Below are 57,671 nucleotides of genomic sequence, written 5' to 3' on the forward strand. Positions count from 1 at the left end.
CAGTGCCTTGCGGTCAAGCTTGCCGTTCGGTGTCAGGGGCAGCACGTCGAGGCGTACGTAGGCCGCCGGGATCATGTAATCCGGCAACTGACCTTGCAGGTGACTGCGCAATGCTTCGATGTCCAGCGCGTTTGGCGAGGTGTAGTAGGCGACCAGACGTTTGTCACCCGGCACGTCTTCCCGGGCCAGCACCACCGTTTCCTTGATGTCGGCGTGTTGCGCCAGGCGCGCCTCGATCTCGCCCAGTTCGATGCGGAAACCACGGATTTTCACTTGGTCGTCGTTGCGCCCCAGGTATTCCACATTGCCGTCCGGCAACCAGCGCGCCAGGTCGCCGGTGCGGTACAACAACGCCTGGGGTTCGGTGCTGAACGGGTCGGCGACAAACTTCTCGGCGGTCAGGTCGGGCCGGTTCAGATACCCTTTGGCCACGCCGTCGCCACCGATGTACAACTCGCCCGCCACGCCGATTGGCGCTGGCCGTTGGTAAGCATCCAGCACATAGACCCGGGTGTTGCCGACCGGGCGGCCAATCGGAATGCTGCCCGCGCCGGCCGTTTTGATCGCATAGGTGGTGGAAAACGTGGTCGCTTCCGTCGGGCCGTAGCCATTGAGCAAATGCTGCGGCGCGCCTTCTTGCAGCACACGACCGATCACCGCCGGGTCGAGTACATCGCCCCCGACAATCAGGTAGCGCAACTGCTGGAACACGTCCATCAGGCCCAAGGCGTATTGATGAAACAGCCCGGCGGTCATCCACAACACACTCACGGATTGTTCGAGCAGCAAGGCACGCAAGGCTGATTGCGACAGCAACACATCCTGGGCAACCACCACCACGCAACCGCCATTGAGCAGCGGCGCCCAGACGTCGAGGGTGCTGGCGTCAAAGGCCGGGTTCGAGGCGAAAGCCACGCGGTCTTGCGCGTTGAAGTCGGCGTAGCCGTTATTGATCACCAGCCGAGTGATCGCCCGGTGCGGCACCAACACGCCTTTTGGCGTACCGGTCGAGCCAGAGGTGTACATGATGTAAGCCGGGGTCTCGCTGGACTGCGGAAGTTGCGGGTTTTGGCTCGGCACGTTGTCGAGGGCCAGGGTGTCGAAGTCCACTCGGTGTACGCCGTGGGCAATGTCTTGGTCACGGCGGGTCAGCACCAGGCTGGCCTGACTGTCTTGCACCATGAAGCGTTGGCGTTCGGTGGGGGCGTTGACGTCCAGCGGCACATAAACCGCCGCGCATTTGAGGATGGCCAGCTGACTGATCAGCAGGTCAAGCGAGCGCTCCAGCAGGATCGCCACGCTGTCGCCCGGCTGCACCCCAAGGCTGATCAGGTGATGCGCCAAGCGGTTGGCCTGGGCATTCAGTTCGTTGTAGGTCAGGCGTTGGCCGTCGTGAACCGCCGCAGTGGCGGTTGGACGGGCCAGGACCTGGGCTTCGAATGCGGCCTGAACGGTGCTGCTGTGCGGATAGCCACGCGCGGTGGCGTTGAACCCGGTCAACACCTGCCGACGCTCGATTTGCGGCAGCACATCCAGACTGTGCAAGGGGGCTGCCGGAGCCGATTCCAGTGCCGTGGCGAGGCTTTGCAGCGCGGTGTTCATGTAGGCGCAAATCCGCTCTGCACCGACGCCGCCGGTGACCAGCACGGTCAGGGCAAAGTCTTCGCCCAGGTCGTCCACCGACAGGGTCAGCGGGTAGTTGGTGCGTTCTTCGCCACCGAGGGCATCAATGCCCTGCCACGCTGCATTCACTGCCTCTGACTGTTCACTGGAGTGACGGTAATTCAACAAGGCGCTGAACAGCGGCGTCGGCGCGGCCACTGCGCTGCAACGCTGGGCCAATGCCAGCGACGCGTGCTCATGCCCCAGCAGCGCGGTCAGTCGCCCATGGACGGCGCGCACGCCGGCCTTGACGTCCTGAGCGGCGACATCGACCCGCAGCGGCAAGGTATTGATGAACATGCCCAAGGCACGATCCGCGCCCTCGCCGCCCTGCATCCGGCCCATCAACACGGTGCCGAACACCACGTCGTCCTGACCCGAGACACGCCCCAGCACCTGCGCCCACGCCAAGTGGTGCAGGCTCGCCGCACCGACACCCGATTGGCGGGCCAGACGTCGCAAGCGACGGCTCAAGTCGCGGTCGATGACGAATCGGGCTTCCTCAATATCGCTGCCATCGCCCTGCACGTCTTGCAAACCGAACGGCAGCGTTGGCTCGTCGACATCACCCAGCATGTCGCTAAAAAACGCTTCGTGCTCTGCGTTGCTGACACCCAGGCGCGCTTGGGCCACGTAGTTGCGATACGGCATCGCCGCGCCCAACTGGTCAGCCTGGCCGAGCAAGTGCGCCTGCATCTCGTGGCGTACCACTTCCAGCGCCGTGTGATCGAGGGCCATGTGATGGAACAGCAGCATCGCGACCCAGCGCTGATTCGGCTGGTCCTCGGCGAAGACCAGGCGCATCAGCGGTGCCTGGGTGATGTCCAGGGCGTAGTGGCGAGCGTCGAAACGCTGGTGCAGTTGCTCGGTGATGTCCCCGGCCTGCGGGTCGAGCGCGAGGTGTTCCACACCCAATCGAGCCTCACGCCAGACCACTTGTTGCGGCTCGTCGAGCCCTTCCCACAGGACGGCGGTGCGCAGGATGTCGTGGCGGTCGATGACGCCTTGCAGGGCCTGGACGAAATCGTCGAGGCGCTGGCGGCTCTGCACGGCAAACCGGGCTTGCAACACGTACGGGTCGCCCTGCTCGGCCGACAAGTGATGGAACAGAATGCCTTCCTGCAACGGTGCCAGCGGATAGATGTCCTGCACGTTGCGGGCGCCACCGGGGACGGTGGCGACGATACGGTCGATGGCCTGTTGATCCAGGTCGGTCAGTGCCAGCATGTCCGGGGTGATGCGGGTGCAGTCGGGCTGGATTCTATTCGCCGGCACCACGATTTCGTGGCTGCCACCGACCGCAGCGGCCAGCGCGACCAGGGTTGGCTGGCCGAACAGGACGCGCACGTCGGCGCTCAAATTGGCCTGGCGCATGCGCTCGATCAGCGTGACCGCCAGCAGCGAGTGGCCGCCAAGTTCGAAGAAATGGTCGTGACGACCAACGCGTTCGACGTTGAGGACGTCGGACCAGATCTGCGCCAGGGTGGTTTCGACTTCGCCAATCGGGGCTTCGTAGCCGCGAGTAATGACGGAATCGGAATCTGGCGCTGGCAAGGCCTTGCGGTCGAGTTTGCCGTTGGGGGTCAGCGGCAAGGTGTCGAGGTGCACGTAGGCGGATGGGAGCATGTAGTCCGGTAGCTGGGTTTGCAGGTGACGGCGTAACTGATCGATGTCGATTGATATTTTCGCGGTGTAGTACGCGACCAGGCGTTTGTCACCCGGCACGTCTTCGCGGGCCAGGACTGCGGTTTCGTGGATGTCTTCGTGTTGGGCGAGTTTGGTTTCGATCTCGCCGAGTTCGATGCGGAAGCCGCGGATTTTGACTTGATCGTCGTTGCGGCCGAGGTATTCGATGTTGCCGTCGGGCAGGTAGCGGCCCTGGTCGCCGGTGCGATACATCCGGCCGTTGGTGCTGAATGGGTCGGTGAGGAAGCGTTCGGCGGTGAGGTCGTCACGGTTCAGGTAGCCGCGCGCCACGCCGGCGCCGCCGATGTAGATTTCGCCCGGAACGCCCAGTGGCACGGGTTGCTGATGTTCATCCAGCAAGTAGAACTGGGTGTTGGCGACCGGTTTGCCGATATGAGCGGCAAAACCATCCTCGCGGTCCATCGATACCCAGCTTGAGTAGGTTGTGGTTTCCGAGGGGCCGTAGAGGTTGCACAGGCGTTGAACCTGAGTCTGTTCGAACAGGTTTTCTACGAGGCTGCGTTTGAGTGCTTCGCCGGCAACGTTGACCGTGTACACATTGGTGCTTAGTCCGCCGGATTCCAGTAAGGCCTTGAGCGCCGACGGCACGGTGTTGATCAACGTGATGTCGTCTCGCAGTTCCAGCACATTAGTGACGACATCGATGCTGCCGCCGGAAGTCAGCGGCGCGAAGCATTCGTAGACCGCCAGGTCGAAGTTCAGCGAAGTGGAGAACAGGGTTTTGGCCAAGGTTTCACGGTCAAACGAACGATGGGCCCAGGTCAGGAAGTTGACCGTGTTGCGGTGTTCGATCATTACGCCTTTCGGTAGACCGGTGGAGCCCGAGGTGTAGATCACGTACGCCAGATGCGCCGAAGTCAGCCCTTCAATCACAGGATTGGAGACGGATTCGTCCTGCCAAATGCCGCTATCGAGATTGATGACCGGCATCAAAGCCTCGGCCAGCAACCCGAGGGTCGCAGACTGCGCCAACACCACTGCCGGCGCGCTGTCCTGCAACATGTAGGCAATCCGATCCAGCGGATAGGTCGGATCCAGCGGCACATAACCCCCGCCCGCCTTCAGAATCGCCAGCAACCCGACGACCATGTCGGCACTGCGTTCAACACAAATCGCCACCCGCGAATCCGGCCGCACACCTTGCCCACGCAGGTAATGCGCCAACCGGTTCGCCCGTTCATTCACCTCGCGATAGCTCAAGCGTTGCTCGCCATGCACCACCGCCACCGCATCCGGCGTGCGCTCAACCTGCGCCTCAAACAACCCATGAACAGTCTGGTCGAGTGGGTACAACGCTTCGGTCGCATTGAAATCAACCAGCAACTTCGCCCGCTCATCCTGCGGCAGAATCGACAAGCGATGCAGCGGCACCGGAGCCGTCTGCTCCAACGCCGCCGCCAGGCTTTCCAGCGCCGTGCGCATATAAGCGCAAACCCGCTGCGGGCTGACTCCAAGGCTGGCCTGCGCCGTCAGGCTGAAGCCATCACCCAGATCATCCACCGACAGCATCAACGGATAGTTGGTGCGCTCCTCACCGCCGAGGACTTCGATCCCTTCCCAGGCACGAATGGCTTCGGCTGAAGCCGACTGGGCCACACCGCTGTGGCGATAGTTGAGCAATGCACTGAACAACGGCAGCGGCGCGACCACGCCACTGCAACGCTGCGCCAGGGCCAGCGAAGCATGTTCATGCCCCAGCAACCCGGTCAGCCGCGCATGGGTCGCCTTGACCCCGGCGCGGGTGTCTTGAACGCCGACATTCACGCGCAACGGCAAGGTATTGATAAACATGCCCAGCGCCCGATCAGCCCCCTCGCCGCCTTGCATCCGGCCCATCAGAACCGTGCCGAACACGACATCGTCCCGGCCCGAAACCCGGCCCAACACCTGCGCCCAGGCCAGATGCACCAGGCTCGCGGCACTGACGCCGAGCAGGCGTGCCTGGCGGCGCAAGCGCTGACTCAGGCGGGTTTCGAGTGCCAGCGTGGCTTCCTCGATGCCCTGCCCGGCACCTTGCACATCTTGCAGACCGAACGGCAGCGTCGGCTCGTCAACATCGCCCAGCATTTCGCGGAAGAACCCTTCGTGCTCCTCCAGGCTTACGCCCAATCGCGCCTGAGCCACATAGTTGCGGTAAGGCATCGCCGCGCCCAATGGTTGCGTTTCGCCGAGCAAGAACGCTTGCATCTCGTGTTGCACCACTTCCATCGCCGTATGGTCGAGGGCCATGTGGTGGAACAGCAAGATCGCCAACCAGCGATCGCCGGCGACGTCGTGGCTGTAGACCAGACGCAGCATCGGCGCGCGGGTGATGTCGAGGCGGTGATGCCTTGGGTCGAAACGCTCAAGCAGTTGCGCCGCGACATCGCCGCCGAGCGCTTCAATCTCTTCCTGAATCAGCTGAGCCTCGCGCCAGACAACCTGCAATGGCTGGTCGAGTCCTTCCCAGAGCATCGAGGTGCGCAGAATGTCGTGACGGTTGATGACCTGCTGCAGCGCTTGGGCGAAATCATCCAGCCATGCGCGGGTGGCGAACGCAAACTGGGTTTGCAGCACATAGGGATCGCCCTGTTCGGACGAGATGTGGTGGTAAAGGATGCCTTCCTGCAACGGTGCCAGCGGGTAGATGTCCTGCACATTGCGCACGCCGCCGGGGACAGTCGCGACGATGCGCTCGATGGTTGCCTGGGTCAGCGTCACCAGCGGCAGCATGGCCGGGGTGATGTGTTCGCAATTCGGCGGAATCAGGTTCGCCGGGACGATGACCTCGTTGCCACTGCCGACGGCTGCGGCCAGTGCGGCCAGGGTTGGTTGGCTGAACAACGCGCGGACGTCGGTGCTGAGCCCGGCCTGGCGCATGCGTTCGATCAGGCTGACGGCCAGGAGTGAGTGGCCGCCGAGTTCGAAGAAGTGGTCGTGGCGGCCGATGCGTTCAACGTTGAGGACGTCTGACCAGATCTGCGCGAGGGTGGTTTCGGTTTCGCCGATGGGGGCTTCGTAGCCGCGCGTGATCACGGCATCCAGGTCGGGTGCTGGCAATGCTTTGCGGTCGAGTTTGCCGTTGGGGGTCAGCGGCAAGGTGTCGAGGTGCACGTAGGCCGCCGGGACCATGTAGTCCGGAAGCTGGGTTTGCAGGTGACGGCGGAGTGCGTCGATGTCCAGTGTGGCTGGCGCGGTGTAGTAAGCGACCAGGCGTTTTTCACCGGGGATGTCTTCGCGGGCCAGGACGGCGGTTTCCTGGATATCGGCGTGTCGGGCGAGTTTGGCTTCGATCTCGCCCAACTCGATGCGGAAGCCACGGATTTTGACTTGGTCGTCGTTGCGGCCCAGGTATTCGATGTTTCCGTCGGGCAGGTAGCGGCCCAAGTCACCGGTGCGGTACATCCGGCCGTTGGTGCTGAATGGGTCGTTGAGGAAGCGTTCGGCCGTCAAGTCGTCGCGGTTCAGGTAGCCGCGCGCCACGCCGGCGCCGCCGATGTAGATTTCACCGGGAACGCCCTGTGGGACGGGTTGGCCGTGATCATCCAGCAAATAGAACTGGGTGTTGGCGACCGGTTTGCCGATGTGGGCGGCGAAGCCATCTTCGCGGTCCATCGAGACCCAGCTTGAGTAAGTCGTGGTTTCCGATGGGCCGTAGAGGTTGCACAGACGCTGCACACTGGTTTGTTCAAACAGGTTTTCTACCAGACTGCGTTTGAGCGCTTCACCGGCAACGTTGACCGTATGCACGTTTTTGCTGACTCCGCCCGATTCCAGCAAGGCTTTGAGCGCTGACGGCACGGTGTTGATCAGAGTGATGTCGGGTTGCGGTTCCAGCACGTTCTTCACGACAGTAATGCTGCCGCCGGAAGTCAGCGGCGCGAAGCATTCGTAGACTGCCAGGTCGAAGTTCAGCGAGGTGGAGAACAACGTTTTGGCCAATGTGGCATCGTCGAAAGAACGATGCGCCCAGGTCAGGAAGTTCACCGTGTTGCGATGCTCGATCATTACGCCTTTCGGCAACCCGGTCGAACCCGAGGTGTAGATCACGTACGCCAAATGCGCCGACGTCAGTCCGTCAATCACAGGATTGGAGACGGATTCGTCCTGCCAAAGACCACTATCGAGATCGATAACCGGCATCGTTGCTTCACTCAGAAGCCCAAGGGTCGCGGCCTGCGCCAACACCACGGCGGGCGCGCTGTCCTGCAACATGTAGGCAATCCGGTCCAACGGATAGGTCGGATCGAGCGGCACATAACCCCCGCCCGCCTTCAGAATCGCCAGCAACCCGACGACCATGTCGGCACTGCGTTCAACACAAATCGCCACCCGCGAATCCGGTCGTACGCCCTGCCCGCGCAGGTAATGCGCCAACTGGTTCGCCCGCTCATTCACCTCGCGGTAGCTCAAGCGCTGCTCGCCATGCACCACGGCCACAGCATCCGGCGTGCGCTCAACCTGCGCCTCAAACAACCCATGAACCGTCTGCTCCAGCGGATACAAAGCCTCTGTCGCATTGAACTCGACCAGCAGCTTCAAACGCTCCGCCACCGGCAAAATCGCCAAATCAAACAACGAAGTCTCAGGCGCAGACTCCAGGGCCTCCACCAGACTGGCCAGCGCTGCTTGCATATAAGCGCCAACCCGCTGCGCACCAACCCCGGTCGCAGCCTGGACCGTCAGGCTGAACCCCTGGCCCAGATCGTCCACCGACAGCGTCAGCGGATAGTTCGTACGTTCTTCGCCACCCAGCGCCTCAATCCCGTTCCAGGCCGAAGACGCACCCAAAGCAGTCGGCTCCGCGCCGGAATGGCGGAAGTTGAGCAGCGCGCTGAACAGCGGCGTCGGTGCGACCACGCCGCTGCAACGCTGGGCCAGTGCCAGCGAGGCATGTTCATGACCCAGCAGGCCCGTCAGCCGCGCATGGGTCGCCTTGACGGCGGCGCGTGCGCCTTGTGCGCCTGTGCTCACCCGCAGCGGCAGGGTGTTGATGAACATGCCCAACGCACGCTCGGCCCCCTCGCCGCCCTGCATCCGGCCCATCAGTACGGTGCCGAACACCACTTCTTCGCGGCCCGAGACCCGGCCGAGGACCTGCGCCCACGCCAGGTGAACCAGGCTCGCGGCACTCACCCCGAGCTGGCGCGCCTGGGCACGCAGGCGCCGGCTCAGTGCCGGGTCTACAGCTTGCTTGGCCTGCTCGATATCGCGGCCATCGCCCTGCACATCTTGCAGACCGAACGGCAGGGTCGGCTCATCAATATCGCCAAGCATGTCGCGGAAAAAGGCTTCGTGATCCTCACGGCTGACGCCAAGGCGAGCCTGGGCCACATAGTTGCGATACGGCACCGCCGCGCCCAACTGGCCCGACTGACCGAGTAAATGCGCCTGCATCTCGTGGCGCACCACTTCCAGCGCCGTGTGGTCGAGCGCGGTGTGATGGAACAGCAACGTCGCGACCCATCGCTTATCGTCCTGGGCAAAACGGATGCACATCAAGGGCGCCTGGCGAATGTCGAGGCGATGGTGGCGGGAGTCGAAACGCTCGCGCAGCTGATCGGCGATATCACCTTCGGCGGCCTCGAAAGTCACTTCTTCCACCGACAGTTGCGCCTGGCGCCAGACCACTTGCACCGGTTCGTCAAGCCCTTCCCAGGCCATCGAGGTGCGCAAGATGTCGTGGCGGTCGATCACGCCCTGCAAGGCTTGGGTGAAATCGTCCAGGCGTGCGCGACTGTCGAAACCGAATTGTGCTTGCAGCACGTAGGGATCGCCCTGCTCGGCGGCGAGGTGGTGATAGAGGATGCCTTCCTGCAACGGAGCCAGCGGGTAGATATCCTGCACGTTGCTGGCGCCGCCGGGGACCGTGGCGACGATGCGCTCGATGGTTGCCTGAGTCAGCGTCACCAGCGGCAGCATGGCTGGGGTGATGTGTTCGCAATTCGGCGGAATCAGGTTTGCCGGGACGTTGATCTCGTTGCCACTGCCAACGGCGGCGGCCAATGCGACCAAGGTCGGTTGACTGAACAGCACGCGCACGTCGGCGCTCAATCCGGCCTGGCGCATGCGCTCCATCAGGCTGACGGCCAACAGGGAATGACCACCGAGTTCGAAGAAATGATCGTGACGGCCGACTTGCTCCACATTGAGCACTTGCGCCCAGATCCGCGCCAGGGTGATTTCGGTTTCGCCGAGGGGAGCTTCGTAGCCTCGGGTGATCACGGCATCCAGGTCCGGCGCTGGCAGGGCCTTGCGGTCGAGTTTGCCGTTGGGCGTCAAGGGCAGTTGGTCGAGATGGACATAGGCTGCCGGGACCATGTAGTCCGGCAACTGGGTTTGCAGGTGACGGCGTAACGCGTCGATGTCCAGTGCGGCTGGCGCGGTGTAGTAAGCGACCAGGCGTTTTTCGCCGGGGACGTCTTCGCGGGCCAGGACTGCGGTTTCCTGGATGTCGGCGTGTTGGGCGAGTTTGGTTTCGATCTCGCCGAGTTCGATGCGGAAACCGCGGATTTTGACCTGGTCGTCGTTACGGCCGAGGTATTCGATGTTGCCATCCGGCAGGTAGCGGCCCAGGTCGCCCGTTCTATACATCCGGCCGTTTGCGCTGAATGGGTCGGTGAGGAAGCGTTCGGCGGTCAGATCTTCGCGGTTCAGGTATCCCCGCGCTACGCCTGCGCCGCCGATGTAGATTTCGCCTGGAACGCCCAGAGGCACCGGTTGCTGATGCTCATCCAGCAAGTAGAAACGGGTGTTGGCGACCGGTTTACCGATGTGTGCCGCGAAACCGTCTTCGCGATCCATCGAGACCCAACTTGAGTAGGTTGTGGTTTCCGAAGGGCCATAGAGGTTGCACAGGCGTTGAACCTGCGTCTGTTCGAACAGGCTTTCCACGAGGCTGCGTTTCAGCGCTTCACCCGCAACGTTGACCGTGCGCACGTTGGTGCTCAGCCCGCCGGATTCCAGCAAGGCTTTGAGCGCTGACGGCACGGTGTTGATCAGGGTGATGTCGTCTCGCAGTTCCAGCACATTAGTGACGACATCGATGCTGCCGCCGGAAGTCAGTGGCGCAAAGCATTCGTAGACCGCCAGGTCGAAGTTCAGCGAGGTGGAGAACAGGGTTTTGGCCAAGGTTTCACGGTCAAACGAACGGTGCGCCCAGGTCAGGAAATTCACCGTATTACGGTGTTCAATCATCACGCCTTTGGGCAACCCGGTCGAACCCGAGGTGTAGATCACATACGCCAGATGCGCCGAAGTCAGCCCTTCAATCACAGGATTGGAGACGGACTCGTCCTGCCAAATGCCGCTATCCAGATCGATCACCGGCATCGAAGCTTCGCTCAGAAGCCCAAGCGTCGCGGCCTGCGCCAACACCACCGCCGGCGCGCTGTCCTGCAGCATGTAAGCAATCCGATGCAACGGATAGGTCGGATCAAGCGGCACATAACCACCCCCAGCCTTCAGAATCGCCAGCAACCCAACGACCATCTCCGCCGAACGATCAACACAAATCGCCACCCGCGAATCCGGCCTTACCCCCTGCCCACGCAGATAATGCGCCAGCCTGTTCGCCCGCTCATTCAACTCGCGATAGCTCAATCGCTCCAAGCCATAAACCACCGCCACAGCATCCGGCGTCCGCTCAACCTGCGCCTCAAACAACCCATGAACCGTCTGTTCCAACGGATAAACCGCGTCAGTCGCATTGAACCCTTGCAACACCTGCCGACGCTCATCCGCAGACAAAATATCCAACTGATTCAGTGCCAATTCAGGCGCAAATTCCAACGCATCCACCAGGCTGGCCAGCGCCGTCTGCATATAAGCGCCGACCCGCCAGGCATCCACCGCGCCCGCGGTCTGCACGCTCAACAGGAAGCCTTCGCCCTGATCGTCCACCGACAACATGCACGGATAGTTGGTGCGTTCCATCACGCCCAACACTTCAGTTCCGCCCCAAAGTTCCACGCCATCGTTGTCCTGGTGCGCACTGTGCCGGTAGTTGAGCAGCGCGCTGAACAGCGGCAACGAAGCCGGCACCCCGCTGCAACGCTGGGCCAATGCCAGCGAGGCATGCTCATGACCGAGCAACGCCGTCAGCCGCGCATGGGTGGCTTTCACGCCGCTGCGCACGTCCTGACCACCGACCTTCACCCGCAACGGCAAGGTGTTGATGAACATCCCCAGGGCGCGGTCCGCACCCACGCCACCCTGCATCCGCCCCAGCAACACCGTACCGAACACCACATCGTCGCGACCGGAGACGCGCCCCAACACCCGGGCCCACGCCAGGTGATGCAGGCTCGCCGCACTCACCCCCAGCAGCCGCGCTTGCGTGCGCAGACGCTGGCTCAGCAGCGGATCGAGGTTCAGCTTTACCTCCTGAATGCCACGGCCATCCCCCTGCACTTCATGCAGACCAAACGGCAGCGTCGGTTCATCGACATCGCCGAGCATGTCGCGGAAGAACCGTTCATGTTGCTCGCGGCTCACACCCAACAGGGCCTGGGCCACGTAATTGCGATAAGGCGTGGCCGCCTGCAGACGCTCGGCTTCACCGCGTTGGTAAGCCAGCATCTCGTCGTGCATCACGTCCAGCGCGGTGTGGTCGAGGGCGATGTGGTGAAACAGCAGAATCGCCACCCAGCGCTGGTGGCCCGCATCCCAGGCGCAGGCGAGGTGCATCAGCGGTGCGTTGCCCAGATCAAGACGCGTGTGTGCCGGGTCGAAGCGCTGGCCCAATTGCTTGGCAACGTCGCCCAACGCAGGATCAACGGCGATTTCTTCGACGTTCAGGTGTGCCTGGCGCAAAACCACTTGCAGCGGTTCGTCCAGTCCTTCCCAGACCATCGCGGTGCGCAGGATGTCGTGGCGCTCGATCATTGCCTGCAAGGCCTGCACAAACCCGTCGAGCTGCGCGCGACTGGTCATGGCGAACGACGCTTGCAGCAGGTACGGATCACCCTGCTCGGCGGAAATGTGGTGGTAAAGAATGCCTTCCTGCAACGGTGCCAGCGGGTAGATGTCCTGCACGTTGCCCACACCGCCCGGGATTTTCTCTACGACTTGATCAATCGTTTCCTGACTGACGGTTACCAGCGTCAGCATCGCCGGCGTGATCTGAGCGCAATCGAGCGGGATGCCATTGGCCGGCACCACCACTTCAGTGTTGCCACCGACCGCCGCCGCCAATGCCGCCAGGGTCGGTTGACCGAACAGCACCCGCACATCGGCACTCAATCCGGCCTGACGCATGCGCTCGATCAGTTTCACCGCCAGCAGTGAATGCCCGCCGAGTTCAAAGAAATGGTCATGCCGCCCGACTTGCGCCACACCCAGTACCTCGGCCCAGAGGCTGGCCAGGGTGGTTTCCAAATGACCGATGGGGGCTTCGTATTCGCGGCTGGCAAAGGCCTGCGCATCTGGCGCCGGCAAGGCGCGGCGGTCGAGTTTGCCGTTGGGCGACAGCGGCAGTTTGTCCAGCAGCACATAGGCTGCCGGGATCATGTAGTCCGGTAACAGGGCCTGGAGATGGGCGCGCAATGCGTCGGCGTCCGGCGCCGTGTCCGTCGATTGTGCGATGAAGTACGCCACCAGACGCTTGTCGCCGGGGCTGTCCTCGCGGGCGAGCACCGCCGCCGACCGGATGCCCGGATGTTGGCCCAGTCGGGATTCGATCTCGCCCAACTCGACGCGGAAACCACGGATCTTGATCTGATCGTCGTTACGGCCCAGGTAATCGATGCAGCCATCGGCTTGGTAGCGGCCAAGGTCACCGGTTTTGTACAGGCGTCCATCCGCGTTGAACGGATCGCGAATAAAGCGTTCGGCGGTCATCTCGGGGCGATTCAGATAGCCCCGCGCCACGCAGGCGCCGCCAATGTGGATCTCGCCGGCCACGCCGACCGGGACCGGTTGCAAGTGCTCGTCGAGCAAATAGATGCGGGTATTGGCCACCGGATAGCCGATGGCTGGCAAGTTTGGCCAGGTCGCGACATCGTCCGGCAGCGTCAGCGCGGTGGTGACGTGGGATTCAGTCGGGCCGTAGTGGTTATGCAGGCGGCAACCCGGCAGACGTTCGAAGAACGCACGGATCTGTGGCGTGATGCGCAGTTGCTCGCCAGCGGTGATGACATCACGCAAGGCACAGGCCAGTGGCCCGGTCGCGCCGTCGCTGATCACGCTTTCAGCCAGCGCCTGGAGTGCCACACACGGCAAGTACAGGCGTTCGATCCGTTGCTGGCCGATATGCTGGAACAGCGCGTGGAAATTCAGGCGCGTGTCGGCATGGATCAACGACAGTTCGGCGCCGGCACACAAGGTGCTGAAGACTTCCTGGAACGCCACGTCGAAGCCCAGCGCCGCAAACTGCAACGTGCGCGCCGGCACCGATTGCGCGATTTGCCACTGCATCAGGTTGACCAGCGGCCCGTGGGCCATGGCCACGCCTTTGGGCTGGCCGGTCGAACCGGAGGTGTAGATCACGTACGCCAAATGCTGCGGGGCCAGTTCTCGTACGTCTGGATTGGAATGCGGCTGATGGCTGAGATTGGCCTCGGCGTCGAGCAACAACACCGGCACGCTCAACTGCGGGAAACGCTCCTGCAAACTGCGCTGGGTCAGCAGCACCTTGGGCGCGCTGTCGTCCAGCATGTAGGTCAAACGCTCGGCGGGATACGCCGGGTCCAGCGGCACATAAGCGGCGCCGGCCTTAAGGATGCCGATCAGCCCCGCGATCATTTCCAGGCTGCGGTCCACGCAAATCGCCACGCGATCATCCGCGCCGATGCCCAGTTCGATCAGGCGATGGGCAATCTGGTTGGCGCGCTGATTGAGCTCGCCGTAACTGAGGCGCTGGTCTTCATAGGTCACCGCGATGGCATCAGGCTGCTCGGCCGCATGGGCTTCGAATAGCTTGTGAATCAGCCCCGACGGATAGTCCGCGTCAAACGCATTGAACGCTTCAAGCACTTGCCTGCGTTCGACATCGGGCAGCCATCCGAGGTGATGCAGCGGTGTGTTTGTATCCAGATCGAGCGCATCAACCAGTGCTTCAAGCACGGTGTGCATGTAACCGCAGACACGCTGGGCGCCAATGCCGGCGACGGCCTGCACCGTCAAGCCGAACGATTGGCCGAGGTCGTCCACCGACAACGACAGCGGAAAGTTGGTCCGTTCTTCGCCGCCAAGCAGCGTCACGCCCGCCCAGATCCGGGCATTGCCGGCATCCTGCGGTGCCTGCGCGCCCACGGCGGCATGTCGGTAGTTCATCAACGCGCTGAACAACGGCGCCGGTGCGGCAACGCCGCTGCAACGTTGCGCCAGGGACAGCGGCGCATGTTCGTGGCCCATCAGTGCGGCCAATCGTGCGTGGGTGGTTTTCAACGCCGCCAACACGCCTTGGTCGCCGGCATCCACGCGCAACGGCAAGGTGTTGATGAACATGCCCAAGGCACGCTCGGCATCCTCGCCACTGTGCAGGCGCCCCATCAGCACCGTGCCAAACACCACATCCTGGCGTCCAGCCAAACGCCCAACCACCTGACCCCAGGCCAAGTGATGCAGGCTCGCGCTGCTGACGCCCAAGCGTCGGGCCTGAGCGCGCAAACGCTGGCCCAGTTCGGCCTCAAGCGCCAGCGACGCCTCTTCCATTCCGCTGCCATCGCCTTGCACATCCTGCAAACCGAACGGCAGGGTCGGTTCGTCCACGTCCCCCAGCATCTCGCTGAAGAACGCTTCCTGTTGCGCCTGACTCGCCCCGAGACGGACCTGCGCCACATAGTTGCGGTACGGCACCGACACCGGCAGTTGGGCCGAACGCCCCTCGCTGAAGGCCTCGATTTCCTGGCCCAGCAGCGCGAGCGAAGTGGCGTCGTCGATCAAATGGTGGAACAGCAAAATCGCGACCCAACCCGCGCCGGCCACGTCTTCAGCGAAGTGGATACGCATCAGCGGCGCCTGGCGCAGGTCGAAACGGGTGTGGCGTGGATCGAAACGGCTCTGCAATTGCTCGGCGATGTCGCCCAGAGCCGGGTCCAGCGTGACTTCGAAAGCGCCCAGCCTGGCCTCGCGCCAGACCACTTGCACCGGTTCGTCCAGCCCTTCCCACGCCACCGACGTGCGCAGAATATCGTGGCGGTCGATCACCGATTGCAGGGACTGCACGAACGTATCCAGTTGTTCACGACTGCCCATGCGCAGCGTTGCTTGCAACAGGTAGGGATCGCCGACTTCAGTGGCCAAGTGGTGATAGAGGATGCCTTCCTGCAACGACACCAGACCGTAGATGTCCTGCACATTCGCCACGCCACCCGGCACGGCGGCGACGATGCGATCGATCTCGTCCTGGCGCAACGTGGCCAGGGGCAGCATGTCCGGGGTGATGCGCGCGCAATCAGGGGCAATGCCATTGGCTGGCACGACGATTGCGCTGTTGGCACCGGCGGCAGCGGCCAGGGTGGCCAGGGTTGGCTGGCCGAACAGCACGCGCACATCGGCGCTCAGGTTGACCTGGCGCATGCGTTCGATCAGCTTGACCGCCAGCAGCGAATGCCCGCCCAGTTCAAAGAAGCGGTCGTGGCGCCCGACTCGCTCGACACCCAGCAAATCAACCCACAGCGCTGCCAGAGTGATTTCCACTGCACCTTCCGGCGCTTCGTAGTCACGACTGGCATACGCCGCCGAATCCGGCGCCGGCAAGGCCTTGCGGTCGAGTTTGCCGTTGGCGGTCAGCGGGAACGCGGCCAGCGTCACGAACGCGCTCGGGACCATGTACTCGGCCAGCGAACCGAGCAGCTGGGTGCGCAGTTCGGTGGCGGACAGCTGTTCGCCGTCCTTCGCGATGACATAGGCCACGAGGCGCTTGTCCCCCGGCTCGTCTTCGCGGGCGATGACCACGGCTTCACGCACCTGGTCGCAGGCCGCGAGTTTGGCTTCGATTTCACCCAGTTCGATGCGGAAACCACGAATTTTCACCTGGTCGTCGTTGCGCCCCAGGTATTCGAGGTTGCCGTCCGCCAACCAGCGACCGAGGTCGCCGGTGCGGTACATCCGTGCGTGAGGTGCGTCGGTAAACGGATCGTCGAGGAATCGCGTGGCGTTCAATTCCGGCCGATTCAGGTAGCCCCGCGCTACGCCGGCGCCGCCTACAAACAACTCGCCCTCGACACCCACCGGCACTGTTTGGCCGTGGGCATCGAGCAGGTACAGACGCAAATCAGGAATGCGCTTGCCGATCGGACTGACGCCGACCGATTGCGCATCCGCCGCGTTCAATGGGCGATAGGTCACGTGCACCGTGGTTTCGGTGATGCCGTACATGTTGACCAGTTGCGTCGCTGCATTGGCTTCGCGGGCGTACCAGGGTTTCAGAATCCCGGTTTCCAGCGCTTCACCGCCGAAAATCACCTGACGCAGATTGTGCGTCAACGGGCTGTCGCCCTGAGCCGCGATCAACTGGCGGAAGGCGCTTGGCGTCTGGTTCAGCACCGTGACGCCGGCCTCGCACAGCAGCGCATAGCAATCGTCTGGCGAACGGCTGACCAGTTGCGGCACCACCAGCAAACGACCGCCATGGGTCAACGCGCCCCAGATTTCCCAGACCGAGAAGTCGAAGGCGAAGGAATGGAACAAGGCCCAGACGTCTTGCAGACCGAAGTGGAACCAAGGGGCAGTCGCCGAAAACAACCGGGCAACGTTACGGTGTTCGACCATCACGCCTTTGGGCAAACCGGTTGAACCGGAGGTGTAGATGACGTAGGCCAAGTGCTGCGCCAGCACGTTTACATCGGGATTGTGCTGCGAATCCGACGCTTCGAGCTGGTCCAGCAACAACACTGGAACATCCAGCGCGGGCAGCAATTCACGCAAGCCCGTTTGCGTCAGCAGCGCAACCGGCGCGCTGTCGTCGAGCATGAACGTCAGGCGTTCCAGCGGATAGGCCGGGTCCAGCGGCACATAGCCTGCGCCGGATTTCAGGATCCCCAGCAAGCCGACGATCATCTCCAGACCACGCTCGACGCAAATCGCCACCCGGTCATCCGGGCGAATGCCCAGCGCCAGCAGCTGATGCGCAACCTGATTCGCCCGTGCATTCAACTGCCTGTACGTCAGTTGCTGATCTTCGTAAACCACCGCCACCGCATCGGGTTGCGCGAGTGCCCGGGCTTCGAACAAACCGTGAATCGTTTGCTCCTGCTCATGGGCCGTCTCGGTGGCGTTCCAGTCTTGCAACGTGAGCGCTTCGGCAGGCGTCGGCAGTCGAAAACCACGGACGGGCAAGGCGTCGTCAGCCAACCCCTGCTCCAGCACATGCATAAAGCGCTCAACCATCGCCTCGACATCAGCTTGCTTGAAATACGCTTCGTTGTAGGTGAAGTGCATCCACGCCGTTTCGTCGTGGGGGCTGGTGCGGATATGAATAGTCAGCGGCGTCTGTTCATGATTGCTCGAACTCTTGACCACGCTGGCCGGCGCTTGACCGTACATGAACTGATGATCGACCTGCTCATAGGAAAACGACAGATCGAACAGTTGCGCGCGGTCATCGCGGCGCAGCCCCAGGGAACGGTTCATATCGCTAAGCGGATAACGCTGATGGCGATAATCCTGCTTGAGGGTGCGCGCGATCTCCCGCGCCAGCTCACCGAACGACAATTCGTCGCTGAACTGCAAGCGCACAGCGCTCACTTGGGTGAACAACCCCAGGGTGTTGCGGAAGTTGGCGTTGGAACGGTTGAGGATCGGCAAACCGATCACCAGTTCATCGCGCTGCGGCGTGCGCACGAAATACACATACAGCGCGGCCAGCAGCACGTGGAAACGCGAGACCTGATGCACCTGCGCGAGTGCGTCGAGGCGGTCGTTCAACGAATGCGCATAACGCTGAGTGACTACGCGGCTCGGCGCCCCGCGATCCGGGTACTGGTCGCGGTAACGGGCGACGAACAACGGCTCCGGCACATCGCGGTATTTTTCCAGCCAGTACGCCTGGTCACGGGCGAAACGCGGCGAGTCGCGATAACGCGCATCGTCGTGGACGAATTCCACATAGGACGGCGCCGACAGGTCAGGCTGCTCGTTTTTGTCCAGAGCGGTGTACAGCTCACCCACCGAATCGAACATCAGGCTGATGCCCCAGCCATCCTGGATCAGGTGGTGAACGTGGGCGACAAAGTAAAACGACGTTTCACTGAGCTTGGCCAGATGGAAACGGAACAGCTGACGGCCATCCAGAGGAAACGCGATCTCGATCTGTTGCTGCATCCAGGCTTGCACCGCCGCCTCGGGATCGGCGCTATCAGAGAAATCCTGCAGTTCAACCCGCGCCACCATCGCGGCGGCCAGCGCCTGCATCGGCGCGCCCTCTTCGCCTACGTGGGGCAGCAGCACGGTACGCAAGGCATCGTGCTTTTGAACCAGCAACTCGATCGCGCACTGGAAGCGCTCAGGCTCGATGCGGCCCTTGATCTGGATGTAGCCACCAATGGTGTACAAGGGCGAATCGCCCTGGGTCATCTGGTCCAGCCAGATATCGCGCTGCGCGGCGGTCAGCGGGTAGGTTTCGGACAGATCGAGACGTTGATTCATGCTCCGCACTCCATTGCACGCACAGCTTCAGCCAAGGAAAAATCTGTCGCGACAATGTCGCCCAACGCACGAGCAGCGATGAATTTCATAAGTTCCTTCTCGAAAATTTGTCCGTGCCGCCCGGAACACAAAGCAACGGGCACGCTTGGAGTGGGTACGGAATCAGTGCGCCGAACCGGCCTGTGGTCAGGCTCGGGGGCGATGTCAGGAGATGTGGTGGGCGCTACGCCAGGGAGCTCAGGTTCTTGTCGCGGACCGTGCAGCTGGTATCGGAGACGATGTGCCCGTCGGCCAACTTGATGATGCGGTCGGCCAGTTGGAAATATTGGTCATCGTGGGTAATGATCAGCACCGTTTTGCCCCGCCGCTTGAGGTCGGGCAGCAGCTCTTCGTAGAAGAATTTCTTGAACGGCGGATCCTGGTCAGCGGCCCACTCATCCAGCACGTAGACCGGCCGGTCTTCCATGTAGGCGCACACCAGTGCCAGGCGTTTTTGCTGACCGTAGGACAGCTCCTTGGTGGTCGAATAACCGAGCCCGTCGATCTTGATTTTGTCGGCCAGGCCCAGGGTTTCCAGGTACTTCTGGGCCAGTGCGGGACTGCCCTCTTCTTCGTCCGGTCCGATCAGCCGATTGAACAGGTGGAAGTCGGAGAACACTGCAGAGAACAGATCGCGGAAATCACTGCGGCTGTCATCGGTGATGGCCGTGCCGTCGAGCAAGACTTCGCCGCTTTGCGGGATATACAGACCGCAGATCACCTTGGCCAGGGTGCTTTTGCCGCAACCATTGCCGCCAACGATGTAGATCAACTCGCCGGACTGGATGCTCAAATCGATAGGCCCCAGACCGAAGCCGGTCCCGGTGAGTTTGTCCTGGTAATGCATTTCCACGTCTTTGAGTTCGATGCTGTCCCAATATTTTTTGTGCTCCAGCAACAGCGGGGTGGCGACTTCCGGTTCAACCGGCTCAGGGTCCGGATGCGGGTCGTTGATCGAAAAGCCGAACTCGGCCAGACGCGTACAGGCGATGCGCCCGCCCGCCAGGACCGGCATGGCCCCGACCAGCAAGGACAGCGGCCCCATGATGTACAGCACTGCAAGCACACTGGCGGTCATGACTTTCGGGTCGAGGGCCATGACCAATGGCGCGGCAAACAACAGGCAACCGATCAACAATGACAAGGTGAACTGGCCGACGTTATCGGCGGCGGTGTACCACAGGCGCTCGATGAAGTTGTAGCGCGCCACGCGAGTGGAAGAGGCCTGAATCGCCGAGCGGGCAAACCAGCGACGACGGATGCCGTTGAGCTTCAGTTCCTTGAGACCGAACACCAGGGCGTGGGTGTATTCGTTGAACGACGTGAATTCATCGCGCACACGGCCGGAGTAGCGAATGCCACCCAGGAAAAAGAACATGTACAGCAACACGCCGACGACCATCAGCGACAGGGTCAAGGCGAACACCACCCACGACAGGTACGCCAGGTAGGCAATGCCGAACACAAACACGGTCGCTTCGATCAACACCGTGGGCATGACCACCAGTGTGGTGTTGAGTTGCGGGATGTCGTTGGTCAGCATGGTCAGCACATTCGGCGGGCCGCGCCGGTCGACTTCTTCCAGGGGCGTGGCGAGAATCTTGCGGCACAGGGCGATGCGCAACCGAGTCATGATGCGCATGCTGGCGTAGGCCGGAAACAGCGCGGCGCCGTTGCGGAAAATCAGCGCGACCACGCTCAGGCCGACAAACCAGATCAGTGCATCGGTGCGCGAACCTTCTTCGTGAATGGCCTTGTTGATCACACTGACGACAGCGATGGACGCTATGCCGCTGATGATGCCGGTGATCAACGTGAAGAAGGTCAGCCAAGGATGACTGCGCCACAACAGACGCATGACCGAGCCCGGTTTCGGCTTTTTGTCTTTCTTTGGCTTCTTCTCTTTCTTCTCGCCTTTCATTGATCGCTATCCTCAAATGGGCTCACCGCAGGGCATCAAGTGTACGGATCGTGAGCGGATCGGCTGTCCCGGATTGCCGGTACAAAACCGTAATTGCCTCGCACCCTGGCGCGGTTATTTTTCCTGCCAGACATCGTTTCTGGCGGTCATCTCGCCCATGGCCACCACGATCAGGCGTGGCTCTTCATAGGGATCGCGGGCGTGGGCGGTGAGCATGTTGTCGAGCATCACCACATCGCCTTTCTGCCAGTCGAACCGCACCGCGCAGGTTTCATACGCCTCGCCGAGCAACGCCATCACGTCGTCTTCGATGGGCGTGCCGTCGCCATAACTGACCATGCGCGGCAGTCGGTCTTCACCGAACATGTCGAGCAGGTCTTCGCGCATTTCCTCGCCCAGGCAGAACGGGTGATGCAGCTGCACCTGATTGAAGAACGCCGATTCGCCGGTCACCGGATGCTGGATCACCGCCGGGCAGCGGGTGCGAATCTGCAAGGTGTCGGCGTCGAGCCAGGCGCAGTCGGTGCCCTGTTCGCGGCAACGGGCTTCGACGATTGCCGGGTCATCGACACCGAAAAAGTTCTGCCAGCTCGGCTCGACACCCTTGGTGAACGTGCGGCTATAGGTGAGTGCCTTGCGCTCGAACGTCTCGACGATGTCGGCGGGCAGCAGGCGGATCATTTGGCGGATATCCACCAGCGGCGTCGCGCCGCCCACACGGGAAGGTTTTTCGCAGAAGAACCATTGCTTGCGCGGCCAGCTTTCGAGATGCGAGCTCTCGTTGTGGTAGAGGATCATTTCGCGCTCGGGGTAAGGCGTCGAACGATAGACATTGCGCCCGCCTTCCTTCTTCGGCAGGTCGCCGTAGCTGCCGTGCAGACCGGGTGACAAGGCCTCGGCGAATGCTTCGAAGGACGACACGGTGTCGAGCCCGAAGCCGCGAAAAAGCACAGCGCCATGGCGACACAACAACGCCTCCACCGCCTCGCGCCGGGCCGAGGCCCACGCCGCGAAATCGAGGCCGGCGCTGACCGGTTCGATCACCACCGGCAGGGTGAGTCCGGGGCTCAACATAGAAAGCCGGACTGATTCATCCAGACCGTTGTCAGCCCAACCAACAGCCGCAGTTTCAAGATTCATGCACAACTCCCAAGCCATATGGATCGATCGCGCAAGGATCAGAACATTGGCGGCAGGTCATGTCTGTAACCGCAAACAGGGACAGGCTCTGGTGTCATCCACCATCCCCTGTGGGAGTGGGGTTGGTGCCTTGCCACAGGTTGCTCATCGTTCGTTCCATCTGCGCTTGTCCCCATTTCCCGCGACAGACATCGGCTTTAACACGGTGCTGAAATACGGCAGCTGCGAATCGCGGTCGGTCCCTCGATACCCATCCGACGGGACCGTCGTATGGCCTCGCTCATCGAGGCCATCGCGATGCACCTTTCCCCATTCACTGGAGCGTTAGTCATGCCGATCACCAACACGGGCGGGGCGCTGAACTCCGCGTCATCGCCTCTCAAACCCGCAGCGTTGCTGCATGAGTTGTTCAGTGCCAAGGCCCGCGAATTTCCCGAGCGCACGGCCCTGTCGGACGAAACCCGGGCCCTGAGTTATGCGGATCTGGAAGCCGTTTCATCGAAACTGGCGGCGCGCCTGCGTCATGAAGGGGTGACTGACGGCATGCTCGTCGGCCTGTGCCTGGAGCGCAGTGTCGACCTGGTGATCGGCCTGCTCGGCATTCTGAAAGCCGGGGCTGCGTATGTGCCGGTTGACCCGCTGTACCCGGCCAAACGCCTCGAACATATCGTGCGCGACAGCGGCATCAGCCTGATGATTTCCTCGAAGGATGTCGCCAGCGTTCCGGCGAGTCCGACCCTGCGTGTGCTGCACCTCGACGCTTTGCTGACTGGCCCTGAGGTCGAATCAACAGCGCCAACACTCAACGCGGCAACGGCCCCGGCCTATGTGATTTACACCTCCGGCTCCACCGGCGAACCCAAAGGCGTGCTGGTCGCCCACGGCAACGTCAGCAGTTTGCTGGAGAGCACGCAGCGCTCGTACGGCTTCTCCCAGACCGACATCTGGTCGATGTTCCATTCCATCGGTTTCGATTTTTCCGTGTGGGAAATCTGGGGCGCGCTGGCCCATGGTGGTCAAGTTGCCGTGGTGCCTTACGACGTGTCGCGCTCGCCGGAATCGTTCCGCAAGTGGCTGGTGCGTAACGGCGTGACCGTGCTCAGCCAGACCCCTTCGGCCTTCCGTGGCCTGGATGAAATTGATCGCTTGGCGAAAGATCGCCTGGCCCTGCGCCATGTGGTATTTGGCGGCGAAGCCTTGCCGGCGACCGTTCTGCGCCCTTGGGTCGAGCGCCATGGCGATGAAGTGCCGGCGCTGATCAACATGTACGGCATCACCGAAGCCACGGTCCATACCACCTACAAACGGGTGCGCGGCCAGGATCTGGAAAACTCGGCGATGGTGTCCATCGGTCAGCCGCTGGATGGCTGGAAGCTCAACTTGCTGGACGTGAACCAAGTGCCAGTGGCCCAAGGCGCGACCGGCGAGCTGTACATCGAAGGCGCCGGCGTCGCCCAAGGCTATCTGAACCGCATAGCGCTCAGCGCCGAACGCTTCGTTACCCTGTCCGGCCACACCAGCCCGGCCTATCGCACGGGCGATCTGTTAATGCAAGGCACCGACGGCGAATATCGCTATGTCGGGCGTTGCGACGAACAACTGAAAATCCGCGGTTTCCGCATCGAGCCCGGTGAAGTCGAAGCCTGCTTGCAAACCAGCACCGCCCTGTCGGCCTGCCACGTCGGCGCCCACGATTATGGCGACGGTGACTGGCGCCTGATTGCTTATGTCGTACCCACCGACGGCCCGAGTGCCTGGACCGAACAATCCCGTGCGCAACTGGCGACGCTGGCCTCGGACAACCTGCCCGACTACATGCGTCCTTCCGCTTACATCGTGCTCCCGGCCTTGCCGATGACCGCCCACGGCAAGATCGACAAGGCGCAGCTGCCGTCACCGTTGGCCGAGACCGCCGCGCCTCTGCAAGCCGGGCTTTCCGAGCATGAGCAATTCGTGTTGCGCGTCTGGTCCGACGACATCGGCTTGAAAGGCATCGGCCTCAACGATGACTTCTTCGACTTCGGCGGCACCTCCCTGGCCTTGATCCGCTCGTTGAGCAAGCTCAAGACCCATTACCAAATCAATCTGGACCCAGGCGTTCTTGCCGATGGTGCGACCGCCAAGGTCCTCGCAGGCTGCATTAATTCGCTTGTTCAAGCCCACAACCAAAAGGAAGAAGCAAATGTCTGAAGTTGCGGTTAGAAAATTCAATCTGACGAAGGAAGAACGAGAGTCGTTCGAAAAGAATGGCTTCATCGGCCCCTTCACGGCCTACACCCCCGAAGAAATGAAAGAAACCTGGAAACGCACCCGCTTGCGCCTGCTCGACCGCAGTGCCGCGGCCTATCAGGATCTGGACGCGATTTCCGGCGCCACCAACATCGCTAACTACGATCGGCACCTGGATGACGATTTCCTCGCCGACCATATCTGCCGCGCCGAAATCACCGACCGTATCCAAAGCATCCTCGGCCCTGAAGTGCTGTGCTGGCGCACCGAGTTTTTCCCGAAGTACCCAGGCGATGAAGGCACCGATTGGCACCAGGCGGACACCTTCGCCAACGCGTCGGGCAAACCACAGATCATCTGGCCGGAGAACGAAGAGTTCGGCGGCACCATCACCGTGTGGACCGCGTTCACCGACGCCAACATTGCCAATGGCTGCCTGCAATTTATTCCGGGCACGCAAAACAGCATGAATTACGACGAAACCAAGCGCATGAGCTATGACCCCGAAAACGCCACCGGGGTGGTGAAGGACGGCGTTCGTCGTGGTTTCTTCGGCTACGACTACCGCCAGTTGCAGATCGATGAGAACTGGAAACCTGACGAAGCTGCCGCCGTGCCCATGCAAATGAAGGCCGGTCAGTTCATCATTTTCTGGTCGACCCTGATGCACGCGTCCTACCCGCACAGCGGCGAATCCCAGGAAATGCGCATGGGTTTTGCCTCGCGCTATGTGCCGTCGTTCGTGAAAATCTACCCGGACTCGGACCATATCGAAGAGTACGGCGGCAAAATCAGCCTGGAGAAATACGGCGCGGTCCAGGTGCTCGGCGATACCTCGCCGGACTACAACCGCCTGGTGACCGAGACCACCCGAGGCAAGAAATTCGGCTCGGAATAAAGTTGGTTTGAGCAACGTTGCCTAACAGGAGCACCCTTTCCATGTCCCTTCCCACCGACGCCGCAACGCGCCTGTGCGAGACAGTCAGGATGCTCCGGCATCTTGCCGCCAACCTGCCGGGTCCGGTTCGCCTGTGTTTCTTCGCCGGGGGAGACGACAGCACGCCTGTCGCCGCCTCCCCGGCGCTGGTTGCCACAGAGCACGCCGTGACTCGCGCACTGGCACACGTCGGCGTCAGCGCCGTGCAGTATGTGCACGACGCACCGACGCAACTGTCCTCGTTCGAGCTGTTTATCAGCAAGAAAATTTCCCAGGCCCTCGACTTCCGCTATGACGCTTTCGAGGCGCCGGAGCCATTTGAGGCGTTGTTGGCGTCTTTCGATTTCAGCGGCGCCGTGCCGGAGATTGAAACGTCGCGCCTGCTCACCCCGGACGGTGTGCCGCTGACGGTCTATGCCAGCAACCGTCGGCAGCGCCCCCCCATCGTCCTCGCCCTGCCCTGCGGCATGCCGTTTGACCTTTGCCGCGACTGGTTCAATGCGCTCAGTGAGCACTACTTCGTCGTCACCTGGGAAACCCGCGGGCTGTTTGGCGATGGCGTTGATTTTGACCAGGTGAGCGTCGATACCAACGCTCAAGTCGCCGATCTGTTTGCGGTGATGGATCATTTCGACCTGCCGAGTGCGCACCTGATGGGCATCTGCGGCGGTGCCGCCATTGTGCTGTGCGCCGCAGACGCCCATGGCGAACGCGCGCAGTCGCTGAGCCTTTGGCACGGCGACTACAACCTGGGCGATGACAGCTTGCGCACGCCGCATCAGCAGAACTTCGAATGGCTGATGGAAACCGCGGCGCAGGATCGGGCCGAGGCACAGGATCTACAGGCCATGTTCGTCGATCAGAAAACCCTCGCGACCACACCCGAACCGATTGCCCATACGGTGCTGTTCCCCTACGTCAACCCGGAGCTGTTCTATCGATACGCACGCCTCAACGACGCGCTGAACAAAACCGAATTGCTCCCTCTCCTGGCGCGGATAACGGTGCCGACCCTGGTGGTGGCTGGAGACAGCGACAGCACCACGCATATCGGCGGCTCCCGGCTGGTTGCGCAATCCATCGAGGGCGCGGCATTGCATGTCGAGCGGGATGGCAGCCACCTGGCGTTCTTCGAACGGGCGGCAGAGTCGAAGAAAACGGCGTTTCAGTTCATAAATTCAACACTTGAATTGGCTGAGGCCTAAACCCCCTGTGGGAGCAAGCCTGCTCGCGAAGGCGATGGCACAGTTAATAACGATGTCGACTGACACACCGCTTTCGCGAGCAGGCTCGCTCCCACATTTGCTTAGTGTGGTTCACAAAACTTGCAGCCAACGCCTGCCCTTGTAGGAGCGAGGCTTGCCCGCGAAGACGGTGTGTCAGTCGACATCATCGTCACTGACACACCGTCTTCGCGGGCAAGCCTTGCTCCTACAGTCGATTCGTGTCGATCGCGGGAGTTGTGGCCGCGCCAAACCCTGTAGGAGCAAAGCTTGCTCGCGATGGCGTCAGGTCTGAGGTACTTTTTCCTCAATGGCCTACAAGGGAGTGCGTCATGAAGAAAATAGTAAGAATGGGCAACCAGACTGATATCAGCGCAATTTTTGACATCCGAACCAGCGTAAAAGAAAACCACCTGTCCCTCGGTCAGCTGACGGAACTGGGCATTACCCCCGAAACCATACGGCAGGCCATGTCGCAGGCTCCATGCGTCTGGATCGCAGAGGTCGATGGTATCCCGGCTGGGTTCTCCATGGCTGACGTCGAGGATGGATGCGTTTTTGCCGCTTTCGTTCGACCGGAATTCGAGGGGCACGGCTTAGGCCGCCGCCTGATGGAAAAAGTTGAGGCTTTCCTGTTCCAGCACCACCCGACGATATGGCTCGAAACCGCTGACGCAAGCCGCGCCAGTGGCTTCTATCGACACCTCGGCTGGAGGCCGGTTGAGCACTTGCCGGAGGGTGATATTCGCTTTGAAAAGAGTCTGAAACCAATAATAAAAGGTACATCAGCTAGATAAGCGCCACATGTGAACCCGCTTTCGCGAGCAGGCTCGCTCCCACATTTGTTTAGTGTGGTTCACAAAACTTGCAGCCAACGCCTGCCCTTGTAGGAGCGAGGCTTGCCCGCGAAGACGGTGTGTCAGTCGACATCATCGTCACTGACACAGCGCTTTCGCGGGCAAGCCTCGCTCCTACGATGCGGCGTCGGCCGGGGTTAATGCGGTGGTTTCTTCATCCCGCACCAACCGATCCAGCCGTCGCATCGGCCTATAGATCAGCGTGCCCAGGCACAGCAGGACACTGACCGCGCCGGCCACCACAAACAGCAGCGCCACGCCCCGGCCCTTGCCTACGCCCAGCCAGCCACCGATTGACTCGACAAACCGTCCACCCGGTTCAAGCGCGGGTTGGAACCAGTGATCGACAATCAGGCCACCGCCAAAGATCGCAATACTGGTAGCCGCGATGATCAACATGCTGATCAACGCAAATACGCTGGCCCGGGACCCGGTGGGAATCTTGCGCATCCACAACGCACTGACGCCGCCATCCGCCACACTGGCCGCCGCGATGGCGACAAACACCACGGCGCAGTAGGCCGTCGTACCCGACACCAGGCCAATGCTGACCACACACAGCGACAACACCAGATCGGCACAGGCAATCAACACCATCAACCGTCCGGGGTTGCCGACGAAAATCAACAACCCGGCGCCGGACAACCCGCCCAGCGCCGCCCAGGTGTAGACCACCCCCAACGTCTGGCTGGTGTGCATCGACAGCAGCAACGGCGTGATCATCAGCGTCACCATCGACAGCAACGCATTGCGCAGCATCGTGTAGACCAGCAATCCCGCCATCAGCCGTTCGCTTTTAAAGAAGCCCAACGCATCGGTGACATTGCGCACCGCGCCACGCATCACCGATCCCGCACTCGTACCGCCACCGGCCGCCATCACGGGCGTGCGCGCATGGGCAAACGCCTTGATCACCAGCAACGTGCCCGAGCAGAAGGTGATCAGGTCAATCGCGACAATCGTCACCAGCCCGGCCTGAGCCATGAGGATCCCGGCCAACAACGGCCCCACCAGCGCCGACGCATTCTTGCTGATGCCCATCAGCCCCGAGGCGCGGGTGAATTTGTCGGGTTTGACGATCGAATTGACGGCCGCCTGATAGGCCGGCTGGCGAAACGAACTGACAATCGACGCCAGCGCGTTGAACACATACAAATGCAGCGGTTCCAGGCGATCGGTCCAGAGCAGCGCCATGACCACAAACAGCATCGCCGCGAGCAGGACATCGCTACAGACAATGATGACTTTGTGGCTGACCCGATCCGCCAAACCTCCGGCCAACGGCAGAAAGATGATCGCCGGCAACGTCGCCGCCAACACCACATTGGCAAACGCCACGGCCGATCCGGTGTGGTTGTAGACCCAGACGCCCAAGGCGAACTCCATCAGCGCCGTGCCGATCACCGCGAGGGATTCACCCATCCACAGGAAATAGAAACCGCGCCCAAGGGAAAAGTCTGGTCGAGCCGACTTGAAAATCACCGTTTGACCAGGCGTGCAACGCCATGCAGCAACCGATACGCCAGGGAATACACCACCGCGCCAATCACCAAGGGTGCCGCCGGGGTGAACAGATACGTGCGGGCCACTTTGCGGGCGATGGGATAGCGCAGGTCACCGTTGATGTGCAACGGCGTGCCGAAGGTCGCGGCGACGGTGATGCCGAAATCTTCGCCAATCGACTCCACCGCGTGCCACCACAGCGCCGGGATATACAACGCATCCCCCGGTTCGACCACAGCGCGGGTCGGACGCAGTGCGCGGGTGCCGGGAAAACGCTCGGTATCGATATTGAACAGATACCCCTCGTTCTCGATGACCGGGCGCAAACCTTCCCAACTGGCGTCATCCGGCGGCAGCAAGAGGATTTCCTTGGACCCGATCACCTGGGTCATGAACGTCTCGTCGGTGGCATGGAAGTGCCAATCGGTATAGGAATCGCGGTACAGAAAGCCGCGATAGGACGGATATCGCCGGGCCTTGCTCAACACCGGCATGAACGGCATCCCGGCGACGTCATCCTTCATCTTCTCGAACGCCGCACCCTCGGTGAAACCGCAGCTGTCGGCCACCAACGGGCCATCGCCGACCTTCAACTCGTCGAGAAAATCATGGAACAGAATGTCCCGGTGACGTGCATCCGCCTGTTCCGTCAATGCAGCCTTGACCTCGGGCCCGGACCAACCGATCACCTCTGAAACCATCGCCGAACGCACCACCACCGGACTGTTCGGCGAGTTCGCCCGCAGGTACTCGGTATCGGTCCATTTGGTGAACGCCGGCCAGTGGCGGACGGCGTTCTTGATCAGGCAGGGACGGTTCCTGGTCACATAAATGCGCATGAAATCGGCTTTGGAGATTTGCAGCGCATCGATCACTTCAACCGCGGCGGCTTCAGCGTAATTGGGGAACCGGGTAAGGCTCCAGGGCTTGACCGCGGGACGATCCGTTTCGGCTGTCATGTTCATTTCAAAGGCTCTCGCAAGTACACCCAAGGGATGGCGTTCGGTCTCTGGGAAAGCATCGATTTGTCTCGAGACAGTCGAGAGCCGGACACGGGCTGACTGAAGATTTGCTCGGGCTTTTATAGCAGCCCCCTCCCCAGATCCAAAGCGCCGCGCGGGCGCATCGGCACGCTTGTCCCTGCTTCCCATGACAGACAGTCGGCCGTGGATGTTCTAATTTTTTCCGACCCTGTGGAGAGACCGTCAAGGCGCTCGAACGCTACGTCCGCGCCGCGAAAACCGTCCCTTTCCACGACTTATGTTTCGTCACGTCGATGCTCAGCCCAGCCCCTCAGGTATATCTGCCCATCGAACGGAGACGAGCCTTAATTGACTTAGAAACAGGTGTTTCCGATATGGCTTCGTCTACCGATATGGCGCTTGAACACGACCTCCAGAACGACAACCAGAGCCACGAACTGGCCTCCGTGCAGCAAGGCATCTGGCTCGACCAGATGGCCCACCCGGAGCTGCCTTACTACAACATCGGCATGGTGCTGGAGATCAAAGGCAGGATCGATGTCGGTTTGCTGGAAAAAGCCATCGAGCTGATCGCCAATCGCCACGACGCCCTGCGCCTGAGCTTCAGCCATGAAGGTGGCGTCGCGCGCCAGACCGTGTTGCCGGCCATCGAAGTGAAGCTCAACGTCGTCGACTTTTCCGAGGAAGACACCGCCGCCGGACTGGCCATGGCCTACGTGCGTGAAGCCTTCCGCAAGCCGTTCGACAAACTGACCGGCAAGCTCTGGGAAGCGCGACTGGTGCGCTGCGGCCCCGAGCGCTTCTACTGGCTCAACCGCTATCACCACTTGGTGACCGATGGCGCAAGCGTGTCGTTGATCGGTCACGCGGTCAGTGATGCCTACAACGGTTTGCTTAACGGTGACGACAACCCGCCTGAAGGCCATTCTTATATTTCCTTCCTGGCCGAAGATCGCAGCTATATCGAATCGACCCGTTTCGAGCGCGACCGGGCGTTCTGGCATGAGAAGTTTGCCCAACTGCCACCGGCGCTGTTGCAGCAAAAGGTCGCCGTCGCCGGCAGCGGCATCGCGCCGAGTGCACAGGCACAAGCGATGATTCCCCGGGCACTGTTCAACGCCCTGGCGCAGTTCTCCAACGGCCACGGCATGTCCCTCGCCCACGTGCTGATGGCCGTGCTCGCCACTTACTTGTGCCGCACCGAAGGCGTGGACGAAATCGTGATCGGCATGCCGGTGCACAACCGCACCACCGCCCGCCAAAAAGCCACGGTCGGGATGTTTTCCTCTCTCAGCCCGATCCTGCTCGAAGTCGATCCCCAAGCCTCGCTGCTGGACCTGATGCAGGTCGTGGCCACGCAACTGCGCAAATGCTACCGCCACCAGCGTTTCCCGATTGCCGAGCTGAACCGCTCCCTGAAGCTGGCACAGCAAGGGCGCCGTCAACTGTTCGACGTATCGCTGTCCTTCGAAAGCCTCGACGGCGATATCCATTTCGGCGGCATGCCGTCGGAAGTGTTCACCCTGGACAACGGCTATGAGCGCACGCCTTTGGCGATTTTCGTCCGCGACTATCACCCGAACGAAGACGTGTACCTGGACTTCAACTTCAACACCGCATTCTTCACCCTCGACGAAGTGCAGCAACTGCAACAGCGCATTCTGTCGATGCTGGAAACGGTGATCGAGCATCATGCCCTGCCCGTCGGGCACTTCCCGATCATGCCCGTGGCGGAGCGCCAACTGCTGCTCGGCGAATTCAACGCCACCGAGCGCGACTATCCGCGGGATCTACTGATCCACGAACTGTTCGAGCAGCAAGCAGAACGCCGCCCCGAGGCGTTGGCGGTCAGTGATGACAGCGGCCAGGTGCTGACGTATGCCGAGCTCAATCAGCGGGCCAACCAACTCGCCCATCAGTTGATTGAACTCGGTGTCGGCCCCGATGCGCGGGTTGCCGTGTGCTTGCGCCGTAGCCCGGAGATGGTGATTGCGCTGCTGGCGATCCTCAAGGCCGGCGGTGCCTATGTGCCCATCGACCCGGATTTGCCGGTCTCTCGCCGCGAATACATGCTCAATGACGCCGCACCGTTGGCGGTGTTGAGCAACGCAGAACTGTCCGAAACCCTGCCCGCGCTGAGCGTGCCGGTGTTGGCGCTTAACCTGAATACCAACGACTTTCCCGACACCAATCCCCAAGTGCCGGGCCTCAACGCCACGCACCTGGCCTACGTGCTTTACACCTCGGGCTCGACCGGCATGCCCAAAGGCGTGATGAACGAGCATCGCGGGGTTGTCAATCGCTTGCTCTGGGCCCGGGACGAATACCGCGTTGATGAGACCGACCGCGTCTTGCAAAAGACCCCGTTCGGTTTCGACGTGTCGGTCTGGGAGTTCTTCTTGCCGTTGCTGGCTGGCGCGCAGTTGGTCATGGCCCGCCCCGGTGGCCATCAGGAGCCGGATTACCTCGCGAAAGTGATTCGCAGCGCCGGCATCACCTTGCTGCACTTTGTGCCGTCGATGCTTGAGCTGTTTCTGGAAGACCGCGACAGCCAGGGTTTCCCTGGCTTGCGTCGGGTGCTGTGCAGCGGTGAAGCCCTGCCCCGCAGTTTGCAAAAACGCTTCGAACAGCAACTGCCCGAGGTGGAGCTGCATAACCTTTACGGGCCAACCGAAGCGGCCATCGACGTCACCGCATGGCACTGCCGTCCGACGGATCGCGGCGACAGCGTGCCGATCGGCCGACCGATTGCCAACATCCAGATTCGCGTGCTCGACAGCTTTGGCGAGCCAACGCCAATGGGCGTCGCCGGCGAAATCAATATCGGTGGCGTGGGTGTGGCTCGCGGTTATCTGAACCTGCCGGAACTGAGTGCCGAACGCTTTGTGGCGGATCTTTTCTCAACTGATCCGAATGCGCGCCTCTACAAGACCGGTGACCTGGGCCGCTGGTTGCCGGATGGTTCGATTGAGTACATGGGCCGCAATGACTTCCAGGTGAAGATCCGCGGTTTCCGCATCGAGCTGGGTGAGATCGAAGCCAAGCTGGCCAACCATCCTGATGTGAAGGAAGTCGTGGTCCTGGCGCGCGAAGATGCGTCGGGTGAAAAACGTCTGGTGGCTTACTACACGACCACCGATGCGGCGCTGGAAACTGAAACCCTGCGCTCGCACCTGCAAGCGCAGTTGCCGGAGTACATGGTGCCGGCGGCTTATGTGCGCCTCGACGCCTTGCCGCTGACGTCCAACGGCAAGCTCGACCGCAAGGCTTTGCCGGCGCCGGATTTGACGTCGCTGATCACCCGCACTTACGAAGCCCCGGTCGGTGAAGTCGAAATCGCCCTGGCGCAGATCTGGCAAGACTTGCTCGGTGTGTCGCAGGTTGGACGCCGGGATCAGTTCTTCGAACTCGGTGGCCATTCGCTGCTGGCGATCCAGTTGATTTCCCAAGTGCGTCTGCAACTGGGCGTGGAACTGGGTCTCGCCGATTTGTTCGCCCAGCCTGAACTCGCTGCCCTGGCGCAAGCCGTGGCCGAGGCCAGTCGCAGCACCTTGCCGGAGATCGTTACGGTTTCCCGCGAGGAAGCCTTGCCGCTGTCGTTCGCGCAACAGCGTCTGTGGTTCCTGGCGCAAATGGAAGGTGGCAGCGCGGCGTATCACATGCCGGCCGGCCTGCGTTTGCGTGGCACGCTGGACACTGACGCGCTGCAACGGGCGCTGGATCGCATCGTTGCGCGGCATGAAGCCTTGCGCACCACCTTCGTTCAGGATCCGGGCGCGGACGCTTTCCAACGCATCGCCCCGGCAGAGTGTGGGTTTGCCTTGCGCCAGTACGATCTACGCGGTCAGGCCGATGCCGAAGTGCAATTGCAGGTGTTGGCGGCCGAGGAAGAAGCCGAGCTGTTTGATCTGGAGCACGGCCCGTTGATTCGCGGCCGACTGATTCGCCTCAACGCCCAGGACCATGTGCTGTTGGTGACCATGCACCACATCGTCTCCGATGGCTGGTCGATTGGCGTGCTGACCACCGAACTCGCGGCGCTGTATGAAGCGTTCCGCCACGGTCTGAACGATCCGCTGCCGGCGCTGGCCGTGCAATACGCTGACTACGCCGTGTGGCAACGCCGCTGGTTGAGCGGTGAAGTGCTGCAAACCCAGAACAATTACTGGCAACAAAGCCTGGCCGACGCGCCGGCATTGCTGATGCTGCCGACCGACCGGCCACGCCCGGTGCAGCAGGACTACGCGGGTGCCGCGCTGTCGGTGGCGTTTGATGCGAGCCTGACTGCAGACCTGAAGAATCTCAGCCAACGCCACGGCACCACGTTGTACATGACGCTGATGGCGGGTTGGGCAGCGCTGTTGAGCCGACTCGCAGGCCAGGATGAAGTGGTGATCGGATCGCCGGTGGCCAACCGTCTGCGTGCGGAAGTCGAAGATTTGATCGGCTTCTTCGTCAACACCCTGGCGGTGCGTGTCGATGTCTCCGGCGCTCCGAATGTTGAAACCCTGTTGGCACGGGTCAAGGCTCAAACCCTTGGCGCTCAGGCCCATCAGGACCTGCCGTTCGAGCAGGTGGTGGAAGTGCTGAACCCGGTGCGCAGTCTGGCCCACAGTCCATTGTTCCAGGCCATGCTGTCATGGCAAACCGCGAGTGGCGCTGAACTGGTGCTGGGTGAACTGAAACTTGAAGGTTTGGGCGTGGCCAACCACGTCGCGAAGTTCGACCTGTCGCTGGAGCTCGGTGAGGTCGGCGGACAACTGCTTGGCACGCTGGAATACGCCACGGCGTTGTTTGATGAGCGCACGGTGCAGCGTTACCTCGGCTATTTCGAGCGGGTACTGCGTGGCATGGTCGCCGACGATCAGGTGCAGGTTGACCGCATCGAGCTGCTCGATGCCGGCGAGCGCCAGCGCGTGCTGGTCGATCTCAACGCCACCCGCGCGCCGTATCCGCGTGACAAAACCATCCACCAGTTGTTTGAAGCCCAGGCCGAAGCCCAGCCGGACGCCATCGCGGTGGTGTTCGATGGCGAGCAAATGAGCTACGCCGAACTCAACCGCCAAGCCAACCAGATGGCCCATCACCTGATCGGGCTGGGCATTCGCCCGGATGATCGGGTGGCGATCTGTGTTGAGCGTGGCGCGGAAATGTTGGTCGGTTTGCTGGCGATCCTCAAATCGGGCGCCGGTTATGTGCCGCTCGATCCGGCTTATCCGGCTGAACGGCTGGCCTACATGCTCACCGACAGCGCCCCGGCGGTGCTGCTGACCCAGCGCGCATTACAAGCGAATTTGCCAGCGCTGGACGTGCCGGTGGTGTTGCTGGATAAAGCCGAACGCATCGTCGATGGCTACGACGACAACCCGGTGATCCTGTCCCTCGGCGTGCGCCATCTGGCCTACGTGATCTACACCTCGGGTTCGACCGGCACACCGAAAGGCGTGATGATTGAACACCGAGGTTTGGTCAACTACACCCTCGACGCCATTCGCCTGTTCGGTCTGACCAGCGCCGACACCGTGCTGCAACAAAACACCCTGAACTTCGACTTGTCGGTAGAGGAAATCTTCCCGGCCCTGATCGCCGGCGCCACATTGGCCCCGAGTCGCAGCATCTTCGGCACCTCCCAGGACACTGTCCGCCCAACCTTCCTGCACCTGACCGCCGCCCACTGGCACACCCTCGCTGCCGAATGGCACTACAACCCGGCGCTGGCCCAGGAGCAGTTGCGCGATGTGCGCCTGATCAACGTCACCGGCGATGCGCTCTCCACGCAAAAACTGCAAATGTGGGAACAAATCCGTCCGGCCCACACGAAACTGGTCAACACCTACGGCCCGACCGAGGCCACGGTGTCCTGCACCGCGAGCTACGTGACCTTTGAAGCGCTGAACAGCAACGCGAGCATCGGCACACCGATGGCCAACACCCGCATCTACCTGCTCGATGCGTACCTGCAACCCGTACCGTTTGGCGTTACCGGCGAAATCTACATCGGCGGCGACGGCGTGGCGCGGGGTTACCTCAACCTCGACACAATCACCGCCGAACGCTTCCTCCCGGATCCCTTCAGCAACCTCGCCAGCGCCCGCCTGTACAAAACCGGCGACCTCGCACGCTATCGCCCGGACGGCGGCCTCGAATACCAGGGCCGTAACGACTTCCAGGTCAAGGTTCGTGGTTTCCGTATCGAACTGGGCGAGATCGAAGCCAAATTGGGCGACTGCACCGGCGTGAAAGAAGCCGCCGTGATCGTCCGCGAAGACGCGCCGGGCGATAAACGCCTGGTCGCCTACGTCGTGCCGCAAACCGGCGTCACCCTGACCGCCGCCAACCTGCGCGCCCAACTCGCGCCGCTATTGGCTGAATACATGCTACCCAGCGCCTTCGTCAGCCTCGAAGCGCTGCCGCTGACGCCAAACCGCAAACTCGACCGCCGCGCCCTGCCCGTACCCGACGCTGCAGCGTTCGCCAGCCGCACCCACGAAGCTGCGAAGGGCTCGACAGAAATCGCCCTCGCACAGATCTGGCAAGACCTGCTCAAAGTCGAGGCGGTCGGTCGCCAGGACCATTTCTTCGAACTCGGCGGCCATTCGCTGCTGGCCGTCAGCCTGATCGAACGCCTGCGCCAGCAAAATCTGGTGGCCGATGTGCGCACCGTGTTCACCGCACCGACCCTGCGCGACATGGCCCTGGCGATTGATCGTGAAACCCGCGACGTGTTCCAGGCCCCGGCCAATCTCATTCCGGCCGATTGCACCGCACTGACCCCGGACCTGTTACCCCTGGTCGAGCTTGAACAAGCACACATCGACCGCATCGTCGCCAACACCCCCGGCGGCGCAGCGAATATCCAGGATATTTATCCGCTGGTGCCGCTGCAGCAGGGCATCCTTTTCCACCACTTGCTCGGCCATGAAGGCGATGCCTACCTGGTGCGCTCGCTGATCGAGTTCGATGATCAAAGCCGTCTCGATGCCTTCGTCGCGGCGCTGCAACAGGTCATCAACCGTCACGACATCCTGCGCACTGCCGTGCAATGGACCGGCCTGCCGCAAGCGGTGCAAATCGTCCAGCGTCACGCTGTGCTGCCGGTGCATACCCTGATCCTCAACGATCAGGAAGCCGCGCTGACCCAGCTCGAAACGCTCAGCGATCCGCGCCACTTGCGTCTGGACCTGAGCAAAGCGCCGCTGCTTTGCGCGCACATCGCCAAGGATCCGCAGTCGCCACGCTGGCTGCTGTCGTTGCTCGACCACCACATGGTCAGCGACCACGTCACCCTGGGAATTCTCCTCGAAGAGGTCCAGGCGATCCTCAATGGCCACAGCGTAAGCCTGCCGACACCGTTGCCTTACCGCGACTTCGTGGCGCAGACCCTGGCCAGTCCGCCATCGGCTCATGAGGCTTATTTCCGTCGGCGTCTGGCGGATATCGACGAGCCCACTGCGCCGTTCGACTTGCTGAATATCCAGGGCGACGGCAGCGATGTTTCGCTGGTCAACGTACGCCTCGACACCACGCTGGCCGGCAATATCCGCAGCGCCGCACGTAAACGCGGCGTCACCCCGGCGGTGCTGTTTCACATTGCCTGGGCACTGGTGCTCGCCCGCTGTACCGGGCGCAACGATGTGGTGTTCGGCACGGTGGTGTCCGGGCGTTTGCAAGGTTCGGCGGGTGCCGAACGGGCGTTGGGGGTGTTTATCAATACCCTGCCAGTGCGCGTGCGTCTGGATGAACAGACCACCCCCGCGCTGGTCGCCGACACCTATCGTGACCTGAGCGCCCTGCTCGCCCACGAACAGGCATCGCTCGCCCTGGCTCAGCGTTGCAGCGGGTTGTCCGCGGGTTTGCCGCTGTTTACCACCCTGCTCAACTATCGCCACCAGACCAACGACGCGTCCCTGACCCACGAAGGTCAGGTGCTGGCCTGGGAAGGCATACGCTTCCTCAGCAACGAAGAGCGCACCGGTTACCCGGTCGAAATCGCTGTGGCGGATGAAGGCGAGAATTTCTCGCTGAGCGCCCAAGCCACCGCAGGCATCGATCCACAGCGCATCGCCGCGTATATGACCCATGCCGTCACAGCGCTGGTCGAAGCCCTTGAACACAACCCCGGGCAACCGGTCAACAGCCTCGACGTGCTGCCTGCTACCGAGCGTCAGCAACTGCTCACTGGTTTCAATGACACCGCCACTGACTTCGACCTGTCCCAACCGCTGCATGCATTGTTCGAAGCCCAAGTGCGGATACGGCCCGAGGCGATTGCGCTGGTCTATGAGGACCAGCAACTCACCTACGCTCAGCTCAACCGCCGCGCCAACCATCTCGCCCGGCGCCTGATCGCCCTCGGCCTGCAACCGGACCAACGTGTCGCACTGTGTGCCGAGCGCAGCCCGGAAATGCTGATTGGCTTGCTCGGCGTGCTCAAGGCCGGCGGTGCCTACATCCCCCTCGACCTGGCCCTGCCGGTGGAGCGCACGACCTTCATGCTCAGCGAAAGCCTGCCACTGGCGGTGCTCACCCAACAGGGTCTGGCGGCGCAATTGCAGGTTGGCGACACGCCGCTGGTGTTGCTCGACGAACCCGAATCACTGCAGGCCGGTAACGACCCGGCCTTCGATCTGGACCCGGTGATTGCAGGCTTGACTCCACAGCACCTGGCCTACGTGATGTTTACTTCGGGCTCGACCGGAAAGCCGAAAGGCGTGATGGTCGAACACCGCAATGTGGTCAACCTGTTGCGCACCATGGCCGAAACCGTCGGCGCAAATGCCAATGATCGCGTGCTGGCCCTGACGACCCTCGGTTTCGATATCGCCGGCCTAGAGCTGTTCCTGCCGCTGATGTGTGGCGCGCGGGTGGTGTTGGCCTCCCGGGATCAGGCCCACGACGGCCGACTGCTGGCCGAGGTGATTGCCCGCAACGAAGTCACCCTGGCCCAGGCCACGCCGGCGAGCTGGCGCATGCTGCTCGATTCGGGGTGGCCGGGGGATACATCGCTGACCGCCCTGTGTGGCGGCGATGCGTTGCCCGCTGACCTCGCCCGGCGTCTGGCGGGACAGGTCAAGCGCCTGTTCAACGTATACGGCCCGACCGAAACCACCATTTGGTCATTGGCGATCCAGGTCATCGAGCAAGACACACTCGGCAGCCAGGTCAGCATCGGCCGACCGATCGCCAATACCCGGTTCTACCTGCTCGACCCCCAAGGCCAACCGGTGCCGATCGGCGTCTCGGGTGAGATGTATATCGGCGGTACCGGCGTGGCCCGTGGCTACCTGAACCGTCCCGATCTCAGCGCCGAACGCTTCCTCACCGATCCATTCAGCACCGTCCCGAATGCGCGGATGTATCGCACCGGCGACCTCGGCCGTTGGTTGGCCAACGGCACCCTGGAATTCCTCGGACGCAACGACTTTCAGGTGAAGATCCGTGGTTTGCGCATCGAATTGGGCGAGATCGAGAACGCCCTGATGGCCTGTCCGGGTGTCCGTGAGGCGGTGGTGATCGCCCGCGACGACACGCCCGAACAGGCCAACAGCCAACGCCTGGTCGCCTACCTGTGCGGCAACCCGGTGCCGGCCGAACTGCTGCGCGCCGAACTGCTGAAAAGTCTGCCCGACTACATGGTGCCCAGCGCCTACGTGCAACTGGATGCCCTGCCCCTCACCCCGAACGGCAAACTGGACCGCAAGGCCCTGCCTGCGCCGGGTCAGGATGCCGTGGCCAGCCGTATCTATGAAGCGCCCCAAGGTGAAACCGAAATCGCCATCGCGAGTATCTGGCAAGACTTGCTGCACCTTGAACAGGTCGGGCGTCAAGACGGTTTCCTTGAACTCGGTGGTCATTCGCTGTTGACCGTGCAATTGCAAGCACGTTTGCATCAAGTGCTCGGTGTCGAGATCGCCCTGCGCACGCTGTTCGCCCAGGCGACCCTCAGTGCCATGGCCGAGTGCGTCAGCCAGGCCAGCCTGTCGCTGGTGCAACCGATCCCGCTGACTTCACGCCAACTGGCACCGCCCTTGTCGATGGCGCAACAACGCCTGTGGTTCCTCGATCAACTCGATCACGCTGCCAGTGCGGCGTATCACCTGCCTGCCGCACTGCGCCTGAGCGGCGCCCTCGATCAAAGCGCCCTGCGCCGCGCCCTTGATCGCATCGTTGCGCGGCACGAAAGCCTGCGCACCACCTTCGAACGCCGCAACGATGAAGTCGGCCAATACTTCGCCCCGGCCGATGTCGGCTTCGCCCTGATCGAGCACGATTTGCAGCGTCTGCCGCCCGAGGCACGGGAACACGCGATCACTGAACTTGCGCAAATCGAAGCCCACGGGCCGTTCGACCTGAGCCGTGGTCCGCTGATCCGTGGCCGTCTGCTGCGTCTGGACGAGAATGAGCATGTGTTGCTGGTCACTCAGCACCATATCGTCACCGATGGCTGGTCCGTCGCGTTGCTGATCGAAGAGTTCAACGCGCTGTACACCGCGTTCAGCCAGGATCAGGACGATCCCCTGCCGGACCTGGCGCTGCAATACGCCGACTACGCGGTGTGGCAGCGTGAATGGCTGCAAGGTGAGGTCCTGCAAAGCCAAACCCGCTACTGGACCCAGGTCCTCGACGGCGCTCCGGCGCTGCTCGAATTGCCGGCTGACCGGCCACGGCCACACGTGCAAAGTTACATCGGCTCCAGCGTACCGCTGCGCCTGTCGCCGGCATTGAGCAGCGCGTTGCGCCGTTTCAGCCAACAACAGGGCCTGACACCGTTCATGACCCTGCTCGGTGCCTGGTCGGTGCTGCTGGCACGCCTGAGCAACCAGCCGCAAGTGGTGATCGGCACGCCGGTGGCCAACCGTCCCCGCGCCGAGACCGAAGCCCTGATCGGGTTCTTCGTCAACACCCTGGCGCTGCGTATTGACCTGCACGACCAGCCAAACGTCGGGCAATTGCTGGCGCGGATAAAGTCCACCACCCTCGATGCCTACAGCCATCAGGAATTGCCTTTCGAGCAAGTCGTCGAAGCCCTGCAACCGGAACGCAGCCTGGGCCACAGCCCGCTGTTCCAGGCGATGTTGGTGTTTGGCAATACGCCCCATGACCGCACACTAGAGCTGCCGGGCCTGCAACTGAGCCCGATTGTGCTGCCCCTGAGCACGACCCAAACCGACCTGACCCTGTCGCTCAACGACGATGGCCAGACCATCACCGGACAGTTCGAGTACGCCACCGACCTGTTCGACGCCAGCACCATCGAGCGCTGGGGCCGGCACTTCCTGTGCCTGCTCGAAGCCATGCTCACCGACACCACTCAAGCGGTGGGCGCGCTGCCCCTGCTGGATGCCGAGCAGTATTTGCAGGTGCTGAAGGACTTCAACCCGAGCGTCGAGCCCCTCGACGAAAACCCGGATCGCCTGCCACAGAAAATTTTCGAAACCCAGGCCGCCCGCACGCCGGAGGCGATTGCCCTGGTCAGTGCCGGCGAATCCCTCAGTTACGCCACCCTGAACGCCCGGGCCAATGGCGTCGCCCATCGCCTGATCAAGCTTGGGGTCAAACCCGATGACACCGTGGGCCTGTGCGCCCGTCGCAGCGCCGACATGGTGATCGGCCTGCTGGGCATCTTGAAGGCCGGTGCTGCCTACGTGCCGCTCGATCCGCAGTACCCGCCGGAACGTCTGGCGCATATGCTCGCCGACAGCGCGCCACGGGTACTGGTGCGTCAGCAAGGGCTTGAAGTGGCTGTGCCGGTTGACCTCGCCACCATTGAGATCGGCAGCGACGAAATCACCCGCAACCCGCAGATCACCGGTTTGACCGTGGGCAATCTCGCGTATGTGATCTACACCTCGGGCTCGACCGGTCTGCCCAAGGGTGTGATGGTTGAACATCGAGGCCTGCGCAACCTGCTCGACTGGTATCTCAAGGACCTGGCGTTCAGCGCGAATGATGCGGTGCTGCTCGCGTCTTCCTATAACTTCGACCTGACCCAGAAAAACATCCTCGCGCCGCTGATGGTCGGCGCTGTCCTGCACCTGGCCGAGGAACCGTTCGACCCGGCAGCCATCGTCAAGCAGATCGCGCAGTCGGGCATTACCCATATCAATATGTCACCGAGTGCATTCCACGCCCTGGTCGATTCGGACCATAACCATTCCCTCGCCAGCCTCAAACGCGTGGTGTTGGGCGGCGAACCGATCCCGCTGGCCATGCTGGAAAAACTGCAAGCGCCACGGCCTACGGTGATCAACAGCTACGGCCCGACCGAGTGCAGCGACGTGGTTGCCTGGCAAACCCTCAGTGCCGATCTGGACGACTATAAAGAACAGTCGATCCCCATCGGCAAACCGATCCGCAACCTGCAACTGCATGTGCTGGATACCCTCGGGCATTTGGTGCCGATTGGCGTACGCGGCGAAATCCATATCGGCGGCACCGGCGTGGCCCGTGGCTACCTGAACCAACCGGAACTGACCGCCGAACGCTTTATCACCGATCCGTTCGCCGCCACTTCAGAGGCACGCCTGTACAAAACCGGCGACATCGGCCGCTGGTTGCCGGACGGCACCCTGGAATACCTCGGTCGTGATGATGATCAGGTGAAGATTCGCGGCTTGCGCATCGAACTGAGCGAGATCGAAGCCGTGCTCGCCAATTGCCAGGGTGTGCGCGAAGTCGCGGTGATTGCCCGCGAATACAGCCCCGGCCAACCCGACAGTACGCGGTTGATCGCCTATCTGTGCGGCGAGCCTGCACCCGCCGAGCAACTGCGCAGCGAGCTGCTGGCGTACCTGCCTGAGTACATGGTGCCCAGCGCCTTTGTCCGCCTCGACGTGTTGCCCCTCACGCCCAACGGCAAACTGGATCGCCGCGCCCTGCCGGCACCGGGCGCTGATGCCTTCGCCAGCCGTGACTACGAGGCGCCGCTGGGTGAATTCGAAACCGTCATCGCCGGCATCTGGCAGGACCTGTTGGGTCTGGAAAAAGTCGGTCGCCATGACCGCTTCTTCGAACTCGGCGGTCACTCGCTGATGGCCGTGAGCCTGATCGATCGCCTGCGTGAGCATGGCCTCGGTGCCGATGTGCGGATGGTCTTCGCTTCACCGAGCCTGCGTGAAATGGCCCGGGCCATCGACCGTGATGCCCGGGATATCTTCCACGCGCCGCCGAACCTTATCGTGCCCGGCACTACAGAACTGACGCCGCAGATGCTGCCGCTGATCGAACTCGATCAAGCGCAGATCGACACCATCGTTGCCGGTGTACCCGGCGGCATCGCCAATATCCAGGACATCTACCCCCTCGCGCCGTTGCAACAGGGCATTCTCTTCCACCACTTGCTCGGCCATGCCGGTGACGCTTACCTGATCCGCTCGATGATCGAGTTTGATGATCGCGAAGGCCTCGACCGCTTCATCGCGGCCCTGCAACAGGTCATCGATCGCCACGACATCCTGCGCACCTCGGTGCAATGGAACGGCTTGCAGGAACCGGTGCAGATTGTGCAGCGCAACGTCGCGCTGGCGGTGCACACCGTGACCCTCGACCCGAAAAGCGCGGCCCTCGCACAACTGGAAACCATCAGCGACCCGCGCCAATTGCGCCTCGACCTGAGCCAGGCGCCGTTGCTGCGCGCTTACATTGGCCGTGATCCACACACGCAACGCTGGTTGCTGGCCTTGCTCAACCACCACATGGTCAGCGATCACGTCACCCTGGAAATCGTGCTGGAGGAAATCCAGACCATCCTCCAGGGCCAGGGCGACAGCTTGACCGCGCCCATGCCTTATCGTGATTTCGTCGCGCAGATCCTGGCAACCCCAATCGAGGCCGACGAGGAGTACTTCCAGCGCCGGCTGGCGGACATCGACCAACCCACCGCGCCGTTCGGCCTGCTCGATGTGCAGGGTGACGGCAGCGATGTCGAAGAGGTCAGCATGCGCTTCGACGATGGGCTCACCCGCCTGATCCGCGCCCAGGCTCGCGAACGGGGCATCACCCCTGCGGTGCTGTTCCATGTGGCCTGGGCGCAGCTCATCGGCCGTTGCAGCGGGCGCGACGACGTGGTGTTCGGCACCGTGGTGTCGGGCCGTTTGCAAGGCTCGGCCGGCGCCGAACGGGCGCTGGGCGTGTTCATCAATACCCTGCCGGTGCGGGTGAACCTGGCGCAACTGGGGGCCAATGCACTGGTCGCCGAGACGCATCGCGACCTCAGCGAATTGCTCGCCCACGAACAGGCCTCACTCGCCCTGGCCCAGCGTTGCAGCGCGGTGCCCGCCTCGCTGCCGCTGTTCAGCAGTTTGTTCAACTATCGCCATCAACTCGAGGATGATGCCGCGCCAACCCAATGGCCCGGTGCGCGCATCCTGTCCGAGGCCGAACGGGATAACTACCCGCTGACGGTGTCGGTCAACGATTACCAACATGACCTGGGCCTGACCGTGCAATGCTCGCCGGCCGTCAACCCGCAGCGCATCTGCGACATGATGCAACGGACCCTGGAGCAACTGACCCAGGCCCTGGCCCACACGCCGGACGTGTTGCTCACGCAACTGGACCTGCTGCCAGCGCAAGAACGCGAGCGCTTGTTGGTCGAGTTCAGCCAGACCGCGCCGGATATCCAGTGGCTGGCGCAGCACAGCGTGTCCGTCAGCGACCCACGGTTGTATGTACTGGACCCGGCCGGGCAGTTGGCGCCAATCGGTGTCACCGGTGAAATCCATGTGGGCGGTGCGCAAAACCTGAGCACGAAACGCTTTATCAGCAACCCGTTCAGCACTGATCCGCAAGCGCGCCTGTACAAGTCCGGCGATCTCGGTCGCTGGCTGGCGGACGGCACCCTTGAAATCACGGGCAGCCAGGACGATCAACTCACCCTCGGCGGCGTGCGGATCGAGGCCAGCGAAATTGAAACCGCCCTGCTCGCCTGCAAAGGCGTCAGCGAAGCGATGGTCATGGCGATCAAGGATGATTCGGGCAGTCAACGTCTGGTCGCTTACCTGTGCGGTGAACCGGCCGCCACCGATCAACTGCGCGCCGAGCTGCTCACCCGCCTGCCGGAACACTGGGTGCCGGACGCCTTTATCGTCATCGACGCCTTGCCGCTGACCGCCAACGGCAAGCTCGACCGTCGCAGCCTGCCCGCGCCGTGGCTTGAAGCTGGCGAAGCGTCGCACTACGAGGCGCCCAAAGGTGACACCGAACAGAAACTCGCGGCGCTCTGGAGCGACCTGCTCGGCATCGAGCGCATTGGCCGCAACGACCAGTTCTTCGAGCTCGGCGGCCATTCCCTGATCGCCGTGCAATTGACCCTGCGGGCCCGGGAACACTTCGGCGTCGAAGTCACGCTCAAGGCGTTGTTCGAACACGCATCGCTGCGCGAATTGGCCGACCTCATCACGACCCTGCAACTGGCGCTGTACGAGTCAGAAGTGCTGCTCGATCTCGAGCGCGAACTGGCTTCGTTATCAGAAAGCGACTTGCTCGCTATCGTCTCCAAGGATGCTTAAATTGAACAACCAAAACGATAGTCTGGAACAGCTCAAACGTGCCGCCCTGCTGCGACTTCTGCAGCAACGCGGTGCGGCACGGATCGCCGAGACGCCGGACACGATCAGCCTCGCCGACCGCGCCGCGCCCCTGGCCCTGTCTTTCTCGCAACAACGCTTGTGGTTCCTCGACCAGCTCGATCCGACCGCCAGCACCGCTTATCACATTCCGGCGGCGCTGCGCCTGCGTGGCTCGCTCGACCTGGTCGCGCTCAAGGCCTCCCTTGACCGCCTCGTGGCCCGGCATGAAAGCCTGCGCACCACGTTTGAACGGGTGGGTGATGAGCCGGTGCAGGTGATCGCCATCCCTGAGTGCGGCTTCACCCTCATCGAAGAAGACTTGCGCAACCTGTCCGCCGAGGACGCCGCCCGCAGTGCCGAGCGCATCAGCGACGCCGAGGCCGCCGCACCGTTCGATCTGCTGAACGGCCCGCTGATTCGCGGGCGCCTGCTGCGCCTGGCCGATAACGAATACCGCTTGCTGATCACCCAACACCACATCATCTCCGATGGTTGGTCTATCGACGTGCTGGTCAAGGAGTTTGCCGCGCTGTATCAGGCTTTCTCCCGCCAGCAGCCGGATCCATTGCCGCCGCTGTCCATCCAATATGCCGACTATGCCGCCTGGCAGCGCCGCCATCTCGACGGTGAGCGCCTGGCGAAAAATGTCGAATTCTGGCGCAGTCACCTGGCGGGCGCGCCGGCCTTGCTGACGGTGCCTACCGACCGACCGCGCCCGGCGGTGCAGGATTATCGCGGTGCGACCCTGAGCTTCGACCTGCCCGCAGGCCTGTCCAACGCCATTACCCGCTTCGCCCAAGCCCGGGCGGCCACCCCGTTCATGACCTTGATGGCCGCGTGGGCCGTGTTGCTGGCACGCATCAGCGGCCAGCAGGATCTGGTGATCGGCACGGTCGCGGCCAACCGTGACCGGCAGGACGTGCAATCGCTGATCGGCTTCTTCGTCAACACCCTGGCGTTGCGGGTCAAGCTGCACGCCAACCCGACGCTCGATGAGGTGTTGTTGCAAGTCCGCACGCTGATGCTGGAGTCGTCGGTCTATCAGGACACGCCGTTCGAACAGGTGGTCGAAGCGCTCAAGCCTCCGCGCAGCACTCGCCACAGCCCGGTGTTCCAGACCATGTTGTACACCAACGCCGGGAATGACGCTGAAACCCTCAGCCTGTCGGGCCTGACCCTGGAGTTCCTGCCCTCGCGCAAGGACCAGACGCAACACGACTTGTCGCTGCACATCGATGACTCCGGCGACTGCCTGTCGTGCAGTTTGTCGTATTCGACGGCGCTGTTTGACGCCGCCACGATCGAGCGTATCGCCCAGCGTTTCGAGCGGGTGTTGAGCTACTTTACCGACGCGCCACAAACCCGCATCGGCGCGCTCGATCTCGACCCCGGACTCAACCTCCCGGCGGTGCTGCCTCAACCCGAAGAATCGCGCACGCCGTTGTCGTTCCATCAGGAGCGCATCTGGTTCGTCGACACCTTCGAAACCGGTTATCTGTACGACGCCAACCCGATCTATCACAACATTCCGCTGTTGCTTGAACTCGGTGGAGAGATCAATCGAGCGGCGCTGCAAACCGCACTCGACGGGCTGCTCGCCCGGCATGACATCCTGCGTTGCCGTGTGGTGTCCGATGGTGCCAGTGCCTGGCAGCGTTTCGATGGCGAGGCGGTGTTGCCACTGACGGTGGTGCAAGCACTGCCGGAACAAACCGCCGCACTCGCACTGGAATCCACCCGCCATCCGCTGCAAATGGACGGTGGCAGCCTGGTACGGGCCACGCTGGTGCAAAGCGACAGCCAGGAAGCCGTGCTCGCGATTGCCGTTCACCACCTGCTGGCGGACCGTGCATCGATGCAACTGATCCGCCGCGATCTGCTGGAACTGTACGCCGCCGCCTGCACCGGCCGCCCTGCGCGTCTGCCTGAACTGAGCATGCACTACCGCGATTTCGCTGCGTGGCAGCGTCAGTTCCCGGCAGCCGTCAGCGAAACCTTGCGTTCGTTCTGGGCTTATCAGTTGCGCGGCAAGTTGCAAGCGATGGAGCTGCCGCTGAACCGTCCGCGTAATGCGGTGCACACCTACGCCGAGGCGACGCATGCATTCCTGATCGACAAAACACTGGTCAATCGCCTGAACTCGGCGGCTGAACAAGCGGGTGTCGACGCCAATACCCAGGCCCTTAGCGCCTTCACCGCGTTGTTGCGCCGCTACGCCGGGCACGATGAACTGGTGATCGGCACCACCGCCACTTGCCGCGAAGACCTGGCGGTGAAGGAACTCGTCGGACCGATCGGCAACTTATCGGTGCTGCGTAACACCTGCGACAACGACACCACCTTGCAGGCCTTGCTTGAACAGGTCGCCAGCACCCAGGCCCAAGCCCAGCGCCATCGCTACATGCCGTTCGATCAACTGGTGCTGGCGCTCAATCCCGACAAGGACATGAGCCGTACCGCATTGTTCGATGTGCTGTTCAACTTCGAACAGGCCGCCAAAGCCTCGGAAGTCGTCGCCGGCCTGACGGTGCAGACGCTGGAAACCAACCTGGGCTATGGCAAGAACGACCTGCATTTGTTGGTCGAGGCCGGTGAACAACAATGGATGGGCCGCCTGACCTATAACGCGCAGATGTTCGACGAAGACTTTATCGAGCAGATGATGCGGCACTACGTGCGCCTGCTCGAAGCGTTCGCCGATGACACCGCCCTGCGAGTCGATGAGGTGCCGTTGCTTGATGCTCGCGAACAGCAACACCAGGCGCTGGACTGGAACGACACGGAAGCGGCCTACCCCGAAGAAACCACCCTGCATCAGATGTTCGAAGAACAGGCACGCCGCACGCCGCAAAGCATCGCGGTCAGCATGGGCGCAGAAAGCCTGACCTACCGCGCGCTCAATGAACAATCGAATCAACTGGCCCGCCGCCTGCGTGCCGCTGGCGTGGTGCCGCAAGACCTCGTCGCGATCCTGCTCGAACGCTCGCTGGACATGATCGTCGCTACCCTCGCCGTGCTCAAATCCGGCGCGGCGTATGTGCCCATCGATCCAACATCGCCGGCGGACCGCATCGCTTACGTGCTGCAAGACAGCGGCGCGCGCAAGGCGATTGCCCTGCCGGACATGGCCGCCGAACTCGGCGAACTGGGCATCGACGTGTTCGACCCCAAACCTCTGAGCACCCAGACTTCACCTGAGGTGCAGCGCGCCTCGGTGAACCTGTCGAACGTGAATGCGCCCGATCATCTGTGTTATGTGATCTATACGTCGGGTTCCACCGGGCAGCCGAAAGGTGCGCTGCTGGAACACCGCAATGTCATCCGCTTGCTGCACAACAGCCGCACGCCATTTCAGTTCAACGCCGATGACGTCTGGTCGCTGTTCCATTCCAACGCGTTCGACTTTTCAGTCTGGGAGATGTTTGGCGCGCTGTTGCACGGCGCCCGCCTGACCCTCGTGCCCGAAGCCCTACGCCGTGATCCGGCGGACTTTCTGGACTTCATCGAAAGCGACGGCGTCACCGTTCTCAACCAGACGCCATCGGCGTTCCATCAACTGAGCGGGGTCGCGACTTCCCGGCCCGATGTCAGCCTGGCGAAGCTGCGTTACGTGATCCTCGGCGGCGAAAGTCTCGAACCGGCCAGGCTCGATGCCTTCCATCGGGCCTTCCCGCATGTTGCGCTGATCAACATGTACGGCATCACCGAAACCTGTGTGCACGTGACCTACAAACACCTCGAAGCGGCGGATATCGCCGAAGGCATTTCCAATGTCGGGCGGCCGATCCCGACCACCGTGACCTACATCATGGATGCGCAACAGCGCCTGATGCCGGTCGGCGTACCGGGGGAAATCTGCGTCGGCGGCCAAGGTGTGGGCCGTGGTTATCTGAACCGTCCGGAGCTGACCGCCGAACGTTTTATCGTCGATCCTTTTCGGCCTCGCGAGCGGCTGTACCGCTCGGGCGACCTGGGCAAGTTGCTGGGCAACGGCGAAATCGTGCATTTGGGGCGGATGGATGCCCAAGTCAAGATTCGCGGTTTCCGCATCGAACTGGGTGAAATCGAGGCAAAACTCCAGGCGTGCGACGGCGTGTTTGAAGTCCGCGTGCTGGCCAGTGACGACAAAACCGGCAGCAAACGCTTGATCGCGTATCTGATTCCGCAGCCCGGTGTGGTGCTGGAAATCGCCGCGTTGCGTCTGCAACTCGGCGCGACCCTGCCGGATTATATGATCCCCAGTGCGTTCGTCAGCCTCGCGGCGTATCCACTGACCGCCAACGGCAAACTGGATCAGAACGCGCTACCGGCGCCGGATCTGGATGCCATGTCCGAGCGCAGCTACGAGGCCCCGCAAGGCCCGACCGAGCAAGCCCTGGCGCTGATCTTCCAGGAATTGCTGGGGCTGGAACGGGTCGGTCGTCGCGACGGCTTCTTTGAGCTGGGCGGGCATTCGCTGCTGGCAGCGCAATTGGTGTCCCGGGTCCGCCAGACCCTGGGTGGCGAATTGAAGCTGCGGGAATTGTTCAGTCATCCAACGGTGGCGGAACTGGCAAAAAGCGTCGGCACCCTCGAAGTGTTACAGCCCGACGGCATTACTGTCGTGGACCGCGACGCGCCGCTGGTGCTGTCCTTTTCCCAACAACGGCTGTGGTTCCTCGATCAGCTCGACCCGAACGCCAGCACGGCTTACCACATGCCGGCGTCCCTGTTGCTGCGCGGTGCACTCGACTTGCCAGCGCTCAAGGCTGCGCTCGATCAACTGGTGGCGCGGCATGAAAGCCTGCGCACCACGTTTGAACGGGTTGGCGAACAACCGGTGCAACGGATTGCCGCACCGGCGTCCGGTTTCGCCCTCGTCGAGCAAGACCTGCGTGCCCTGCCTTACGAAGAAGCCAGCCTCACGGCGGCACGTCTGAGTCACACTGAGGCCAGCGCGCCGTTCGATTTGCACAAAGGCCCGCTGATTCGCGGTCGTCTGCTGCGCCTGGCCGATGACGAATACATCTTGCTGATCACCCAGCACCACATCATCTCCGATGGCTGGTCGATTGGCGTGTTGGTCAAGGAGTTCGCCGCGCTGTACCGCGCGTTCAGCCAGCAACAGCCCGACCCGCTGCCGCCCCTGGCGATCCAGTACGCCGACTACGCGGCCTGGCAACGCCGTTGCCTGAGCGGTTCACGCCTGACCCAACAGGTCGAATTCTGGCGTGAACACCTCAGCGGCGCACCGACCTTGTTGTCCCTGCCGACTGATCGTCCACGCCCGGCGATGCAAAGCTATCGCGGCGGTGATGTGCCGGTGGTGATTGCGCCTCGAGTGCGGGAACAACTGGAGCAATTCTGCCGGGAACACGACGTCACGCTGTTCATGGCCCTGCTGACCGCGTGGTCGGTGGTGCTGGCACGTCTGGGCAACGAACCGGACGTGGTGATCGGCGTGCCGACTGCCAATCGTGGCAGTACTGAAGTCGAATCGCTGATCGGGTTTTTCGTCAACACCCTCGCCCTGCGTGTGCGTCTGCAAGACAACCCGAGCGTGGCGCAGTTACTGGCGCAGATCAAAGAAACGACGCTAGCGGCTCACGAACATCAGGACATCCCGTTCGAGCAAGTCATCGACGCCTTGCAGCCGCCCCGTGCGCTGAGCCATAACCCGCTGTGTCAGGTGGCGTTGTCGCTGAACAACACCCCGGACGGCGGCGAACTGGCGTTGCCGGGCCTGACCCTGACGGCCCTGGCGCAAGCCCGGGAAACCTCGCAATTCGACCTGATGCTGACCCTCGCCGATGAAGGGGGCGAGTTGAGCGGTGTGATCGAGTTCGCCACCGACCTGTTCGACCGCACGACGGTCGAGCGCTTCGCCCAGCATTTCCAGACCTTGCTCGGCGCCATGCTCGACAACCCCGAACAAGCGGTGCGCGCCCTGCCCTTGCTGAGCCCGGAGCAAAGTCAGGCTTCGCCGGCGCTGCGTCCACCGTTGCAAGTGCGTGCGCCGGGGCTGCTGATTCATCAGCGTTTCGAGCAGTTCGCGGCCACCCATCCCGAAAACGTTGCGCTGGTGTTTGGCGACGTACAGATGAGCTACCGCAAGCTCAACCGCCGCGCCAACCGCATCGCCGCCCAGCTCCTGGCGCTGGGTGTGAAAGCGGATGACCGCGTGGCGATTCTCAGCGGGCGCGGACTGGAAATGGTCTGCGCCGTGCTCGGTGTGCTCAAGGCCGGCGCCGCTTATGTGCCGCTGGACCCGGCCTATCCGGCCGAACGCCTCAACTATCTGCTGAGTGACAGCGCCCCGGTGGTGCTGCTCGCGCAACCAGACTGCCTCGACGTGCTGCCGGCCCTGGATATCCGGGTCGTGCTGCTGAATGTCGAGACTGACGAATATTCGCTGTCGGATGCGTCGTTCGATATCAATCCCGTGGTCGATTCGCTGCCGCAGCATCTGGCGTATGTCATCTACACCTCCGGCTCCACCGGTTTGCCCAAAGGCGTACTGGTCGAGCATGGCAATGTCGCGCGCCTGTTCGATACCACCCGCGAATTGTTCCATTTCAATCGCGATGACGTCTGGACGCTGTTCCACTCGTTTGCCTTCGACTTCTCGGTCTGGGAAATCTGGGGCGCCCTGAGTCATGGCGGCAAACTGGTGATCGTGCCGACCGACGTGGCGCGCTCTGCGGATGAGTTCTATGGGTTGGTCTGCCGCCAGAACGTGACGGTGCTCAACCAGACGCCGAGTGCCTTTCGCCAGTTCATCGACGCCAGTGGCCGCAGCGCCCAGGTGCATGGGTTGCGTGAGGTGATCTTTGGTGGCGAGGCCCTGGACTTTATCAGCCTGCGGCCATGGATCGCCCGCACACCGCTGGCGCAGACACGGTTGGTGAACATGTACGGGATCACCGAGATCACCGTGCACGCCACCTACCACGCCGTGACCCAGGCCGAGATCGATGCCGGTGCGCCAAGCCTGATCGGCACGGCGCTGCCGGACCTGTGCCTGCGCATTCTCGATGAATACCAGCAACCGGTGCCCGTCGGTGTACACGGCGAAATCTACATTGGCGGCGCCGGTGTGGCGCGCAATTACCTGAACCGGCCGCAGCTGAATGCCGAGCGCTTCATCGCCGACCCTTACGGGCCGCAGCGGCTCTATCGCACGGGCGATGTGGCGCGTTATCGCGCGGATGGCGGCGTCGTCTATATCGGCCGCAACGATTCGCAGATCAAGATCCGTGGTTTCCGCATCGAGCTCGGCGAGATCGAAGCGCAACTGCTTGCCTGCCCCGGCGTACGCGAAGCCGTGGTGACGGTTCGCGAAGACGTGCCGGGCGATAAACGCCTGGTGGCCTACCTGATTGCCGAGGATAACGCCGCGCCGGAATCCGCCGCCTTGCGCACCCAATTGGCCGGTGTGTTGGCCGAGCACATGATCCCCGGCGCTTTCGTCACCCTGCACGCCTGGCCGCTGACCACCAACGGCAAACTGGATCGCGGCGCCCTGCCCGTGCCTGGCCTGTCCGCACTGGTGAGCCGTGAATATGAAGCGCCAAAAGGCTCGATTGAAACAGCGCTGGCGGGTGCCTGGCAGGAATTGCTCGGGATTGAACAGGTCGGTCGCGATGACCACTTCTTCGAACTCGGTGGCCACTCGTTCCTGGTCATCAGCCTGATTGAACGGCTGCGCCAATCCGGGTTGCAGCTCGATGTGCGCACGGTGTTCTCCGCCCCGACGCTACGGGCGATGGCCCAAGTGCTGGCGGGCGAGCGCAGCGCCGCATTCGTGGTGCCGCCGAATCTGATTCCGGACGATTGCAGCGCGATTGAAGCGTCGATGCTGCCGCTGCTGACCCTGAGCCAATCGGAGATCGATCAGATCGTCGCCGATGTGCCCGGTGGCGCCAGCAATGTGCAGGACATTTACCCGTTGTCGTCGTTGCAGGAAGGGATTCTGTTCCACCACTTGCTGCTGGCGGAAGGCGATGCGTACTTGATGCGCTCGGTGATCATGTTTGACCAGCGCAGCTTACTCGACGACTTCCTCGCGGCGGTTCAAGTGGTGATCGACCGCCATGACATCCTGCGCAGTGCCTTGCGTTGGTCGGGCCTGCCGCAACCGGTGCAAATCGTTCATCGGCAAGCGCCACTGCCGGTCATCACCCTGGAAAACACCGACGGCGAAGACGCGTTGCAGATGCTGCGCGACAAAACCGACACCCATCATCTGCGCCTGGACTTGCAGGTCGCGCCGCTGATCGCGGCGTACGTGACCTATGACCCGGTCCGCGAGCAATGGCTGCTGGCCCTGCTCGACCATCACCTGATCAGCGACAACGTGACCCTGCGCCTGATCATGCTGGAGATCCAAAACATCCTCGCCGGGCGCGGTGACAGCCTGCCGCCGTCCCAGCCGTATCGCAATTTCATCGCCCAGGCAGCGGCGATTTCCCAGGAAGAACATGAAACCTACTTCCGCCGGTTGCTCGCGGATGTCGACGAAACCACCGCGCCTTACGGGGTGCTGGATGTGCGCGGCAACGGTGCGCAGATCAGTCGGGCGGTTGAACACCTGAGCGATGAAGTCAACGCCGCGATCCACCGCACGGCGCGCACTCAGGGGGTTCCGACCTCCGTGTTGTTTCACGCGGCATGGGGTTTGGTGGTCGCGGCGACCAGTGGCCGGGACGATGCGATTTTCGGCACGGTGTTGTCCGGCCGTTCCCAAGGCACCACCGGCGCCGACCATGCGCTGGGCATGTTCATCAACACGTTGCCGATGCGCATTCGCCTGCAGGACAGCAGTGTCAGCGCCATCGTGCAGGACGCCTATCAACAACTCAGCGAACTCTTGACCCACGAACAAGCGTCACTCGCCCTCGCCCAGCGTTGCAGCGGTGTGGATGCGGCGCTGCCGTTGTTTACCGTCATTCTCAACTGCCGCCATGGCGACATGGTCACGGCGGGTGGCGAGAGCGTCGATGAAATGGGCGATTGGCAAGGCATGCGTTTCGAAGAGTCCGAAACCCGCACCAATTACCCGATTGAAATTGCCGTGGCGGCCGAGGAAACCGGGTTCTCGCTGACGGCGCAGTCGATTGCCGGGATTGATCCGCAACGGATTGCTGCTTACTTGGCCAACGCCGTGACCGCGTTGGTCGAGGCGCTTGAACGCGACCCGTCGCAACGGGCCAATACCCTCGATGTGCTGCCTGCCGACGAGCGTCAGCAACTGCTCAATGGCTTTAATGACACCGCCACCGAGTTCGCCCCGGCGCAGCCGATTCAGGCGCTGTTTGAAGCCCAGGTGCGTGCCCGGCCTCAAGCGATTGCCCTGGTTCATGAGGATCAGCAACTCACTTACGCCCAACTCAACCGCCGTGCCAACCATCTGGCCCGGCGCCTGATCGCCCTCGGCCTGCAACCGGACCAGCGTGTGGCGCTGTGTGCCGAGCGCAGTCTGGAGATGATTGTTGGTTTGCTGGGTGTGCTCAAGGCGGGCGGTGCTTACGTGCCAATTGACCCGGCGCACCCGGTTGATCGCATGGCATTTATGCTCAGCGACAGCACGCCTCTCGCCGTCCTCACTCAACAGGCGCTGGCCGCGCAACTGCCGGTCGGGGAAACGCCAGTGTTGTTGCTGGATGAGCGCGAATCACTGGAGGCGAGTAACGACCCAGCCTTCGACCTGAATCCGGTCATCCCGGGATTAACGGCCGAACACCTGGCCTACGTGATCTACACCTCCGGTTCCACCGGGCAATCCAAAGGCGTGATGGTCGAGCACCATTCGGTGCACAACTTCTGGCAAGTGCTGCAACGCACCACCCACCTGCATTGCCCGGAATACGCCACGGTGGCGCTCAACGCCGGGTTCTACTTCGACATGTCGATCAAGGGCATTTCGCAGCTGTTCTCCGGCCATCGCCTGGTGATCATCCCGCAGCTGATTCGCGCCAGTGGCAGCGAGTTGCTCGACTTCCTCGAACAGCATCAGGTGCACGCCTTCGACTCGACGCCTTCGCAACTCGACGGCCTGCTCAACGCCGGTTTGCTGGAACGCAGCAGCTACCAACCGGTGAGCGTATTGCTCGGCGGTGAAGCGATCAATGCGGCGATGTGGAGCAAATTGCGTGATTGCCAAAGCATCCGCTTCTACAACATGTACGGTCCGACCGAGGCCACGGTTGACGCCACGATCGATCTGATTCGCGACCTCGGCGAAACACCGAGCATTGGCCGTCCGTTCGCCAACGTCCAAGTACATGTGCTCGACGCCCACGGCCAGCCGACGCCGTTGGGCGTGGCCGGTGAACTGCATATTGGTGGTGCCGGCGTGGCTCGCGGCTACCTCAACCGTCCAGACATGAGCGCCGAACGGTTTATCGCCGATCCGTTTTCCAGCCGTCCACAGGCACGCCTTTACAAGACCGGCGACCTTGGCCGCTGGCAGGCCGACGGCACCCTGGAATACCTGGGGCGCAACGACTTCCAGGTGAAGATCCGCGGTTTCCGTATCGAGCTGGGCGAGATCGAAAACGCCCTGCTCGCCTGCCCCGGCGTGCGTGAAGCGGTGGTCATTGCCCGGGAAGACAATCCCGAGGATGGCAAACGCCTGGTCGCCTACCTGTGTGGCGACCCGGTGACCGCTGAACAATTGCGCGATGAACTGCTGAAAAACCTGCCCGAGTACATGGTGCCCAGCGCCTATGTTCAGTTGGACGCGCTGCCGCTGACCTCCAACGGCAAACTCGACCGCCGCGCCCTGCCCGCGCCGGGTCAGGACTCTCTGGCCAGCCGTGCCTATGAAGCGCCGCAAGGTGAAACCGAAATCGCCATCGCCGGTATCTGGGAAAACCTGCTGCACCTGGATCAGGTCGGGCGTCACGACGGTTTCCTTGAGCTTGGTGGCCACTCGCTGCTCGCGGTGCAACTGCTCTCGCGGCTGCGTCGCAAACTCGGTGCGCGACTGACCCTGCGTGAGTTGTTCGACGCCCCGACCGTGCGTGGCCTCGCTGCGTTGGTCAACGCCGCCGTGCCGACCGAAGCGCAGCCGATTCCACTGGCCAACCGCAAATCGCGGCTGCCGCTGTCGTTTTCCCAGCAACGGTTGTGGTTCCTCGATCATCTCGATCACGCGGCGGGCGCGGCTTATCACTTGCCGCTGGCCCTGCGCCTGAACGGCGTTCTGCATACGCCGGCATTGCGCCAGGCACTGGATCGCCTGGTGGCACGCCACGAAACCTTGCGCACCACCTTCGAATTGATCGACGGTGAACCGGTGCAGAAGATTGCCCCGGCGGACCAGCGCTTCCGTCTGCTGGAACAGGACCTGCGCGAACTAGCCCCTGAGCAACGCGCCGCGACACTTGCGCGCTCAGGCGATGCCAACGCGTCCGAACTGTTCGACCTGAGCAGCGGCCCGCTGGCGAGGGGTCGTCTGATTCGGATGGAGGATGAGCAACACGTGCTGTTGGTGACGCTGCATCACATCGTCTCGGACGGTTGGTCCAACAGCGTGCTCGCCCATGAACTGACCGTGCTGTACACCGCGTTCAGCCAAGGTTTGAAAGACCCGTTGCCGGCCCTGCCACTGCAATATGCCGACTATGCGGTGTGGCAACGCCAATGGCTGAACGGCCCGGCGTTGCAGGCTCAAACCGATTTCTGGAGCACCCACCTGGACGGTGCGCCGAGCCTGTTGAACCTGCCGCTGGATCGTCCGCGCCCTGCGGTTCAAAGCTATGCCGGCGGCATCATCGATTGCGTGTTGCCGGCGGCACTCAGCACCCGGTTGCGCGCCTTCAGCCAGGCCCAGGGCTCGACGCTGTTCATGACCCTGCTGGCGGGTTGGTCCACGTTGATGACGCATTTGAGCGGCCAGTCCGATGTGGTGGTCGGTACGCCAGTGGCGAACCGGCCGCGCACCGAACTGGAAGGCTTGATCGGCTTCTTCGCCAACACCCTGGCGCTGCGAGTCACCACCGAGCGCGAGGCCAGCGTCGGCGATTTGCTGACTCGCATTAAAGGTCTGACTCTGGCTGCGTTCAGCCATCAGGACCTGCCGTTCGAGCAAGTGGTGAGCACCCTGCAGCCGACCCGAAGCATGAGTCACAGCCCGTTGTTCCAAGTGATGCTGAGCCTCAACAACACGCCACCGGCGCCGCTGCAATTGCCGAACCTGACGGTAGAGTCGGTGGACAGCGCGCACACCACTACGCAGTTCGACTTGTCGCTGTCGCTGATCGATGACGTCGAGACGATCACCGGCAGCCTGCAGTACGCCAGCGACCTGTTCGATACCGCCACGGTGGAGAACATCATCGTGCTGTTC

The 57,671-nt window shown here is 62.3% G+C and carries 11 protein-coding genes and 2 pseudogenes (2 of these 13 cut by a window edge); 6 read left to right on the top strand and 7 right to left on the bottom strand.

What is annotated here, in order from left to right:
- From BK667_RS14000 to BK667_RS14010, 5 genes and pseudogenes are all read right to left on the bottom strand, one after another.
- Window positions 1-9,417, bottom strand: partial view of a non-ribosomal peptide synthetase gene (locus BK667_RS14000; RefSeq protein WP_446033163.1) — the 5' end (the start) only. 9,933 nt of this gene lie to the left of the window's left edge; the window shows 9,417 of its 19,350 coding nt (coding positions 1-9,417); the start codon lies at window positions 9,415-9,417; its stop codon lies off the left edge, out of view.
- Window positions 9,394-12,459 (bottom strand): annotated as a pseudogene (locus BK667_RS34135) (non-ribosomal peptide synthetase); the annotation flags it as partial. The gene BK667_RS14000 and the pseudogene BK667_RS34135, both read right to left, overlap by 24 nt.
- 90 nt (window positions 12,460-12,549) lie before the next feature.
- Window positions 12,550-18,939 (bottom strand): annotated as a pseudogene (locus BK667_RS33965) (amino acid adenylation domain-containing protein); the annotation flags it as partial.
- 223 nt (window positions 18,940-19,162) lie between these two features.
- Window positions 19,163-20,899 carry a cyclic peptide export ABC transporter gene (locus BK667_RS14005; protein WP_123597953.1) on the bottom strand — a complete coding sequence of 579 codons (1,737 nt, stop codon included), beginning with the start codon at window positions 20,897-20,899 and terminating at the stop codon, window positions 19,163-19,165.
- A gap of 114 nt (window positions 20,900-21,013) precedes the next feature.
- On the bottom strand, window positions 21,014-22,039 hold the full coding sequence (locus BK667_RS14010; protein ID WP_259698032.1) for a TauD/TfdA family dioxygenase: 1,026 nt from the start codon (window positions 22,037-22,039) through the stop codon (window positions 21,014-21,016).
- A 330-nt stretch (window positions 22,040-22,369) separates the two neighbouring features.
- Between BK667_RS14010 and BK667_RS14015 the strand changes: the two genes are divergently transcribed.
- The 4 genes from BK667_RS14015 (at window position 22,370) to BK667_RS14030 (ending at window position 27,225) form a co-directional block, all read left to right on the top strand.
- On the top strand, window positions 22,370-24,229 hold the full coding sequence (locus tag BK667_RS14015; RefSeq protein WP_123597955.1) for an amino acid adenylation domain-containing protein: 1,860 nt from the start codon (window positions 22,370-22,372) through the stop codon (window positions 24,227-24,229).
- Window positions 24,222-25,166, top strand: a complete 945-nt coding sequence (gene syrB2, locus BK667_RS14020) for a syringomycin E biosynthesis L-threonyl-[L-threonyl-carrier protein] 4-chlorinase SyrB2 (protein ID WP_123508146.1) — start codon at window positions 24,222-24,224, stop codon at window positions 25,164-25,166. The genes BK667_RS14015 and syrB2 overlap by 8 nt, the downstream gene beginning before the upstream one ends.
- A 41-nt stretch (window positions 25,167-25,207) precedes the next feature.
- A complete protein-coding gene (locus tag BK667_RS14025) occupies window positions 25,208-26,410 on the top strand; it encodes an alpha/beta fold hydrolase (protein ID WP_123597956.1) in 1,203 nt (400 codons plus the stop codon).
- A gap of 350 nt (window positions 26,411-26,760) precedes the next feature.
- A complete protein-coding gene (locus BK667_RS14030; protein WP_123597957.1) occupies window positions 26,761-27,225 on the top strand; it encodes a GNAT family N-acetyltransferase in 465 nt (154 codons plus the stop codon).
- A 174-nt stretch (window positions 27,226-27,399) separates the two neighbouring features.
- Here BK667_RS14030 and BK667_RS14035 read toward each other — a convergent pair whose 3' ends face one another.
- Together BK667_RS14035 and BK667_RS14040 are read right to left on the bottom strand one after the other, a co-directional pair.
- Window positions 27,400-28,767, bottom strand: coding sequence for an MFS transporter (locus BK667_RS14035; protein WP_259698033.1), 1,368 nt, complete (start codon window positions 28,765-28,767; stop codon window positions 27,400-27,402).
- The gene (locus BK667_RS14040; RefSeq protein WP_123597958.1) at window positions 28,764-29,753 is read right to left on the bottom strand and encodes a cupin-like domain-containing protein; all 990 of its coding nucleotides are present in this window, start codon (window positions 29,751-29,753) and stop codon (window positions 28,764-28,766) included. The genes BK667_RS14035 and BK667_RS14040 overlap by 4 nt, the downstream gene beginning before the upstream one ends.
- Window positions 29,754-30,145: 392 nt before the next feature.
- Here BK667_RS14040 and BK667_RS14045 point away from each other — a divergent pair, with 392 nt between their 5' ends.
- Both BK667_RS14045 and BK667_RS14050 read left to right on the top strand, forming a co-directional pair.
- Window positions 30,146-45,280, top strand: coding sequence for a non-ribosomal peptide synthetase (locus BK667_RS14045; protein ID WP_185058213.1), 15,135 nt, complete (start codon window positions 30,146-30,148; stop codon window positions 45,278-45,280).
- Window position 45,281: 1 nt separating this feature from the next.
- Window positions 45,282-57,671: the 5' portion of a non-ribosomal peptide synthetase gene (locus BK667_RS14050; protein ID WP_123597960.1), read on the top strand. The gene runs 1,176 nt beyond the window's last position; only the first 12,390 of its 13,566 coding nucleotides appear in the window; its start codon is at window positions 45,282-45,284; its stop codon lies off the right edge, out of view.

The sequence above is a fragment of the Pseudomonas frederiksbergensis genome, from assembly GCF_003732705.1.
In the GTDB taxonomy this organism is placed as follows: Bacteria; Pseudomonadota; Gammaproteobacteria; order Pseudomonadales; family Pseudomonadaceae; genus Aquipseudomonas; species Aquipseudomonas frederiksbergensis_F.

Bases quoted from the DNA above. Each gene is read 5' to 3' on its own strand.
- BK667_RS14005 (WP_123597953.1), bottom strand. From the start codon at position 20,899: ATGAAAGGCGAGAAGAAAGAGAAGAAGCCAAAGAAAGACAAAAAGCCG.
- BK667_RS14010 (WP_259698032.1), bottom strand. From the start codon at position 22,039: ATGAATCTTGAAACTGCGGCTGTTGGTTGGGCTGACAACGGTCTGGAT.
- BK667_RS14015 (WP_123597955.1), top strand. From the start codon at position 22,370: ATGCCGATCACCAACACGGGCGGGGCGCTGAACTCCGCGTCATCGCCT.
- syrB2 (WP_123508146.1), top strand. From the start codon at position 24,222: ATGTCTGAAGTTGCGGTTAGAAAATTCAATCTGACGAAGGAAGAACGA.
- BK667_RS14025 (WP_123597956.1), top strand. From the start codon at position 25,208: ATGTCCCTTCCCACCGACGCCGCAACGCGCCTGTGCGAGACAGTCAGG.
- BK667_RS14030 (WP_123597957.1), top strand. From the start codon at position 26,761: ATGAAGAAAATAGTAAGAATGGGCAACCAGACTGATATCAGCGCAATT.
- BK667_RS14040 (WP_123597958.1), bottom strand. From the start codon at position 29,753: ATGAACATGACAGCCGAAACGGATCGTCCCGCGGTCAAGCCCTGGAGC.
- BK667_RS14045 (WP_185058213.1), top strand. From the start codon at position 30,146: ATGGCTTCGTCTACCGATATGGCGCTTGAACACGACCTCCAGAACGAC.